The sequence below is a fragment of the Bacillus sp. JJ1533 genome, from assembly GCF_036965045.1.
Taxonomy (GTDB): domain Bacteria; phylum Bacillota; class Bacilli; order Bacillales; family Bacillaceae_L; genus Ferdinandcohnia.
Genome location: NZ_JBALOV010000002.1, coordinates 1 through 57,671 on the forward strand (window position 1 = coordinate 1; position 57,671 = coordinate 57,671).

Sequence of the window (57,671 nt, forward strand, 5' to 3'; positions counted from 1 at the left end):
ACCGCAGGAATATGCGTCTTCGCGGTGCAGATATGCGTCAAACCGCAAGTATTTGCGTCTCCAGTTTCAGATATGCGTCGACCCGAAGTTTTTTGCGTTACAAATAACAGATATACGTCACAACACAAGTTTTTTTCGTCTCCCCGTCAATTAATAAATTTCGCAAAGAAAAAGGCGACCGTCACGGCCGCCGTTTTATGTATTATTTATTTTTGCGCAAGCTGCCAAGTTCTTCGACGAGTGCTTGCATTTCGCTCGGGCTAAATGAGTTTTTTTTCATGGTATGGTCGTAGATGTATTTTAGTTCCTCGTACATTTCTTCATCAAAGTGAGAAGGTTTGATTGCACCAAGATTAAGCACTTTCAGCTTTTCTTTGATTTTTTCTATCATAAACTCTACATTTTCGACCGACTTTTGTGTGAGATCCATGTTTTCATCCTTTCAATTTTCAGTGTATTCTTATTGTATCACGTTTCTGCTATTATTTAATATGGTACCATACGGAAAAAAAGAACCAGAAGGAGATTTACATAATGATAAAAGTATTATTTGTTTGTTTAGGAAATATTTGCAGATCACCGATGGCAGAGGCCATTTTTCGAGACATGGTAAAAAAAGAAGGGCTCGCCGAAGAAATTCAAGTGGATTCGGCAGGGACTGGTGACTGGCATATCGGAAATCCGCCACATCAAGGAACGCAAACCATTTTAACAAAATATAATGTGTCCTTTGAAGGAATTAAGGCGCGCAAGGTGACCCAAAAGGACCTTGAACAATTTGATTATATAATTGCCATGGACTCTGACAATTTAGGGAATCTCAATAAAATGATCGGTTCAGCGAAAACGGGTCAGATTAAAAGGCTACTCGATTTCGTTGAAGACAGCAAGGTTACAGATGTACCAGATCCATATTATACAGGGAATTTTGATGAAACGTACGAGCTTGTAAGCAATGGTTGTAAGCGTCTGTTAGACGTTATTAAAAAAGAAAATCTCGTGGGAAAGGAGTAATCAAATTGGCAAAACGCAATAAAATGGTGGAAGGCATGGTCATAGGGGCTGTCCTTGGTGCGGCAATTTCTTTATTCGACAAGGAAACAAGAGAGCAGTTTTTACATACTAGTAAAAGAGTTAGTCAAAAAGCAGTAGATGTAATGAAAAATCCCCAGGGGTATACAGAGCTTGTTAAGGACCGATTTAACACGGTTCGTACAACCATTGAGCAGGTGGCGGAGGATGTTCGCATTGTGACTTCAAAGGTGAATGAAATCGTGGAAACCACACCAGAAATCGTTGAAGCAGTAAAGGAAACAAAGGACGTAATTTCTAATAAATCGGAAAGTATGAGGGAGGATAATATAGAGAGGTGAAAAAATGACCCAAATTCGAACGTTAGATTTGCGGTTTATTAAGGAACTCATATTGCGATACAAGGAAGATGAAGTAGGTAGTCTTTCAGCAGAGCTTGCCTATTTTTTCTTGCTTTCTCTATTTCCATTTTTGATCTTTCTAGTGACACTTATTGGGTATTTGCCAATCTCCCAAATCGATGTATTGGAATTTGTCGGACAGTACGCGCCAGAGGGTACTGTTGACATGATTGAAGAAAACTTAAATTATATCGTCGGTTCGCAAAAAGGCGGGCTGTTATCCTTTGGTATTATCGGTACACTATGGTCCTCATCGAATGGGATTAATGCGGTTGTACGTGCATTTAACAAAGCCTACGATGTGAAGGAAACACGGAATTTCTTTTTTACAAGAGGGATTTCAATTTTATTAACGTTTGGAATGTTTTTTGTCATCATTATTGCTTTGTTATTGCCGGTTTTTGGTAAGCAAATTGGGGTTTTTATTTTTTCATCATTTGGCCTTTCTGATGAATTTTTAGATATTTGGAACGGGATTCGTTGGATTGTGAGTGCGGCGATTCTGTTTATCGTGTTTACGTTTTTATATTGGGTCGCACCAAACCGTCGGCTGAAAATTAACGAGATCGTTTCAGGAGCTTTTTTTGCGACGTTTGGGTGGATGTTTGTATCACTTGCATTTTCATATTACGTGAACAGCTTTGGGCATTTTTCCACAACGTATGGAAGCCTAGGAGCCATCATTGTACTCATGATTTGGTTTTATTTATCAGGGATGATCATCATCATTGGTGGAGAGATTAATGCAATTCTCAACTGCCAACGCATCAGAGATGGTCGTTAGTTTTTCCGGAAGTTACCTTCATTGAAAAGCGGAGAGCGAGAGATAATAAAAGGTGTAAGTACAATACAAGGAGGCCTTTCTTATGTCTAAAAAAGACGGTGGCACAAAGCAAAAAGGAAAGAAAAATAGCCCAAAACAAAAAACAAGCAATTCACAGAATGGCAGCAACGGATACCATTAAAAAGAGGACTTGACCACGAGGGTCAAGTCCTTTCCTTTTTATGATGATTTCAACAATCGTAGTCCGTTTAAGATAACAAGGATGGTGCTTCCTTCATGCCCAATAACCCCGAATGGGAGGTCAATGAGTTGAAAGAAGTTAGACACAATTAACAGAAGGATTACGCCGATTGAAAAAACAATATTTTGTTTAATAATACGATTCATGCGTTTTGAAAGCTTTACAGCTTCAGCGATGCGGGGGAGGTCATTTTTCATGAGAACGACATCTGCGGTTTCTAGTGCTACGTCTGTTCCTTGACCCATCGCGATTCCGACATTGGCTGCTGCTAAAGCAGGTGCATCATTGATTCCATCACCGACCATCGCAACTGTATCGTACTTTGCAATCAAATCTTTAATATGGTTCACCTTTGTTTCAGGTAGACATTCGGCAATATGTTGGTCCACATGGCTTTCCTTTGAAATTGCCTCGGCTGTTTTTTCACCATCACCAGTTAGCATAACCGTGTAGATTCCAAGGTTTTTCAAAGCTGAAATAGCGGAAACGGTATCTTCACGGACAACATCCTTTAGTGCCAGAATGCCAGTGATGTCGGCACCTGATTTTACGTACACAATTGTTTTGCCTTCAGCTGCCAATTGTTTCGCAATACCATTTTGAAAAGCAGCTGCACGATCTTTCCCGACCAAATCGGCTTTACCGATAATCCAATTTTGTTCATTCACTGTTGCTTTAACTCCATATCCAGGGATATCCTCGATTCCGTCAATTGAAAGTAATTCCTGACCATTCGTTTTTGCATGGGACACGATAGCCCCAGCTAATGGATGTGTTGATTGATTTTCAATCGAAGCCACCACTTGTAAAAATTCATTTTGATCCATTGTATCTGCTACAATGATATCTGTTACAACAGGCTTTCCCTTTGTTAATGTTCCCGTTTTATCAAACGCAATCGCTTTTAGGTTACCTAGCTGCTCCAGGTGTACACCACCTTTAAAAAGTATGCCTCGTCTTGCCCCATTTGAAATCGCGGATAAGGTTGCCGGCATAATTGAAGCGACAAGAGCACAAGGAGATGCAACCACGAGTAAGACCATCGCCCGATAAAATGTTTCTGTCCACGTCCAATCTAGAAGGAAGTGAGGGAGAAACATCATTAATCCAACAGCAATTAAGACGAACTTCACATATTTTCCTTCAAACTTTTCAATGAATAGCTGTGAAGGGGATTTTTCACTTTGTGCGGATTGAACGAGATTAATGATTTTTTGAAATAACGAATCCTCATTTGGCTTTGTTACTTCCACAGTGATCGAACCTCGTAAATTGACTGTTCCTGCAAAGACCTCATCCCCAAGGGATTTTTGTACCGGAATGGATTCGCCAGTTATAGCTGCCTGATCTACGTTAGTTTCCCCTTTTAAAAGCTTTCCATCAGCGGGAATGCGCTCGCCTGGCTTGACTAAAATGGTATCCCCAATTTGAAGGGAAGAAACATGAACAACTCGTTCACATCCGTCTTGAATCAGGGTTGCTTCCTCAGGCTGCATCCCCATAAGAGAAGAGATTTCCTTATGGCTTTTGTTCATCGTATATGTTTCAAGGGCACCACTTAAAGCGAAGATGAAAATGAGTATTGCACCTTCATTCCAGTAACCGATGATAGCTGAACCAATTGCAGCAAAAATCATGAGCATTTCCACATTTAATTCTTTTTCAGCGATTGTATCTGTAATACCTTCCTTCGCTTTTGCATACCCACCAATGATAAAAGCAAGAAGATACGTGACAATTGAAGCTGAATCTTGTTCAAAGTGACCAAAGATATAAGCTATTGCAATTAACACACCACTTGTTAAAGCCGCAATCAATTCTCCATGAAGCTTCATTTTTTCAAGGAATGGAGAAGGTTCTTTGTCTACTTTATAAAGTTGATGTTGACTAGGAGCAGTTTTTACGTCTGTACTCATTTCATTCGCCTCCATTTTTCTAATTGAGAAAAATAATCATTTATTTAACCTAATTGAGAATTAGAATCAACCTCTTTTTGCTAATTGAGAAAGGGAATCACAATCAATAAGCCATTTAAACAAGAAAACTGCAATCGTTAAGACAGCAGCCTTGTTTTTATTTATTTTTAATTTATAATTATTATTAATTATAACATAATGCCTGGATTTTAAAAGGCTTTTTTATAATTATTTTAAATATGTTCACAAATAGCGGGTAATGATAATTATTTATTGAAAAACAATAAATGTTGATGTACACTATTCAAAAAGACAAAATAAAGATGAGGTGTTTGGCAATGGAGGAAATCATGAAGCTTAAAGAACGAGGGAATACACTCTTCTTAAAAACAGCGATCTTTTTTATGGGAATCGTTGTCTTGGCTTTATGTATTTATTGGCTACCTTGGGCAGCAAATGATTTAGCAGTTAAAAATGTGGAATTTGCGTATTTGAAATATCCTTTATTAATTGGTATTGAAGTAACATTAATCCCGTATTTACTTGCCCTTTTTCATGGTTTTAAACTACTGATTTACATTGATAAAAACAGTGCCTTCTCTCAAAACTCGGTAAAATCTCTTACGTTCATTAAGTATTGTGCGGCGATTATTAGTGTGTGGTATGTGATTGGCTTCTTGTTTGTCATTTCACAGGATGCAGGTCATCCTAGTGTCCTGCTTATTGCATTAGTCATTATTTTCGCTTGTTTTGTCGTATCGGTTTTTGCTGCCGTTCTTCAAAAACTATTGAAAAATGCGATCAAAATCCAAGAAGAAAATGACTTAACGGTTTGAGGTGAAAACAATGGCAATTATTATTAACATCGACGTCATGTTAGCAAAACGTAAAATGAGTGTAACCGAGTTATCTGAGAGGGTCGGAATCACGATGGCCAATCTGTCTATTTTGAAAAATGGGAAGGCAAAGGCTGTTCGCTTTTCCACATTAGAAGGAATTTGCAAGGCATTAGACTGTCAGCCAGGAGATATTTTAGAATACAGGGCAGATGAGGATGCGTAAATAAAAAAACTCGCCAATTGGCGAGTTTTTTCGTGGACAGGTTCTTATTATTCCGCAATTTCCTCGAAGTGATAATAGGTGGTGTCATAAATATGCTCGATATCAGCATCAGTCATATACATGAGCTCCATTTTATCAATACCCTTTACCTTTTCAATAAACTCAATCATGTTTTTGCGTTCTTGCCTACACATATTAATCATCTCCCTTTACATTTTTCGTCCTATCCAACTGTGTTAATACAGTTTATTAATGTTATTTGTATTATATAACAGATGTTTTAAAAACGTCAACAAAATTCTGAAAAATAGGCGAAAAATAAAAGACCTCCAAAAGGAAGTCTTAACTCTCAACGGTTTTAACGGCTGTTTTCGAACCAAACACTGTTAAAACAATAAAAATGATAAAAAGAATGGTCCCAATTACATTGAAAAAGCTTATATGTTCAAAGAATTGAATAAATATTCCACCGATAAACGGCCCAATTAAGCTACCAATACTAAAGAAGATTCCACAAAGAAGGTTACCGGTTGGGAGTAAATTTTTCGGCATTAAATCTGTCATATAAGAGATGCCAAGAGAAAATGTCGATCCCACTGCCATCCCTGCAAATGTAATACAGAGCCAAAGCCCAACATGGGAGTGTTCAAGGAAGCTAGCCATCGTAAAACTTAAAAATCCCAAAAAAAGAACAATCGTTAAAATAGTTCTGCGTCCAAATTTATCACTTAGAATACCTAATGGAAGCTGGGTAATGATGCTGCCAAGGGCAAACGATGTCAGTAAAATGGATACGAACGTAACGTCCAAATCAATTCGTAACCCATACACAGGGAAGCTTCCGTTTAAGGATGACTCCAAAAAACCGTATGCCATTGGTGGTAAGAACGCAACCCATGCATACTTCCAGGCTTTAGAGAATCGATTGAACGTTTCTCGGAATGAGTTCACACCTAAATCGGTTTCCGGAAACTCATTTTTTAATAGGAACAAAAAGAACCAGCCGATTAAACAAAGCACCGAAGACAGAATAAATGGCAATGTTTCACTGATTTTGATTAACGGTGTCATTAATGGACCCGTGGCAAAGCCAAGCCCAAAGAACAAACCGTATAACGAGATATTCCTTCCGCGCTTATCCTCTGGCGAGAATGATGTAATCCATGTTTGGGTTCCAAAGTGCAAGGCGTGGTCACCAATTCCGACTAAGAGCCGCAACACAAACCAAAACCAAAACGACTGCCATAATGGGAATAAGGCAAGTGATAGGACCACGAGCAATCCGCCTAATAGAATGACAGGTTTATAGCCATATTTGCGCAGAGGGTGTTCCATAAATGGTGAAACAAATAAGATTCCGATATAGAGGGCTGTTGCATTTAACCCATTTAACGTAGATGATAATCCACTATTTTCAAAGATAACAGCAATTAAAGGTAGCAGCATGCCCTGACTAAACCCCGAGACGGCCACAATGCTGACTAATATCCAAAACCGCAATTTCATATGTTTCTCCCCCTGTTTCAATTCCATTTTAATCATACAAAAAGAACCTGTGATTGGGAATTGAAAAGATTTAACAGTGTCAAAAAAACCGAATAAAGTACTACTTCATAGCTTAAGAACGAATCTAAATTTTAAGTGATAAGCGACTTTATAATTACATTGACAGCTAAGCAGGGGTAGGTTTATATTTGAAGTGAATATTCTAAATTTTTAGTCATGACTGTTATTTTCGTTTTACATAAAATCCTGCTGGTTTCACAAAAGGTGATGCTCAGCCAACATTAACGAGAGGACTGAGATGAATATGAGAACAAGTACTATAGCTGAGGCCGTCCGTCGTACGGCGGCACGCGTCCCACGTAATACTGCTATTGTGTTTAATAACAGGGAATGGAGCTACCGTGAAATTGACAGGGCGGTGACGCGTATCGCGCGCCAACTTCGTGAGAAGGGTGTGGCAAAAGGAGATAGAGTTGCCTCCTACGGTAAAAACTCCGATTTGTACGTGCTACTGTTTTTGGCCACAGCGCGTATGGGGGCCATCCATGTTCCGGTGAATTTCCAACTCCGAGCTGGGGAACTCGACTACATTCTTGGAGATTCTGATCCAGCGCTTATCATCGCAGACCGAGACCTCGCCAATGCAGTCTCTCAGACTAAATCGAACAGTCATCGCCAGGTCCTGCGATTCGAGGACGAAATCATGGAGTGGGCTTCAAGTAGCGACAATCGCCCATTGGAAGATGATGAGTTTGATGTTGATGACACGGATATCGCTCAGTTGCTGTACACTTCGGGGACTACTTCGGATCCAAAGGGTGCCATAATGACCCATCGTGCCCTGATGCATCACTACATGAGCTGCATCCAAGGTCTGGACATTAAGGAGTCAGACCGAGCGCTTCACTGCCTGCCCCTCTACCATTCCGCGCAGATGCATGTGTTCATGCTACCTGCACTGTTGGTAGGCGGGTGGAACAAGGTGCTTCCTGCTCCCGTGGCTGGTACTGTCCTTGAAACGATGGAACAGGACTCAATTACATCGTTCTTTGCCGCTCCAACCGTTTGGGTTTCGATTGCGAATCACCCTGAGCTAACATCAAGAAATCTCGGGAATCTTCGGAAGGCTTATTACGGAGCTTCAATCATGCCTGGGCCAATACTCGAACGGCTGCAGAAGTGTCTGCCTGAACTCGGTTTCTACAATGTGTTCGGCCAATCCGAAATGGGTCCTGCCTGCACAGTCCTACGTCCTGAGGAGCACGCGGACCACCCTGGTTCCGCAGGAAGACCACTGCTTTTCGTTGAGGCGCGTGTCGTTGATGCCGAGGGCAATTGTGTGCCGCCAGGTGAACTCGGAGAAATTGTGTACCGTTCGCCCCAGCTTTGTTTGGGCTACTGGAACAAAAGTGAAGCCACGGAAAAGGCGTTCGCTGGTGGGTGGTTCCACTCCGGAGATCTCGTGAGACAGGACGAGGACGGGTACATTGAGGTAATCGATCGAGTGAAAGATGTCATCAACACTGGCGGCGTGCTTGTGGCATCCCGCGAGATTGAGGACTGCATCTATGAGTTGCCCCAGGTCGCAGAGGTCGCGGTTGTTGGAGTACCAGACGAAAAATGGATCGAGGCAGTCACCGCTTTCGTTGTCATCAAGGCTCCAGTGTCTGAGCAGGAGATCCTCCAGCATGTCAGAAATAATTTAGCGAACTTCAAGGTGCCAAAGCAGGTTGAAATCGTGGATGAATTGCCACGAAACGCCAGTGGCAAAATCCTCAAACGTCAGCTGCGTAATATCGGAGGCTCAAAGAGCGCTACGTGAGTCTCATACATGATCCAGGAGCATTGTCTGCTAAGACTTTGCTCCTATTTTCATTTTACAATTAAAAGCCGACATTTGATTTTCTTTTCAATTTGGGTAGAACAAGAGTAAACTAATGAATAACTATTGAGAATGGGGGCGTTTTTCATGATATTTAAAATGAAGGAAGTTGGGTTCTACACGGATGTGGAATATGGGGAGTTACACGTTGCAGGGGATGAAATCAACGGGTTTAGACCTTATCAGTTATTAGTCTCATCCATCGCTGTTTGTAGTGGAGGTACACTTCGCAAAATCCTCGAAAAAAAGAGGCTGCAGGTGGAGGACATTACCATTAAGACAGACGTTGGGAGAAATGAGGCAAAAGCGAATCGAGTTGAAAAAATACACCTTCATTACCTCATTAAAGGAACCGATTTAGACGAGCATAAAATTGAGCGTTCCATCGAAGTGGCATCCCGCAATTGTCCAATGGTCCAATCAGTAAAAGGAAGCATTGAAATTACCGAGACGTTTGAAATCGTTAAATGAATAAAAACACCATAATCGAACATAATTTTTAAAGAGGAAAACTACGCAAAGGACTGGCGTAGTTTTTTTAGGTAAAAAAAGGATGTGTCACGATGAATCGTCTTTTTTTGATTATGGTTGTGATTGGTGTTCCGCTTTCAGTGCTTGGGAGCCTCCTGCATTGGCCGGCTGTCATTATGTTTGTCATCTACTGTTTAACAATTATCGCTTTGGCAGGATTTATGGGTAGAGCGACAGAAAGCCTTGCGATTATTGCTGGTCCAAGAATTGGTGGTTTGTTAAACGCAACCTTTGGAAATGCGGTTGAACTTATTATTTCTATTTTTGCATTAAAGGCTGGCCTTGTTACAGTTGTACTTGCGTCTCTAACTGGTTCAGTGCTCGGTAACCTTTTACTCGTTGCAGGACTATCTTTTTTCGTTGGGGGTATTAAGTTTAAACGGCAGAAATTTAATGTTCATGATGCTCGCCATAACTCAGGGTTGCTGATATTTTCAATTATTTTAGCGTTTGTTGTTCCAGAGGTTTTTTCAATGGAAATGAATGACTCGGATACATTTACATTGAGTATCGGTATATCGATCATTTTAATTCTGTTATATCTGGCTGGGCTGTTCTTTAAGCTTGTTTCCCACCGCGGGATTTATCAACAGGATTCTGAGCAGGTAGAAAAGGAAAGCGAAGAACATGAGGAACCTGAATGGGGGAAATGGAAGGCGCTTATCGTCTTGGCGTTATCAACCGTTGCTGTCGGGTACGTATCCGAAAATCTCGTTCATACCTTTGAAGTCGTTGCGGAAAGTTTTGGCTGGAGTGAGATTTTTATTGGGATTATTATTGTGGCGATTGTTGGAAATGCGGCAGAACATGCCTCAGCTGTTATGATGGCCTATAAAAATAAAATGAATGTTGCCATTGAAATCGCTATTGGCTCAACCTTGCAAGTAGCGATGTTTGTTGCACCGCTCTTGGTGCTGATTTCATTATTTCTTGATACACAAATGGCGCTTGTATTTTCAATGCCAGAATTAATTGCGATGATTACAGCAGTATTTTTAACGATTGCTTTAACGAATGACGGTGAAACAAATTGGTTTGAGGGCGGTACATTGTTAGCCGCTTATGCAATTATGGGAATCGGTTTTTACCTATTATAGAGTCAAAAAAACGACTCTGTGCAGACTTCTACTACACAGAGTCGTTTGGTGTTATAACTTTCTTCTAAGTACTTTTAAGGGATAACTCTCATTGAATGTACTCTTCGTCCGGTGTTCGAATAGCATACCCCCTGTCGTTAAAGGTATGGTCTCCTTATCCCTCCTTCAAGTAAGGTATACTTTATCATATTGGCTTAAGATTAAAAATATTCTGTTAAAATTTAAAAAAATAAAAAATATCGATTAATTTCTTCACGTCGAGTATAATTTAAACAAATTTCTATGAAATAGGAGAACATCAATGCTCACAAGACGAATTACTTTTTTTAGCCTGGGATTGTTTACCTTAGCGCTGGGAATCAGTTTAATGATCATCGCGGATGTCGGTGCCGGGGCCTGGGATGCGCTTAATGTTGGGCTTTCCGAAACAATTGGACTCACAGTCGGTAACTGGGTTATTGTAGTTGGCATCATAGTCATGTTTATAAATGCACTTTTGCTTCGTGCACGTCCTGCGTTTTTATCAATTGGTACCATCATCTTAATTGGTTTTTTTATCGACTTTTGGTTATTAATTGTGTTGGCAGAAATGCCTTTGGAAGGTTTAGTTGTAAAAATCCTTACACTGGTAGTTGGGCTAGTGATCGCGTCGCTAGGCATCGCCGTTTATTTACAGGCGAAGTTTCCTCTTTCGCCACTTGATAATTTGATGCTTGCCATCAGCACAAGATTTAAGTTGAAATACGGGATTTCAAAGACAATCGCAGAAGCAACAGGACTGATCTTAGCGCTTATAGTTGGAGGACCGATTGGGATTGGAACCTTAGTGGTCACATTTGGAATTGGCCCAACTATCCAATTCTTTTTCCCTTATTGTGAAAGGCTGATGGAAAATGGTCTGCGGAGCCATTAGGTAACCCAGATAGTCATCATATATTCCCTAAAGCAAATTACATAAAATGTCCTTAAAGAAATGCCAGAACACAACTGGCATTTTTTTTATCCAACCGATTTAAAAATTTACTAATAAAAGGATGGATAAACTATAAAATCTTCGAAAACACTAATCACAAAGCCAAGGAAAGGAGTACCGTCTATGAAACGAAAATTTGTTTTTATAGTTGCCGTCATGCTAACGTTTGGTTTAGTTTCAGGAAATGCATTGGCGGAAGGTACCGATAAAACAAAGGGTGGAAAAGTAGATAAATTTAAAATTCCTAGTTCTGTTTTAGACATTTCACAGGATAACACCTATCCGAACCCCACTCAGGATTTGCCTTATCTCCAGCCAAGTAAGCTTACAAAAGAGCTTATTGATAGTGCTGATGTAGACATAGAAAATCCAAATCTTATTCGTATTTTAAATGAGTCGGCCATCCAGACGTCACCACTTGCAGTTGGTTACCGCGCAACCATTTATTTAGGGCAATGGCCACTCAACTATGAATCGTCTGAAACAAGTACGAATTGGGAGTATGAAAAAATCAACACAAACTACTATGACAATCGTGGTGGAAAGACGCCATTTAAAATCCACTATAAACAAGAAATGCAGAAGATTGTCAGAGGTGGATTAACGGCCGAAATTCAGGATGCAGACGATGTAAAGAAAATGATGTTAATCGAGGCTGCTAAAAAGTCAAAGCTGCCGCTTTCCTTTACGACGATTATTGGTGGGGCGACGAAAAAGGATCAAATCTATAATGTTCCTCCGAAAAAGTTAGGTTACCTCTACGCATATGCGCCGGCGGTCAATGAAAAAGGGAAGGTTACATACGGTGAAGTTTACCTTGTGTTAAAAGGAAGCAAAAAATCCATCGTGGTTAAAAACGTAACCCACCAAGGAATCGGCGCCTGGATCCCTGTCCAAGACCACGTTTCATATGGTTTCCTCGTTTCAGATACTCCAAGGTAAAAAAGAAATTCGGGCGTTTAAGCACGCCCGAATTTTTCATATGTTTGCATGTCGTTTTGTGAAGTCTTCCTTTTTGTAATACGCATTTTTTACAAGAATATTTGGACCTAGGCATTTTACCGCAGGACAATGACAGCTAATTTCCTTTGCTATTTTTGTTTCAGACCAATTGTCATATGCATCCTGAAGTGATGTTGTTTGAATGTTGCCAAGTGAAGGAGTATCACCAAAGTCAGTCACGATTATATCTCCATTGAATATATTCACATTGAGTCGGGAACGACCATCAGGATCATTGCGCACCGTCACATTTTTACTTGAATAAAGTCTTTTAAGTAATGTAAGATCATCCTCATTGTTGCTGCATGCATAAAACGGCAATGTTCCAAATAACATCCATACATCCTCATGGCGAATATCAAGAAGATGATGAATCGCACTCCGGATTTCTTTGAGTGACAACACCTCAAGATTGCTTGCAAAATCACTTGGGTACATTGGGTGCACCTCGTGTCTTCCACACTCCATTTCCTCGACAATTTGTTTGTGAATTGTCTCCAAATGGGGAAGAGTCCGTTTGTTCAACATGGTTTCAGCCGCCACCATTACACCAGCTCTTGATAAAGCTTTACTATTTTCAATTATCCGCTGGAAATAACGTTCGCGCTGCTCGTAAGATGGCTTTTTCTCCATCATGGCAAATCCGCCCTCTACAAAATCATCGACCGTACCCCAGTTATGTGAAATATGAAGCACATCTAAATATGGAATGATTTTTTCATATCGTGCCAGGTCAAGTGTGAGATTCGAGTTGATTTGAGTACGAACCCCTCTATCATGGGCATACTTAAGAAGAGGGACCACATAATTGTCCACAGATTTAGTCGAAAGCATCGGCTCGCCGCCAGTAATGCTTAAGGATCGAAGTTTTGGAATCTCATCAAGGCGCTTAAGCAAAAGCTCAATAGGTAAGCCTTTAGGATCCTTTGGCTGTAGGGTGTAGCCAACCGCGCAATGCTCACATCTCATGTTGCAGAGATAGGTTGTTGTAAATTCAATATTTGTCAGTTGCATTGAGCCATATTGCTCAACATCTAAATAAGCCTCCCAAGGGTCATGTGCGGGAGATATTCGAATGGAAGATTGTAATTTTGTCATTATGTACTCCTTTTTACGGATTTGTTAACCACAAATCACCATAAGGCATTGTATTGAAAAGAATAATAGTTGTCAATGCAGATACATTTTTATAAGATAGAAAAGATTGAAAACGAAAGGAACGTTGTAATTTGGGAAATGCGATACATGATAAAGACTCACAAATATCCTATTTAAAAAACCGACTAAATATGTTTTTAGAGGTAATTGATTCGATGGATCCTGAATCCACTGATTTAGAGGACATCGACCGGCTCATCGAGATGCTTGATGACCTTGAAGGTAAGTATGAAATATTTAAGAAGGATTGGAAGGAATAAAAAACAGTGGATTTCAAATTGAAATCCACTGTTTAGCTTTAAAGGGAACCAGTAGAGCTGTCCCCTGGATTGTTCGTTTCCAGCGTTAAGCCTTCAACGACGACGTCCTCGTCAATCTCAAGTAACAAACTACGTTTGCCTTGGAACATGATGTATTTTACATGCCTCAAGTCTTTTGGACTCAATGTAAGTTTGGCAACCTTTGTGTTAATCTTGATTGATTTTGGCACGAGATTGGCTGCTTTGAATTCATGACGCTCATCATCAATGACACTTTTAAAAGCATGTTCCACCTTAGCAGTGTCCACATTTTCGACGCCACTTACCTTCAAGATACGCTCGACATCTTGATAGTTAATCATTGGTGGTTCGCTTTCTTCTTTTTCCTCTTCTTCTTTTTCTTGAACGAAGCGGTCGATTTCCTCATAGACGTTCGAAATCACCTCAGATTCCACTCTTTCCCCAATGACATTTTTCAGGATCATCTCAAAGCCGATCTTATCATCTTCCGCCGTCATGATATCTTCACAATTCAATACATCGGAAATGAAGGAATAACTTGGCTCATTCGCCTTCCCAGAAGCATAAAGAATATGATTCACATCGGCTGCATTGTCAGTAAAGGCTGGAAAAAGGAAACCTGTTAACGGAGCCGTCAGGTTAATAACAGGGTCCAGCACCGTATTCGACTTGAATGTTCTTTCAATATAATCAAAAACCAAAGTCTTTTTCGGTTGATCAATTTTGTTTAAAGTGCACAGAATCAGTGGGCTGAAATAAACCTCATCTGAGCCGCCTTCTTCTGATTCAGGGTCACGCTTTCGAGTTGGCTTGCGATAATGTGCACGGATAAATGTAACCACTGTGTCAAACTCATAAACCTTAGTACCATACATTTTCTCCACGATTTGTAGCATTTGCTCAATCCAGTCTTCAGTATCTTCCATCTGAAGCCCATCGTATAGAAGGTCACGTGTACTATTCTCAACATCATGCTGAAACTTCAACTCAAATAGCTTCGTATCTAGCTGCCCAGCTAATGTTTTTTTAAAGTTATCTAAAAATAGCTCCTGAGCTTCTTGCTCTAACAGTTCGAACGGCTGACAAATATGGTGATATATTTCATTGGATTCTTTTTTCACATACACATTGAAAATTTCTTTGATGTTTAAGTATTGGTTATTTAGCTTAAATTGCTTGCGGATGTTTGCGATGTCTTTTTTATTCATTGATCTCAACTCCCATTTTTTGATTATACATGTATGAGTTCAAAATTGTAATGATTGATTTTTTACCAGGTGTATGAGCACTACCAAGCCACAAACCCATATACATAACATAAAAAGCAAACAGGGGTAGATATCAGTGGGCATGCAAACAAGTAAATTTAGATGGGTTATTTTTGCTTCGGTTTTATTTACATATGTCGTGATGTCAAGCCAACGAACCGCACCCGGTCTCATTACAGACCAACTGATGACCGATTTTCAAGTCACTGCGACCACAATAGGCCTACTAACAAGCATCCAATTTTTGGTATACACAGGTCTGCAAATGCCAATGGGAATCCTGGCAGACCGTTATGGACCTAATTTTTTCCTGATATTTGGTGCCATCTTAACAGGGGTGGGAACAATTATCTATAGCCTCGGAACTCATGAGTTAATCCTCTTTTTGGCAAGAATCCTAACAGGAATAGGGGATGCGACCATTTGGGTTAATTTAGTTCTTATTCTAAGCAGATGGTTTAATGAAAAAGAATTCACCAGGCTTATTGGTGTTGCGGGAATGACTGGGAGCCTCGGTTTCCTAATGGCGACTGTGCCTTTTTCTGCATTGATTGTCTTACTGGGGTGGCGGGGAGCCTTTCTTTCAGGGGGAATTCTCCTCTGTTTATGCGGGGTGTTTCTTTATTTTGTACTTGTAAAAAAGCCAAACCATCCAATAATCGAGAAAAAAGAAGTCCAGCGTGAAAAAACATCGGTATTGCTGGCTCGAATTTTTTCAAGTCGACAAGCATGGGCTTTGTTTCTTTGTCACTTTGGGCTAGTTGGAGGGTATTTAGGATTTATTGGTTCATGGGCAGTGCCATACGGAATTGATATTTACGGGATGACTCGATTGGGGGCAAGCCAGCTAATTATGTTTAGTTTAATAGGAGCACTACTTGGTGCGCCTATAATCGGTTGGGTTTCAAGTCGAATAGGCATGATCAAACGGCCATATCTCTTTTTTCATCTTGTTACTGTTATTTGTTGGGCGACCTTCCTTTTATTTCGAGAGGGCCCGCCATTATTCTTGCTCACTTGCCTTTTCTTTATCATCGGATTTGCGTTTGGTTCCAACTCCTTAACCTTTGCTGTTGTTCGTAAGACTTTTCCGACTAGTGAATCCGGTATGGTGTCAGGGTTCGCAAATACAGGTGGATTTTTAAGCGCAGTCCTGTTGCCCGCCATTTTTGGATTTGTCTTAGACCATTCTACAATCGGATACTATTTCGGTTTTGTCATTCCTTTGATTTTTTCAATCGCTGGGCTAATTGGGGTGAACTTAATAAATGAAAAAGATCATATAAAAACTGGAATCGTTTGCAAATCCCTTTCCGAAAAAAACTTCTAGGAGTATAATGAAAATTGTGATTATAGTATGTGTATAAAAATGGGGATGTAAGGGAAAGGGGAATACAGATGGATAAGCTACAACAAAGCATGTACAAGTTAATTGTAGAGACATCAACAAGACTTCCAAAGGATGTACGTAGAGCGGTTGCTCGTGCAAAAGCGAGTGAGAGTGCGGGTACTCGTGCTGCTATGTCTCTTTCAACAATCACCAATAATATTTCAATGGCAGACGTAAACGTATCACCAATCTGTCAGGATACTGGTCTACCTACATTTAAAGTGAAAACTCCTGTTGGTGTGAACCAATTAAAAATTAAAGCCGCTATTCGCGAAGCGATTATCGAAGCTACAAAAGACGGAAAGTTACGTCCAAACGCGGTTGATTCATTAACTGGTAAAAACAGCGGGGACAACCTTGGTGAAGGTGTACCGGTTATTAAGTTTGAACAATGGGAAGAAGATTACATCGATGTTCGCCTCATTTTAAAAGGCGGCGGTTGTGAAAATAAAAACATTCAATATAGCTTACCATGTGAATTAGAAGGACTTGGTCGCGCGGGTCGTGACTTGGACGGAATTCGTAAGTGTATCATGCATTCTGTATACCAAGCACAAGGACAAGGCTGCAGTGCTGGATTCATCGGTGTTGGAATTGGTGGGGACCGTACTTCTGGCTACGAGCTAGCGAAAGAACAGCTATTTCGTTCAGTTGAGGATGTAAATCCAAACGAAGACCTTCGTAAGCTTGAAGAATACGTCATGGAAAATGCAAATAAGCTTGGAATCGGAACAATGGGCTTCGGCGGCGAAACAACTCTACTTGGTTGTAAAGTTGGCGTTATGCACCGTATCCCTGCAAGTTTCTTCGTATCTGTCGCGTACAACTGTTGGGCATATCGCCGTCTAGGTGTTACTCTTGACGCTGAAACAGGTGACATCAAAGATTGGTTATACCAAGATGGGGAAGAAATCGACTTCTCGAAAGAACAAGAAGAAGTCCAAGAAGTAAAATCAGAAACTCGCGAAGTTGTGCTTCAAGCACCAATCACTGAAGAACAAATTCGTGAACTTAAAGTTGGAGATGTGGTGCGAATCAATGGTCGCATGTACACAGGCCGTGACGCTATCCATAAGCACCTTTCTGAAAATGATGCACCAGTTGATCTAGATGGCCAAATCATCTACCACTGTGGTCCGGTCATGTTGAAGGATGAAGATGGCAACTGGCACGTGAAAGCTGCTGGCCCAACAACAAGTATTCGTGAGGAGCCTTACCAAGGCGATATCATGAAGAAATTCGGGATCCGCGCAGTTATCGGTAAAGGCGGAATGGGACCTAAGACACTAGCTGCACTTAAAGAGCATGGTGGAGTCTACTTAAATGCGATTGGTGGAGCTGCCCAGTACTATGCAGATTGCATTAAGTCTGTTGATGGCGTTGACCTCATGCAGTTCGGAATCCCTGAAGCAATGTGGCATTTAAATGTAGAAGGCTTCACAGCCGTTGTCACAATGGACTCACATGGCAACAGCCTGCATGAGGATGTTGACAAATCTTCATTAGAAAAACTAGAACAATTCAAAGAGCGTGTATTTGCTTAAAAATGTTGTGGCCCGTTACGTCTATGCGTAGCGGGTTTTTATGTGGGTGGATTTTTAGCTGCTTTGGGGTTAGGGCACAATAATTGAAAGTTAGGGAAGAATTATTTAATCTAGGGCAAATATAAGTGAAGATAGGGCAATTTTAAGTTAGGTAACAAATATGGAAATGGCATCAGTCAAGTCAGAGTTCATAAGCTGTAATTTTATCAAAAACGACCAAACAAACTAAAAATGGACTAACTTAAAGGTTTTGAGAATCATACTAACTCCAAATTTAGAAAGAGCATGTTAGTAAAGAGCATTTTAAACTACAAGATTTTAGGGAAATGCCCGGAGCGTGTATGGTAAGATTGGTCTTTCGGTACAAGCTCAGAGTAGAAATCCTCAAGCATGTAGGTCAAGCCGCGTCTTGCGGTACAAGCTCGAGTCAAAATCCTCTAAGCATGTAGGTCAAGCCGTGTCTTGCAGTACAAGCCCAAGGTGAAAATTCGCCAGCATGTAGGTCAACGCTCGTCTCGCGGTACAAGCTCAGGGCAAAAAATCTCAAGCATGTAGGTCAAGCCGTTTCTTGCGGTACAAGCCCAAGGTGAAAATTCGCCAGCATGTAGGTCAAGCCTCGTCTCGTGGTACAAGCTCATTGCAAAAATTCACTAGCATGTAGGTTAAGCCTCATCTAGTGGTACATGCTCAATCCAAAAATCCCGCAGCATGCCAGTCAAGATACACTATTCCAGTTAAAGTTCCAATCAAAATCCGACCAACACTTCCTTCACCCCAATATCTCGCCCACAACCCACCAAATTTTATTCCTCCTCCAAACAAAATCTTTTTGGTAATCTCTTCCCTGCATGAACTCCCTAAATGTGGTAAAAACTAACTCTACTACTAACGGAGTTTTAGGAGGTTTTACTTTTGAAAAGGCTTTGTGGCATACTTCTTCTTTTGACTGTTACCTTTTCAGTGACTGGGGCCCAACAGGTGTCTGCAGCATATTCAAACGCCCCTATTCATTGGGGCTTTAAAAAGAGCAAAAATCATGAACCCGCCTCAGCAGGGGAAGAGTATGATAAACTACTCGCAAAATATGGCGCATTCTATATTGGGGATACGACGAAAAAAAACATCTACCTGACCTTCGACAATGGCTATGAAAATGGCTATACAGAAAAAGTCTTGGATGTGTTAAAAGAGAAGAAAGTTCCTGCGACATTCTTTGTGACGGGGCACTATTTAAAAGATCAGGCTGACCTTGTCAAACGAATGGCGAAGGAAGGGCATATCGTTGGTAATCATTCCTGGTATCATCCGGATTTAACAAGGGTAAGTGATGAGCGGCTCCGAAAAGAATTAGATTCCGTTCGGGAGGAAACCAAAAGGCTCACTGGGCAGGATGTTACTTATCTTCGTCCACCGCGAGGTATTTTCAGTGAACGAACCTTAGCTTTATCCAATAATCTTGGCTATCAAAGTGTATTCTGGTCGCTGGCATTCGTTGACTGGCATATCAACAACCAACGAGGGTGGGAGTATGCCTACAATAACATTATGAGACAAATTCATCCGGGGGCAATTCTTTTGTTACATACCGTATCGAGAGATAATGCGGAAGCGCTTGGAAAGGCAATCGATGACCTACGAAAAGAAGGTTATACCTTCCAAAGCTTAGACCAGCTCATGGCGGAAAAAACCATTAGAGAAGAGCTATTATTCGATTTAGATTAAACAAAAAGGACTTAGAGTCACGACTTCTAAGTCCTTAGTTTCAATGTCTAGCTCCAGGCGCCAACAGCTCTCTGGTCTTAGCAAATCGCTTCGGAAGGCAGAAAGCACTTCTGTCAGCGTCCGTCTTATGCTTGTTACGCGTCTTGCGCTTTTCTTGTTACATATATTTTTCAACCAATTCATAGCATCTTTCTTTGGTGACCCGTGCTTGAGTGTTTACTTTTACTAAAGCCTCCATGGTGCCGCCTTCGTATTGAGCTGCTTCTTCACTGGTTATTTTATATTTCTCTTTGATCCAACCACGTTGTTCTTCTCGTAACTTATCCATTTCATCAGTTGGAAGCTGTTTCTCTAATTCTTTCCAAATTTTATTTAGTTCGTCGTCCCAAATCTTATAGGTTTCTGCTGCGATTTCTTCCATTTCGATTTGTGTTTCACCCTCAGGCTTGTTTTCAATCTCTTCTTCAAGTGCAGTGAGTTCATTTAAATATTGTACCTTCAGAGGACTACTTTCAGCTGTCACTTCGGCGCTCGTGTCTTGAGTCTCGGTATCCACCTTTTCATCTGAAGTCTCTTCTTCTGGAGCCTCAACCTTCTCATTTGCTTTTTCAGATTCTGTCTCAGATTCCGTGCTTTTAGCTGGTTCTTCTGGCTGAGAGCTAGTCTCCTCATCTTTATTTCCACAGGCAGCCAACACTACCAACAAAAGTGTTAACAGTAAAAACTTTTTCATTGCAAAAACTCCTTGTCTAATTGTTCTTATGTAAAACAACGATATCATATCTTCAAATTATATCCTAAAAATGAGAAAAGAGCTGTAGGTCAGCTCTTTTTCGGTGTTACTTTTTTCTTCCGCCACGGTTTTATGAAGGAAATAATGAAAATAAAAATGGTAACGACGATCTGAAAATAGACCGCATATTGTCTTATGATGTGGTTCTGAATGAATTCAGGGTTAGTCAAGGCTAATTCTCGTTGAGTTTCCAGCAACTCCATATTGGTTACCATTAGCTTGTCTATAATAAAAATCCCGACAAATGTTTGGATCATATAGAGTACGAATTTCACGCCAACCCATCGATGCTTGAAAAATCCCCAGTTTGTAAAGAATCCATAGATGAGCCCCACTAATAAAGTACCAATTGCACCCCATCGAACGATATTATCACTGATGATTACAATATTTTTATATCCCAGGTAGGACTCACTAAATTCAGTAAAATCAAGATGAAGATTTAATGCGAGTGAGCTCAAAATACCTCCGAAAAATAATACCACTAGAAAAACGTGGATAATTTTTAACCATTTCATCCCTTTTGGTCCAATCTTTTTCACGTTTCAATACCTCCTAATATCTGAACAACAAAACTCATTTTACTCTTAGGAGAATCATAAAAAAATGTGCTACAGATGTAATTTTTGATACAACTGAGGTCCTATTATTCCGCAAACTTGAAATAGAAGGTAGAATGGAGAAAGGTAGTCTTTAGATGGGAGGAATACACCATGAACGCAAACATCCTTTTAATTATCGCCATTATTAGCGAAGTATTCGGCAGCTCGCTGCTTAAGGCAACAGATGGCTTTAAAAAGTTCCTGCCCTCAGTGGGAGTCATGATCGGGTATGGTCTAGCATTCTATGCATTATCACTAACATTAACAAAATTACCGCTCGGATTGGCGTATGCAATCTGGGCTGGAGTGGGGACAGCACTTACCGCATTAGTCGGAATCATTATCTATAAAGAACATGTCGATATGAAAAAAATTCTCGGATTTCTGTTAATCATAGGTGGCGTCATTTTACTCAATATAGGAGGGGGTCATTAGATGAAGGGATATCTCGTATTATCCATTTCAATTATTTGTGAGGTCTTTGCAACCGCGATGCTAAAAATGTCTGATGGCTTTACCGTATTTTTCCCCTCGGTGGGTGTCATCGTAGGATACGGACTTGCGTTTTATTGCCTATCCATATGCTTAAAAACACTTCCACTGAGTTTGGCCTATGCGATATGGTCTGGAGTAGGTACAGCACTAACAGCTATGATTGGTGCGCTTGTGTGGGAAGAGGTTTTTAGTGCTCTAAAACTAGCAGGCATTGTCTTAATAATCGGTGGTGTAGTTTTACTAAACTCCTCCAAAAGTACAGAAGAAATGGAGCACTCAAAAGTAAAGGCGCTTTAAAAAGAGCTCAAATCCCCCTATAATTGTAAGGGAATACATAATAAGGGGGAGTAAGGCATGGTTGGAGAATGGGAAAACGCAGAACCAGGGGTAAAACGAAAAATATTCCCACCGGGAGAATCAGTGATGATGATGGAGGTCCATTTTGAAAAAGATGCGGAAGGCTATCAACACAGCCATCCACATGAGCAGCTTACTTACGTCATGAAAGGAATTTTCCAATTCACTATCGAAGGGGAACAAACGACGGTGTCCCAAGGAGAAACCATTTTTATTCCAGGAAACCATAAACATGGAGTCGTTGCGTTAGAGGAAGGTATTTTACTAGATACCTTTACACCGCTTCGTGACGATCTTTTAAACAAATAAACGGAATAATCCTCTTGCTTGCAGGGGGATTTTTTTTGCGCTCAAATGGTATAATGTGTACTAACACTTATGAAGTGAGGTTGGTTTCCATGTGGGAGAAAACAGTGATTGTTCAGTCTCCATATGATTTTGATCGTGTCTTAGACAGGCTTTCAATAAATCCACTTATTAATCTAAATAAAGACGAACGTTTCGTGAAAGTACCGTTATATTTTAAAAATGAACCTTTGGTTGTCACGGTAAAAGCAACAGGGACAACGGATGGGCCAAGTTTTGTAGTCACAGGGTCTCAAAAGGATTCAATGGAATATGCGTTGCAGCACGTGTCTCATATTTTTCAATGGGACGTATCGTTGAAGGAGATCCAAGACCATTTTTTACAAACAGACCTTCGAGATATTTTCATAGAGCATCGCGGAACGCCATTGATATTGGATTTCGATCCGTATTTTTGCTTGATGAAGTGTATCATCCATCAGCAGCTCAATATGACATTTGCCTATACACTGACATCAAGGTTTGTGACCACATTCGGCGAAGAAATCGAAGGAACATGGATCCATCCTCGACCTGAGAAGATAGCTGAGTTGTCTGTTTCAGACTTAAGAGAGTTGCAATTCAGTGGCCGGAAGGCGGAATATATCATTGATACGTCGAGACTGATCGCCTCTGGTGAGATAACTCTTACGGATCTTCATGCCAAAACCGATGAAGAGGTCATGGACACGCTCGTAAAAATCCGCGGAATTGGAAAATGGACCGCAGAAAATTTTCTTTTATTCGCATTGGGACGACCAAATCTCTTCCCGATGGCAGATATCGGAATCCAAAATGCCATCAAAAAATTATACAATCTTGAAAAAAAGCCAACCTATGAACAAATGGAAGAATACAGCAAGCCATGGGAGCCATACTTAAGCTATGCCTCCTTGTATTTATGGCGAAGCATCGAATAGAAAGTTGTGTGTAATGATGAAACAACAAAAAGAAAACCAAGCAAAATTACAAGTGGGACAAACCTTTCCGCTTACAATAAAAAGACTCGGAATCAACGGAGAAGGCGTGGGCTATTTTAAAAGGCAGGTCGTCTTTGTACCAGGGGCGTTACCTGGTGAAGAGGTAGTTGTCGAAGCAACAAAGGTTCACCCGAAATTCTCCGAGGGGCGGATTAAAAAAATCCGCAAAAAATCAGAGCACAGGGTGAAACCACCATGCCCAATTTACGATTTATGTGGCGGTTGCCAGCTGCAGCATTTAGACTATCGTCAACAATTAAATGAGAAGCGGGACATTGTCGTCCAAGCCTTTGAACGATATAGCAAAACACCTATTGAAAAGCTCAATATAAAAGACACGATTGGCATGGAAAACCCGTGGAACTACCGGAACAAAAGCCAGTTCCAGGTAGGAATGGACAAGACAAAAGTGATTGCAGGACTTTATGGCCTAAACTCTCACAAACTGATTGATATCGCGGACTGCATGATTCAGCATCCAGCGACAAGCAAGGTCACGCAAACCGTCAAAATGATCCTTCAGGACCTGAAAATATCAATCTATAACGAGAGAAATCGAAAAGGACTTGTCCGAACTATCGTCACAAGAGTCGGCGTTCAGTCGGGAGAAGTACAGCTCGTCTTAATTACAGCGGGGAAAGAAATCCCACGAAAAAGCTTATTAATCGAAGAAATCACAAAACGTTTACCTGAAGTGAAATCAATTATCCAAAACATCAATGGACAAAAAACATCACTCATTTTTGGAGACGAATCGATTCATTTACACGGAAGTGAGGTTATTCAAGAAACCCTTGGAGACCTTTCATTCGAGCTATCTGCTCGTGCATTCTTCCAGCTAAACCCAGAGCAAACCGTCAAATTATATGATGAAGTAAAAAAAGCGGCTCAATTAACAGGCAAGGAAAAAATCGTTGATGCGTACTGCGGAGTCGGAACGATTGGGTTATGGCTTGCAGACGGCGCAGCAGAAATCCGCGGAATCGAAATCATCCCAGAAGCCATCGAAGACGCAAGAAAGAACGCCCAAAAACACGGCTTTGAGAATGCCACCTACGCAGTAGGAAAAGCTGAAAAACTCCTACCAAAATGGGTGAATGAAGGCTGGCGTCCAGACGTCATCGTCGTCGACCCACCACGAACAGGATGCGACGATCAATTCTTACAAACTGTGTTGAAAGTTAAGCCGAAGAAGATGGTGTATGTGTCATGTAACCCATCGACTTTAGCGAAGGATATTCAAGTGTTGTCGAAGCTTTACCGGGTTGAGTATGTTCAGCCTGTTGATATGTTTCCGCATACGGCGCATGTTGAATGTGTGTCGCAGATAGTTTTGAGGGAAAATTAACCGGGTAAAATTGAAAATCGATAAGTAATCGTAGGAATACCGTTATTATCTACCTCAATGCGCTCAACAAAGTGATGGAGTATTTCCTCCGTTACTTCATGAAGCGGTAAAAAGCTGGTAATGGTATTCCTAAGGTTTTCAATACGTCCTAAAAATTCATCATGTCGGAGTGAAGCTTCAAGCCCACTCCTTTTAATATTTAATTCATTTATCCGTTCTTGATTTTCATCAGCAACTTCTCGATATTCTTCATGGGTGATTTGTTTTTCCGCAAGCATTTCAAGGTATCGTTTCTTTTTTTCCTTTGAAAGGTTAATTTCCTCATCAATTTTGTTTAACGTTTGCTCGACTTGTTTTTGTTTCTTTTGAGATTCTGCCGCAAGGTTTTTCAAATATTCCTTATCATTTATAACCAGAGCCATGTTATTAATGTCGAGAAGGATTTTTTCCTTTAAGTCCTTTTCTATTATTGTTCTTTGTGTGCAAGCAATTTTTCCATGACGAGCATAACTGCCGCAAATGTAGCCGGCACGATTTTGCCTATACCACATACCAGCTCCACAATCAGAACAATATAGGACATTGGTAAATAGATGCTTTTTTACCTTCGTATAATACTTCTTGCGACTTTTCATTAGCTCTTGTACGGTATCAAAGGTTTCTCGTGAAATTATTGCCGGGTGTGTATTTCTTACAACAATTTGGTTCTCTTCTGGAATACTGTGCCTGGACTGGGAGGTGACACTTCTTGTCGTCTCCCTTCCTTGGACTAAATCACCTGTATAATGCGGATTACTTAGGATTTTTTTAATAGTTGAACCGTGCCAAAAACGACCTGCATTACTCTTCCGTGCTACCTGAGAGGGTGTTGGGTACCCCTTTTTAGAAAGAGAACGAGCAATGGAATCGAAACCCCTTCCACTTAAATATAAATCGAAAATGCTCTTAACAACTTCAGGCGTATTATCAGCTGCAAGAACAAGCTTCTTATCAACTACCTTATATCCGTAGGGAGCATTTGAACCATGAAAATCTCCTCTTTTGGCATTTGTATTTAGAGCAGCTTTAATACGTTCAGAAGTACGCTGTGATTCCTGTTCATAGACCCAAGCATACAAGCCGAACATATGAATATTACCCTCAAGTGAATTAATCGCATTGTCAAAGGTGATGATGTGAATGTTATGCTTTTCGGCAATATCCTTAATTTCATATGAAAGCTTACCATTCCTTGCTAGTCGAGAAAGTTCCTTTGAGAGGATGACATCGAACTTATGCTGCTTTGCGTCCTCAATCAATTGCCGCAAGTTTTCCCGCTTTTTATCTTTTGTACCTGATTCCACATCAATATAAAAACGAAACAAATCCCATCCTTTCTCCACGATTATGTTGTAAAAGAACCGCTGCTGATTATCAAGAGACGTTTTCTGCTCTTCTTTATCCGTCGATACACGAATGTATACTGCGCATTTCAATCATCTCAACTCCAATATAAAATGTTGAGATGTAGTAATGTTTACCTGGGTACTAATATTGTCATTTTTTATGTAAATAAAACATGTCGGTTATTGAGGATGCGCTAAGTTGAAAAATATCCACATAATAAGACCAACTTATTATTTCAAGTTGGTCTTTATGGATTGTCCCAATTGATGGAGTAAAAACATTATCTTATCTGATGTTCAGCCAGTAGAGGCATTTAATAATCATTAACCATTATTATTCTTTTTTTTGTTTGCTGGCAAAATTGGTGGCTTTGCTGGTGGTCTTTGAGTACCTTCAGAGAAATGATGTTTCGTAGCATTTTGGCTTTGTTTACTTTCTTTTTCTTTACTCATTTATATCTACCTCTTCTACTTGATTATTATTAATAGAGTCTATTAATTCATACAAAGCTGATTGGTCAATTTCATTAATTACTATTTTAGCTTCTATGTCAAAAAAACGACGTAGTATTGGGAGGGTTTTACCTTCAAGTAAACCATCTTCTTCAGTTAATTCCTTAAACCCTTTAATAAATTCTTCCCATGAATCCGTCTCCTCAATAATAAGTTGAAATTTCGAACTAGAAGATGCAGGTGCATAAGTAATGGAACCATAGAATTTGTCATTTGGAGCATCTATAAAATATATTTCTGCTACTAAGGGATATTCGCCGTCATTATTAGCAATTTGCGAACTGTGATGTAAACTAAAAAACTTATGGAATGCTGATGTATCATCCGATAACTTAGCAAAGTTTCTTCGTTTTCTCAATGAATTAATAAATTTAAGGAAATATTTGTAAACATATCCAGATGAAAAAGATACTAAGAAGCAAGACACAACGATTGTAATAATAAAATAAAAGACAAATACAAAACTTTCAATGTTTTTCATTAAATCCTTAACATTGACTACTAAATTTATTCCAAGCTTAGAAAAGTTGATATCAACGCTCTTAAGAAATAAATCTGTAAGCAAATATAGTAAATCAAAAAAAACAACACTAAGTATGACTGATGGAACCCATAGTATAGCTGATAATGCTAGTAACTCCGTTTGTTCCTTTTTTTCATTATTGCTTATACCTAATTTTTGCATAAGTATATAAGTAAGTATTCCAGGTATTCCAAGAACAATAAAACCAAATAAATTATCCATTAATTGAAACTCCAATTGTTTAAGTATTCTACATCTGCACCAACCAAGAACCTATTACTTGAGGGTCTTCACTTCTAGGAACTGGAGATGCAGTAGCTATTTTTACGATATCTGTATAACCAAAAGCCTCACCAAATACAATAGCGTATTGTTTTTCTAAGCCAGGGACAAATTTTATTAGCTCCTGATTATTGCTTGTTAAGTTTCGGTTAATAAATTCTATATCCATTTTGTTTGTTATCCTATGGACAATGAATGAATTTAATTGAGAAATAATAGATTTCGTTAACTCGGATGGTCTTTGACTTGAAATGATTAAACTAATGCCAAATTTCCTTCCTTCACGAGCTAACCGCTCTATGTAGTAGGTTCCTAATTTAAATTCATCTTTTTCTTCTTCATTAATATAGCGGTGAGCTTCTTCAAAAAGTATTACTATACTGTTAATGGTTTGTGTTCTCCTATTATTCACTGCCCACTCATACACTAATTTCGAAAATAAAAACATCACAACATCAAGCTCATCTTTTTCGAAATCAGCTTCAATTAAAATAATTTCTTCATCGGATTCCATTATTTCTTCGATTGTATTGCTAGTCCCATCTTTCCATTCAATAATAGAAAAAATTCTTTGGTCATCAGAGATTGTCTGAATTCTATTTAGCATGGTAGAGCACCAATTAAACCACTGGCTAGCCTTAAAGTTATCAAATTCTCCAGTATCATTTCCATCTCTATCTTTCTTCTTGGCAGTATTCCAAAGATATCTGTTAATTTCTTGATGGAGGTCGGAAAATAAAAACTTGCGCTGCCCTACTGAATCACTCTTGCTTCTGAGTGATTTGATACAATTTTTTAGTATAGGTGCTTGTACACCTAGGCTTGCTCCGAGAAATCGAAAATACTCAGTAAAACTCAAATGGTAGTGTGGTAAATTAAGTTCCTCTTTTCTAATTTTCTTTACAGAAAAATCTGTCCCCTGAAATGCCTGTTCATATTCATCATTTGAATCAAAAATAATTACTTTAGGTTTTGCCTCTACTTTGTTTCCTTCTCTATCAGTTAGTCTTCTTTTCAACCCCTGAATAACAGAAGCTACTGTACAGCTTTTCCCAGTACCTGTATTCCCGAACACCCCCATATGTTTACCGAAAAGGATATCTGGATTTGCTGAAATATTCATTTGATTATCTTCATAGCTAATCCCAATCTGTAATTGATATTTGGAGTTCACACGGACAACAGATTGATACATAAGTCGATTTATTGAAAACACTTCGCTCCCGATTATAGGAAATGTGTTTATTCCGGAATCGAAACTATGTAAAAAGTCGTCATAGATTCCAACAAAAGTAGCTTCTAATATAAATGAATCTTGGTGTTGAATGAAGATGTCTTCCTGATTCAGTGTGTTTTTATCAAAAATTTTTGTTATCCTAGCAACAATCTTCTTACCATTAGGTAAAACGCTATAAATCATCTTATTTATTGAAACAACGTAATCGTTTATACCGTACTTTAAAACTAGTTTATTAGCGACATCATTCTCCATTATTTCAATGTGAATGGTTAATCCTTCTATTTTGATTATTTTTCCAATTTTTACATCTCCATCATACATAGCTAACCATCTCACTTTTTAATCTCTTAAGTGTTTCAAGAATTACCTTATCCGAATTATCAACATTTGGATAAGGAACTAAATAACTCGTAATATATTGAAAGTCCCCTAAGAAATTACCAAAGAAAATCGTTATTCTAGAATCTTCTTGGCTTCTTTCGATTAATCCCTTAAGAAACGGAGATATGTTCTCATCTGATTTTGTTGAATAAGAAAAAATAATTAGATTGAAGTCAGGGTTAGATAAAGCATTTGTAATAATATCATTGACATGTTCATCCAGAAAACTGTATCCCATTACTAACAATGTAGAGTTTGGCTTATTACAAAATTCAATAAATTGCCTGAACATTTCACTATATGGTAAATCTAGTGAATATGTTTTTTTGGATTGTACTGGATAAATTATACAATCAGGGATAGTGATGTCGTTAACTTCCTCAGATAGTTTATTAAAATTATATTGTGTTTCAGATATACCATAAGGGGGCTTGTCATTATCGAATATCCAGGATAAGGAACCATGCAATTTAAATAAATTTATCCCTTTTGTAAAAGATTTTCCCCCGTCAGAATATTGAAGATGTGTATCCAAATGAAATGAAGCAGGGTTAAAAGACCGATAGTGAAAACCTACAAACCCATTATTCACATGGATTCCCAGCTCTTCCGCAGTTTTTTCAATTAATAAATCATAATTTAGAGTGAATAAATTGACTTTTTTTATTTTTGAACCTCTTGACACTAGTTTTTTTAAAAATGTTTTATGAAGGTGATTAATCTTATAATCGACTGTTAGAACAAAGTTTTTAATAAAAACTCTTTTAAAATTTTCCACTAATGTATCTAGTTGATTATTGATTGTAGTATCTTGAAGTACATTTTGATAGTATGATAGCATTTCATACAGTGCATCTAATGCTTGTTCGGGGCGCTTCTTTGCTAAAGTATGTATTACAGTTTCTAGTTCACTTTGATTGTTGACTGGCTCTGTAAATTTAAATCCTTCCAAAAGTAAACTATGTTCATTTTTTTCATTTGTATTTATTGCCTTTGAACCGGCATATAATGAACAACCATTACTCATCAGTACATGCAAATTTTCGCTTTGAAGGTATTTATTTAAAATATCGTTTCTAATAATTTGTGTTTTTTTCTTAAGTAATTCTCTTATTTTTTCTATAACTTTGTCATCTGTGTTGATGGGTCTTTCTTTAAAAAAGTCACGATAGAAGTAGCCCTGAATAATATCTACTAAATATTTATGAAACCCATTGTATTCTTCCTCGGAAATCTGTTCTAATTGCTCTTTCTTAAAAAACTCAAGAATTTCTTCCTTTTCAAACTTAATCGAATGGTTAATTTGGTTAAATATATATTCGTGCATTACTAAGCCTCCTTATTGTGCTCTAATAAATATTTTGTATTTTCCGTCGTTGAATGCATATCCCTCATTAATTAATATCGGCACAACATATGACGCTATCGCTGTTTTTGTAACATTCGCCATCAACCATTCACCTAAGCTATTTTTCGGAGGATTGGCTCTAGAAGCACCAATCGCCAATGTATGTCCATCAAACTTTTCGAGAAGTGTAGAATAATGACTGCCGGCTACTTTTACCTTCCAACCATCTCCAAAATAAATAGTAGTGCCTTCCTTTATTGAACCTTCATAATTGAATGGCTTTTGTTTTACTAAGGTACATAGTTCTTTCATTGGTATTCACCCCGTCAATTTAGAGACCTCTTTATTTGTTTCGGGTCGAAATGAAATTTTGCAGAACTGTTCTTAATTCACCAAATGTTTTACATTCATGCTTCACAAACAAATCCCAGACAACATCTGAATTTTTGTAACCAATCACGGGCATGAACGTGGTCCATAATTCCATTTGTTGTGACTGGGTTAAACCGATTCGTTTTTTTAGAAGCAACTTAAGGCTATCATAAGAAGATACTCTCATTGTTTCTTGGTTACTGTTTAATTTTTGCTCAGATATTTGCTTTAGGATTTTTCGGCGCTGCTCCTCTTGTTCCAACCTTTGCTGCATCAATTGCTGCTTTTTAAACTCCTCTTGCTCCAACCTTTGCTGCATTAATTTTTGCCGTTTTTCTTCCTCTTGCTGCTGCCGTTCTTTTTCAATTCTTTGTTGCTCATAAAAATCGAATTGTAGCTGCTTGAATTTTTGAATAAATTCATTTTGGTACTGAGCTTCTAGTGTGGGGTTGCTCAAAAGGAATTCATTTTTTATTAGAACCGCATCAGAAAATGGAATTTCATATCCATCCCCTAGAAGGAATGCCCGGTAAGGCTTTATAAGACGGTCTTTTAAGAACCGTTGGACTTTGACTACAATTCTGTCTTCGTTAGAATAAATGTAATACATGCTTCGAACATCAATTGCAATGTTTTCCGTTGATACAGGATAATTAAAATATTTAAAAAACATTGTGTCCTTCATAAGGGAAGCAAGTAAAGAATCCCATTCTCTATCTTGATTTGTTTTTGCCGCAATTGTTAATTCCGCATCCCATAACACTATGGAATTTTTTTCTCTTTCAATTGCTTGTTCCTTCTTTTCTACAAACCAAATAGGTTCCATACCTTGTTCCAGAAAGTATTGATGCCTTTTACTGATTGTATTTGAAAGTTTATTATCAACTAACGAATTTACGTTGGTAATCACTGAAAGTGCAAATTCCCTATCGGCAACCTTTACCCAAATATCCGGAAATTCTTTCAAGTCAGGTTTTGCCCTGAAGCCATAGTCGACCTTTATCATTTTATTATTCTTAGCCTGATTCGATATTTCATCATGGAGAATAGCTTGTATTGCATTATGGATTTTTGTTTCCCTTTCAATCTGCCTACTATACCTTTTCTCTGCCTGGTCTATTTTTCTGGATTCTTCACAAGCCTCTGAATGCTGATGTGAAAAATATATTCCTTTCGTATCGCCATATTTGACTATTAGTTTGGCTTTACAATGGGGGCATTGGAAAAGGTCTTTATCAGCTAACTTCTTAAAATTATTCACTTCTTCTTTGGTTGTAGAATATGGAAGCCTATATAATTCGTTATCAATTACATGCAGCGCCTCTCTCAAGAATCTTCACCTCTGTTGTATTCTATTTAATAGATGTTCCAATTTTAGAAGAGAGTACAATGAATGACTCCCTTTTTTAATTTATTTTTCTTCCAACCAATTTTTGAAGGCATCAAGGTCTATGCCTTTTTCTTTAATAACTCTCATAACCTCTGCCATTTTCATTTCATTAAGTTGATTGCTGTCTAGTAGCAAACGTTCATCAAAATAAATTTCTGCTTCTCCCTTAGATTCCATTTTCTTGATAGTCTGATATACCTTATCCACGCAACGAATTTTGAATACTTTTCCTGATTTCAAATTACGGTATATAATTCTACGCTTATCTTCCATTTTGATAATCCTTTCTTTTATTTGTTCCAGATGTATCTCTATACAACTATTAAATTAAGAAAGGAATCTATCTAATGAACGTTATTTTCCTTTCTTGTGGATTAGGCTTGATAGTCTTCCATCCTGCGCTCATCCATGCTCTTGCTTGAGAATGAGTATTATCGTTTCGCCAATACGCGTCATAAACAAATGCAGATTCAGGCAGTTTATTTCCTAGAATCGTTTCGAGTTCTTCAAAAGTAAGCGTTATTTGAGAAATTTCTTTTTTAGCATTTAAAAAATCAAATAATATAGACCAATTAACCCTGGACAATAGATTCCTTCCTTTCCTTTTACAATGATTCCCTTTTTTACAAGAATCTTATATTAAGAGAGGAATGTCAATCCTACATGAAACGAAAAAACAACAATTATAGCAAATTATTATTGGGCTTTGTTTAACTTTTTATAAAAGTCACATTGGTAAAAATTAATCATAAAGGCGAATGAAAAAAGTTCGATTTTCCGTCCATTTTAAAGACGAACCCTATAAAATGACGATACAAAGTTGATAAACAAGGTAAATGGACAACCTTTTGATGATTAAAGCAAATCTCAATTAAAAAGTAAAAAGCGATATTATAGCAAATTAGCTTTCTCTTTTGTAGGAAATTCGAGAAAACTTTTGCTCAAAAAAATTATTTTTGATTTTTAAAAAATAATTTCGATTTTCCATCCATTTTAATTTTCAATTTTGTATTATGACAATACCAAGTTTGGAAAACAAATTGACTAGTCAAAAAAACAACTAGATTGGAGTGAACAACCATGAAAAAGCAAATCAAAGGTCCCGTTCAAAGGATTAGAAATAGTAACAACAGAAAAATTGAATCATTACATAAAAGATAAAACAAGGAGTGAAAAGAAATGGATAGCCGCATCAGCTTCTTATATAGCCGACGAAAGGAAATCGAAGAGGCAAGCTCCAAAAATAACGTGTCTCCCGAATTGCTAAAAAGGTTTTGGAATTTAGGTTCCAAGTGGGATGGTGAAAAACAACATGAGTAAAAAAAGACTGGGGCAATTAAGGCTTCCTGGCACAAAGACATATAAGTTGGTCGTCCCGCGGAAAGATGTAAAAAGTGCAGATGTCTCTTTCCAATTGGAGCTTGATTTATACATAGAAGATACTAAGTAAGTATACATTAACCACTTTCAGTCAATTCTGTGATTATTGATTGGAGGTGGATGAAATGAAATACAAAGTCAGGAAAATCGAGGTAGTTGAAGAGTCAAATGAGCTTGGAAGCATTTTTATAGAAAGGCTTATCGAAAGAATGCTTTTACAGGAACTAGGGTTATCTCCGACTCTTCAAGCCATTATTTTAAATAAACATTACAAAGAAAAGGATGATATCAATGTTAATAAATAAAGCGACAAATGGCGAAATGAAAATGAAAGTGTTCTTCAGAAGGGCAAGGGAAGCAGGTCAACTTGAAATGCAAATGCAAGCTGATTATCAATATCGGAAAAGCTTGATGCCACATGAATTCATTGAAATTAATGTAGGCAATGTTTCTACGACCAAATTTAAAGAAAGAAGCTGCACCCGTCAATTATTAAAACTTATAGAGCTCGGCAATGTGGATACTTTGTATGTCCACGATGAAAGTCGTCTGACTCGAAATATGTCAAAGCATTTTGAATTAATGGCTTTGCTTAATAAGCACAATGTCCGACTTGTTTATACCGGTTCCTCTGAAATTGATATGCCAAATAAATTATTGGGGCTGTGGGAGGGATTTAAAATTGGCTAAGAACATTGACTCTAACGGGAAATTAAAGGTCTTTTTAAGACGTGTAAGTACCGAGAACCAAAGCCTTGAGATGCAGGTTGCTGCTGATAAAAAATACCGGGATGCTCTCGATGAAGATGAATATATTGAGGTGAATGAGCTTGGTGTATCGGCAAATAAGGTGAAACTGAAGGACCGGGAGAAAATGCTGGAGGTTATATCGATTATAAGTCAAGGCAAAGTTAATACCCTTTATGTTTATGACCGCAGCCGACTAACAAGAAATTTTTATGAATACCTTGAAATGGTGGATTTGTTCATCACGCATGACGTTAAGGTAGTATTTACTTCGGCAGATTCAAGTTATCCATCTTTCAATTCCAATTATCTAATTGAAGGTTTCAATGGAATATTAATAGAAGAAGAGGGGAAATCAATTGCTCGTCGGGTTGCAGATGCACACCGAAAGCTCCCGCCAAGGAAATTTGGTTACGATACGCACAAAGATGACCAGGGCAAGAAGTCTTACACTCTTCAAAAGGAGCAAAAAAATAATATATTCCAATTGTTTGAAAAGGCTAGAGATATTGGTGATACAACGGGATTCATTCAACTTATTTCAACATTTTCTAGTCTAATGAAAAAGCAGCCAACTGATATCGTGCGAATACTAACAGACCCCTTTTATGCCGGCTGTGAAAAAATAAGTACATATTTGAATTCGCTAGCTTATGTTGAACCGGTTATTACTAAAGATATTTACCTTGAAGTGCAAGAAGTAATTGAGCCATTCGTTGAGAAATTGCAGCAAAACATAAGCGGACGAAGTGATGAAAATATCCTGCTTCCAATGTGCGGGATTTGTAAAAAAGGTATGAAATACCGGAAAGATAAAATTGGGGAATCAGGCATTTATACTTGCTCAAATAAGCATAAAAAAATCTGTATAAGTGTTGATGATTACAATGATATGTTGCTTAAAAGCTGCACAATGGTCTTTGAAAATTTGAATGAGGAAAAAATCGAGAAGAAAGCCATTCAATTGATAAATGACCTGCTAGATAACTTGGAGAACGAATTTGAAGCTGTAAATCGAAAAATTGATTATATTGAGGCTCAAATTGCGGCAATGCCTACTGAGAAATTTCTATCCAGGCAATATGAAAAAGCCGAATTAAAACTATTAATGGCAGAGAAACAAAAAAGAAAGGAACTAAGGGAGCAACTTTTACTTTGTGAAAATTACCAGAATAAAGTGAAATACCTGGTGAGTAAGGTCAAAATAAAAGATTGCTTAAAAAACGAAGAACTTATGAATTTAGTAAGTTTAATTATTAAGGATTGCTTTGTTAATGAATCGACATTGGCGTTTAACCTTTACTTTAATGAATACCTGGACAATGAACAGTTAGAAAGGATGATTGCAATATGAGCAACCAACATGGCGGCAGTCAAAAAAAACCTCATGAAAAAAGAAAACTGGCAGTTGCTTCAATAAGACGTTCTTCGCACAAGCAGGATGGGAATCAGTCGTTTGAAATTCAAAGAATGGCAATTAAGGATTATGCCGAGAAGCAGGGTTACTATTTGCCAGAGGAATTTATCTTTTACGATAACGCGCAAAGTGCTTATCGTAAAAATGCCAGTAAGCGCAAAGGCTTAAACAAGATGAAAGAAATTGTCCTTTCCCATAATGTTAGTGCGATTATATTTTATGATTTTTCACGCATTGATAGAAAAATTTACTCTTTTGTATCCGAATTTTACACGGATGTCATTGCAAAAAAGCCGCACCTTAAATTCTATACAACTACAAAACAAGATGAATGGACACCTGCTGATTTAGACGTAAAACTTCACCTAATTATGGCAAATGGAGAATCCAATGATAAATCAAGAAGGGCAGTTGATGCTCAAAAGACAAACATAGATAAGAAGGAACGCCCTGGTTCAACCGTTCCATTTGGCTATAAGCAAATTGAAAAAAAGTTGGTTCCAGACGAAAATGCTCCGATTGTCCTTTTTATTTTTTACCTGGCTTCCTGGGGGCATTCAATTCAAAGGATTACGGATATTTTAAATGAAGCTGGTATTCCATCTCCGTCAAAGAAACAATGGCGGACAAGCAGTATAGAAAGTATCCTAAAAAATCAAGCCTACGGGGGTAGTTTAAATTGGACATTCCGCCGAAATAACATTCATCAAAAAGAGCACTTAATTGAGCAAAGTCACGTTGCAATTGTTCCAAGTTTATTCTTTAAACTCATAGAGGTAAATCGTGAACTAAAGAAAAAGTACAACAAATTGGAAACCCCTTTTTTGTTCGGTAGTCTACTAGCTTGCAAAAATTGTGGCAACCATTTATTGCACCGGAACAGCTCCACTAAGAAAAAAGGTGCAAAATACAATTATCTTAAGTATTTCTGTACGAATTGCTCGTATGAAATGGATATCGACATATTGAATGAAAAACTGTTGGGCTATATCCAACAACAGTTATCAGTGTCTGTAAAAATAAATTCCGATACAGTCATCAATAATCTTAACGAGTTTATTCAGTCACTTCAGGAACAATTGGATGTACTGAAGGCAAAGGAACAAATTGTTTTAGCAAATGAAAAGGTTGCTGAAAGTCATCAGGAAAATCAATTAAAGGGTGTCTTCAGCAATGTTAAAACCAGATTTAAAAATGAGATTAATCAAATCGAACAATCGATTAAAGAAATCGAAATCCTTCTAAGTCCCGCGGAACTAGAAGTGTTTATGAATAGTTTTCAAAATATCGATATTTGTAAATTATCACAGACAGAGCAGCGATTAATTTTATTGAACTTCATAAATGAAATAAGAGTTAGCTTTAAAGGTGAGTCCAATTTCGAATTTGATATTCAATTTAAAGTTAATCCAATTTCATTTATCACCAGATAACGTAGATGGAAAATCGAACTTTTACAAATTCATTGGATGGAAAACCGAACTGACAATACATAATCGAATAATCAATAAAAGCCTGAATGGGCAAGTGCCGGCATAATTACGGCATTTTAATTTAAAGAGTTCGGTTTTACTTCCGTGAAGGTATGCCATTATGGTTATAATATCGGAATTCTAGTAACCATTATGGGCATTAAATCGGAATTACATACATAATAATAAGACTTTCTGGGGGAATACAAAATGGAAATTTCACGAAGATTTGATAAAAATGGTGACTCTTTTGAAAAGATGTTCCAAGACTTAATAAATTCCAAGGTAGATGACTTTGTAAACAAAAAATATATACATAAAATTGATGGTTTAGAGAGAGGGGAATAAAGCATGTTGAGAGTTGGCGCATATGCTCGGGTTTCGACGGGAAGAGAAGAACAGGATACGTCATTGGTAAACCAGAAATTGATGTTTGAAAAGTACATTCAGGACAAAGGGTGGACATTTGAAAAGTATTATCAAGATAGGAAGACTGGTACCAAAGCAAAACGACCAGAACTGATAAAATTATTATATGATATCGAACAGAAAAATATTGATGTTGTATTGGTAAAGGATTTATCCCGTTTGGCACGTAATGGTGAGCTCTCTTACAAGATTGCCAATCTTGCGAAAACAAACGGTGTCCATATCATTTCTTTGGATGGAATGGTCAATACAATGGAAAACAATATGGATATGCTGGGGTTACTTGCCTGGATGTATGAAAAGGAGTCCCAGAATTTAAGCCAAAAAATTAAAAGCGTGAAAGAAGTTGGAGCTTCCACTGGAAGGTATCAAGGCTCAACACCGCCATACGGATATTATGTTGAAGATGGGAAGCTTTATATAAGAAAGGACGAAACCCCATCTATTGTAAAACGGATTTTCCAAGAATATATAAATGGAACCGGCGTTGATACAATTGCAAAAAATTTAACTTTGGATGGCGTACCAACACCTGCTCAAGTGATTAACAAGAAAAATGCGGGAACAGAGTGGATGAGTAATACTGTTAAAACAATACTATCCAACCCACATTATACTGGGGATTTGGTCCAATGCCGGACCACTACAATTAGTGTTGTTAGTACAAAAAGAAAGTCAATTGATGCGGATGAACAAAAAATTGTAGAAGATACTCATGAACCCATAATTATGAAGGATGTCTTTAAAGCTGCACAAAAACAAATGATGCAGAGAAAAAAGAATTTAACGGCACCTAAAGCACATCTATTTACCAATGTTGCCTACTGCGCTGATTGTGGCAGAGGAATGTGGTTCCGGTCCGACAGAAAGGGATATATTTGTGGCTTTTATGGCAGGTATGGGAATGAAAAATGTACCTCCCATACAATAAAGGAAAATAAGTTAACAAATGCTATTACTCATGATTTTAGCGATTTTTTAAAGGGAATAAATCTTGAAATGTTATCAAAACATTTTCAGCAGAAAATTGAAAAGTCATTAAAAAAGAGCACAAGAGAATTAGAGAAAATCGAGAGCAAAATAAAAATCCTACAAAATCGGAAGTTAGCCTACATTCAGATGAGAGCCGATGGAGATATTAAGACGGCGGAAGATTTTGAGGCTCTCAACAGTAAAAATAATAGGGAATTAGAAGAATTACTGACTCAAAAAGAGCTGCTTGAATCAAATGCAAGTCACCATAAAATTGACCTGGATTGCATTAAAGAAGATTTCTTACTGTATCTTTATTCACCGGATATCTTGCCGGAATTAATTCATCGATTTATTTCACGGATTGAGATTAAAAAAGATGGTACACCAAGAATTTATTATAACTTCCAGGCACCAGCAAAAAACTTAATAGCTTAAAAAAATAAAGCCACGAGTAGTAGTTACTATTCATGGCTTTATTTTTTCTGGATGCTCTCATGAACGGCAATAACATTTTGCCTTACAAGCAAAATAAATCAATATTAATATATTTTACCCTGGGTCTTTATCAGACCCAAGGCACCCGTATTTAAACTATATTTTAGAAACTTCTTAATTAGCCACTGAGTGATAATACCGGAAATAATACTAGAAATAATACCAATAGTAATTTCAATAATATAATTCAAACTGTTGGATTCTTTATTGGTTTCTGAAATCAGTGTATTAGTACAAATCATGTAATCTCATTCGAAAAATTCTTTTACTTGTTGGTACATATAATTTTTATTTAACCAGAGGGCTTGCTTAACCATATAATTATCTGTCAAAATATCCTTCATATCCTCAGGTCTATAATTCCAATTTGCAGGAGAGGGTAGCCGGTCTGAATTTTTACTTTCAAAGTAATCCGACTCTTTAGCTGAAGGTCGAATGTGAAGAATTTGAGGACCACTCACTTGGCTCGGCAAATTGTTCTCTATTATGTAACCTTTCTTATTGGAGGCACGTTTAAACGTTAACTCGACACCATTTATGAGAGTTTGTTTAATTATTTCCCATGTTTCTTTGACAGTTCCCATGAGTTCGTTTTCTGGCATATACCAAAATTTTGCACCCCTAAATATCTCTCCTTCTGGTGTTTCCTCGTAAACAACTAATAGGAATTTTGTTGTGGAAAGATAGTCATACACTCGAGTATCTTCCCAATCAAGGTTACAAATATCTTTAATGAAGCTAACATCAGATTCAAGTTTAAATCCTTCAGTTGTGAGTCTGTTTTCGGATGCTTTCTTTCTCTGATTAGATTCTACGGTAATTGTTTTAACAGCAATTCCAGCCTTTTTAAACTCATCTGTTTCTTCTAAATCACCTTTTAGATTAAACATCTTCTGCGCAATTAGCCGTGAACTTGCTTTGTCATTCTTTTTTTTGATTCTAACACCAAATTTTTGTGCTAGGTCTTTTTTATACATATTGTAGAACGGTTTAAACTGATTGAGAATGATTTGTTCAAACGTTTTGTGTTTTAACTCGGATAAATCTTTTATGACATGCTCTTGAGTACCAATTTGCTTAGCATCGATTTTTTTATGTAGTTCAGGATAGTCATTTTGATAAGAAGCGTAAGTAATTGAACTCTTTAATTCGCCCTGTACAATTCGCTTCGTAATTTCCTTCATGTACGTTGGTCTTAAAGAAAAAGCTCGTCTATGTGCTTTCTTATCACTACACGGTTGTTTTGTCTGATTCTCTTCAGTTTTACTTCCTTTTGTCACTGCTCCAAGGTATTGTGTCATACCTTCGGAAATGTCCTCAGCCCTCCCCTGACGAATCATATCCATAATAATGTTCCAATCATTTTCAATGATTGCCCAATCATCATCTGGTAAGTCCTTCAAATTAAAAAGAATAGAGTGGGTCATTAAGAAATCTGGATAGATTGGGTATGGCTTTCCTTCGAATTGAAAATAATCAACTGGATTATATTTATACAACATGAGTTCTATAAGTTTTGACTTTTTTAAAAAGGAAGAATTCTGAAAATCCCTCTTATATTCTTCATTAAAATCAAAAATGTTAAGAACTAGTCTTTCTTTGGCAGCCCAAGAATTTTCTTTTTTGAAAAATTTAAGCCCGGCACATTTGAGTTCTACACCTAGATTTTTGAAGTCAGCCTCAGGTCGACTGTTATTCGCTAGTCCGAACCAATCTTTTTCAACTGCATTCCCAAGCCAACCTTTATTTCTTGGGCTAGCATACCACTTATCAACATTCTCCTGTGTGACAAGCTCCTTTATCATTTTACCAACAGCAGCTTCACCACGTTCTTTTATTTCTCGAATTGTTTTATATTCTTTATCCATCGTCGTCTCCCTAATAGAAAATTTTATTCAACTTTATTATAAGTTACCTTCAAATTTTTGTCTGTTTAGGTTATAATTATTCGGTGATACGATATCCCGTATTATTGAAGGGAGCAAAAGGTATGATTAAACTACGCTTGAGTGAAATTCTCAAGGAGAGAGAAATGCGCCAAAAGGACTTAGCAAAAGCTAGTGGGCTCCGTGAGAGTTCTATTAGTGATATGGTTCGTGGCATTCGTTCAACAGTGAACTTAGAACAACTCGAGAAGGTAATGGACTGTTTGGAAATTACCGATTACAACGAAATCTTTGAGAAAGTTGAGGAAAAAGTGAATGTCTAAGTATAAAGTATTTTCAATGTTTGATGGGGTTGGAGGCTTCGTAGTAGGTCTTGATAACGCCAACTTAACACTCAAAGAACCGTTCTTTGAAACAACACACACTAATCAATTTGAACCCTCTCGTAAATCACAAGATGCCTTTGAAGTAGGTGTCTATAATTATCCGCATGTTCAACACAGTAATGACGATATCATGCAGGTCTCAAATAAATATTTCGAGGAAATGAAAGCTCAAGGTGTAAACATGATAGTTGGTGGGTTCCCTTGCCAAGACTATTCTGTTGCTCGTTCTAAAAAACATGAAATGGGTATCGAAGGGAAGAAAGGTGTTCTCTTTTGGGAAATCATTCGTGCGGTTAACCATATCAAACCTGAATATTTGATTTTAGAAAACGTTGACCGTTTATTAAAATCACCATCTTCACAACGTGGACGAGACTTTGCAATTATGCTTGGGGCTTTTGCTCAACTTGGTTACTCTGTTGAATGGCGTGTGATTAACGCAGCAGATTATGGGCGCTCTCAACGTCGCCGCCGTGTGTTCTTTTATGTGTATCGAAATGACACACCATTTGCCTTGGCGATGGATGAAAAGTATGGCAAGCCTAAGAAAGAGAAAAATATCATGACATATGATGAAGCAACTTTCGATAACTACATCTTTCAAGATGGATTGTTCGCTCGTCAATTTCCAATTAAACAAGAGGCATACAAGAAACGGCGCTACTCGGATACATTGTCTGATAAAGACATCCTCAATGAAGAGTACATCGTAGACATTTCTGACAATTTTACAGGTACTATTTGGAATACTGGTATTATGCGTTACGGTCAATACTTCACGATTGATACGGAACCAGTTATGGAAGCACCAAAGACATTGGGTGAAATTGTTCGGGAAGCGAAGGAATATTATGTACGTGAACATGGTGAAGAAGAGTACAACCAATATATCGCAAATTACCAGTTTGACGATGACAATCCAAAGCTTAAAAAATTTGAATACTTACGTGGTCCTAAAAAAATTAAGCGAGTAGCTGATAACGGTCATGAATATACCTTTAGTGAAGGTGGGATGAGTCCGTATGATTCTCTCGACTTGCCGGGACGCACAATGCTTACAAGTGAAGGTTCTGTAAACCGTTCAACACATCTGCTTAAAGTCGATGGAAAATACCGACTGCTTACACCGATTGAAGCTGAATTATTGCAAGATTTCCCACCAGACTGGACAAAATTCAAAAAGGATAGTCTTGGAAATGTCTATGAGGTTTCAGACCGTATGCGTTTGTTCTTCATGGGGAATGCCTTAGTTACAGGAATCGTTGAACGTATAGGAATTGAGTTAGGAGAAATCGTACGTGAGTACAATACAGTAGAAGTTTAAGTTAATAATGTTTGTTTTTAAAATAATTCATACACAAGTACAACAAGAAGAAGGACTCATAATCGAGTCCTTTTTGTTATCAATAAAGATGCATTATTAAGATGGGCTGTATTGTAAAATTAGAAATGAACCTTATTGCACTAACTGATTAAATCTTTTAGAAACATTAAATACACCGAACACTAGAATTGTTATAAAATAAACGAGACAGGAGATATTATATTGTCAATAACGGTGATTGAGAGGAAATAATATGTTTAAAATATTTATACCGGATGACGAATTAATAATTGTAAGAGCGAAAAAAGATTTTAGAACTAATGGATATAACGTTAAAAAAGGGGAACTTTTCAATGCCTCAGAAAAAGAAGGGGTAATTGTAAATGGTAGTTTCGCGTGTACTTTGGGCAGTCCTAATTTCGAGTCTTGGTTTGAAATAATCTCCTAAGATAACTATTAAACTAATTGATTCATAAATTTGTTGTCAATACTGAAAGCGCCTATCCAATGGCACCAAACTCGATGCTATATTAATTACCCAGAGCGGGAGAAAAAATGAGTCATTACTTGGTATAATTACTCCGTGGGATATAATAAAAAATCCATAAGGCAAAGCAGTACGAAACTTTGCCTTATGGTGCTAGTTGAAAGTCTTATTACAACTGACTTCCGGTTTAGCTTCAACAAGTAAGGTAAACACCACTACATCCGTTTTGAAAAAGTGTCTGCGACCTAATGTCAAGACATGTTGAGGCAGTTGCTCAGTTATTATTAAAAGTGTAAAAAACAAATAAACTCTTCCGAACAAAAATAAACATTTCCGATTCAGGCTCGGTTTTCGTTAAAATAAACATTTCCGATTTCCTATTCTGATTCAATATGATCCCGGTTTTTCCTCAGTAGGAACCCGGGATTTTTTCTGATATAATCCAATAGAAAATCAATAAAATTTCAATTGTTTTATGTGGATTAAATCTTACTAAATCCTTGCTGTATCAGTATTTTTTCAATAGTTTATTCACTCAGCTATTCAATAAGAGACTGAAGGTCTCATCCAATCTTTTCTCAATGTTTTTTCTTATTTCCCTAAACCATTTCTTCGTTTATTCTTCTCTCCATTATCGGAAGACTTTATTTTAACTACCGAAAATACATGAAAAAAATGAGGAAAAACAGGCGGAAAAACAGTCTTATTTAAATCGAAAAAGGTCCAAAATAGGGGTTCAGTAGGAAATCTTTATTTTAACTCGAACGGAAGAATGCGGGTTTGAGGTGGGGGTTTTCGGAAGGGTTTATTTTGGGTATACAAAAAGAAGCAGCTGTCCCCAAATAGAGATGCCAGCTTCATTTTAATAAGTAAATAAAAAATCAAGTATACCAGCAGTGTAATTTTCACAGGAAATAACACTGCTGTTAGCATTTCTTTGAGTAATTAAATGCTGAAATTAGTATTACACACTTCAATTTTAGTTGATTTGGAAGTTTGTTATAATAATGGGGAGGGTATTGTTTAAAGGTATTGGTGAATTTCTAGGAGGTTACCTGTCATGAGTTTGGAAGCGCTAATTAATAAATATTATGATCAATTAAACGATAATGACTTGCATGTAATTAGTTTCATTAGTCAAAATATAGAGATGTGTAAGGACAAAACAGTAACGGAAATTGCAAAGTATTGTAATGTCTCTCCTTCTACTATAATAAGGACAACAAAAAAACTCAGCTTTGATGGGTACAGTGAATTCCGCTATTTTCTAAAAGAAGAGGCTGATCGAATTAAAAAAATAAAAATGCCCGATACTCAACTTTTTAATAGCTCAACTTTATTAAAAGATGTGAAGGAGACCATAAAGCTCTTTGAAGACGATAAAAGTTTAGAAAAAATTTATGAATTATTTTTAAAGTCTAATCGTATTTTTGCATATGGAACCGGATATGGGCAAAATTTGATGCTTAAAGAATTCTCAAGATGTTTATTAAATAATAATATATATTTAAATATCATCCCAAGCAGAACTGAACTTGAATTAATCTCTCCAACATTAACTCAGGATGATTTAATATTGGTTGCATCTCTATCTGGAAATATCAAATCAGTTGATTCAATAATGAAGCATATATCCGTAAAGCAAGTGCCTATGGTATCTGTTACTGTTTTTTCAAGAAATGAATTAGCTTATTTAGCAGACTATAATCTTTATTACCAGGTTTCAAACCTGAATAAAATTAACCAATTAAACAACACATCATATTGTACCTTAAATCTAGTATTAAGTTTATTGTACGAAGGATTCACAAATTATGTTCAAAGCAGTAGAGAGTTTCAGGAATGATCAATATGATTGAAGGGCTATTATTCAATACGTTATTGAATAATAGCCCTTCAATTTATAATAATATACTTTTAGCTATTTTACAGTTACTGTTAAAATAATAGTGTCTTTGTTGGCCGTACCATACTTATAATCTACATTTTCTACCTTATCCATATTCGTGATAATAAGGGGCGTAATGGATGATTTAGCATTTTCTTTTATTAGGTCTATATCAAAGGAGATTAACTTTTGACCAGTAGTGACTCTATCTCCAACACTCACAAAACATTCAAATCCCTTTCCGGATAAGTTTACTGTATCAATTCCAATGTGTAATAATATTTCCAAACCATTAGTTGATTTTAAACCTATCGCATGCAAGGTTGGGAATACCTGAATGATTTCTCCATCAATAGGTGCATATAGATTATTTTCTGACGGTTCAAAAGCAATTCCATCACCCATCATTTTTGTAGCAAATACTTCATCAGGAACTTCAGATAGAGGAAGTCCTGTCCCGATAATAGGAGACTTTATTTCCAATTTATTAACCTTTTTAAAAAGTTTGAACATTGAATTTCCTTCCCCGCACTTATTTACAAATTTCATATACTAAATGCATCATTACATCTATTCCTTTTTTTAGATCCTCATAATCCGTCCATTCGTCCGGATGATGTGATATACCAGCTTTACTTGGTACGTAAATCATATTAGTCGGTGCAAAATCTGTCATAATCATTGCATCGTGTCCTGTTCCGTTGTTGATGATCGTATATTTATAACCTAACTTATTACAAATGTTCTCCATGATTTCCACATTTTCCTTAGACATAACGCTCGGTGAAGTAGGATTACTATAGCCAATCCGAGCCATTTCAATCATTTCAATTTCTACATTTGTCTCTTCTTGGATTGCTTTTATTTCCTCCATCAATAGTTCTTTTAAATTAACTTTATTGAGTGTTTCTACATCAAAAGTCCTGATTTCTACTTTTGCTTGAACGTATTCCGGAACAAATTGGTTAGAATTTGGTGAGATTTCCATTTCTCCTACAGTTCCCGTAATGCCGGGTCCTAAAGATTTGACGATTTGATTCACAGCTAAAACAAATTTTGATGCAGCAACTACAGCATCTTTCCTAGTATCCATTGGTGCTGTAGAGTCTGCTAATTTTCCGTGGAACTTCACTTTATATCGGCCAATACCTGGAAGATATTCTACTAAACCAATATCGATGTTGTTATCATCAAGAACTGGACCCTGTTCAATATGAAGTTCGATAAAGTTTTTAATTGAACCTTTTTCTCTTTTCGCGGCTTCTAAATCTGGAATGAGACCATATTCCTTCATTGCTTCTCTTTTCGTTAAACCATGTCTATTTTTAACAGTGTCAAGTTCTGTTTCTGTTAAAGTTCCGACAATAGCTCTGGAATTAGAAACACCTGTACTTGGTCCAAATGTTTCGCCTTCTTCAGCATTCATAGCGATGATTTCAATCGGATACTCATTTTCTATATTATTTTCATGAAAAACACGGAGGATTTCTAAGGCAGCAACGGTACCTGCAACTCCATCAAAAGCTCCACCGTTTACAACAGAATCATAGTGGGATCCAATCATAATTACTGGGGCATCGGTTTTTTTTCCTTCTCTACGTCCAAATAATGTCGAAAATCCATCTTCCCACACCTTTAGCCCAATTTTCTCCATCTCATTTTTTAAGTATTCTTTGGCTAATTTATCTTCAGGAGAATAGGATGATCTTGTGACTCCATTACCTGGAGTTGCATTAAAGGTTGCTAATGTTTCGATGTCTTTAATGACTCTATCTAGATTTACCTGCATTATTTTATCGTCCCTTTCATGCTTATAATTGTATTGACTAACCGGGCTAATAGTAACATTAGTAATATACTGGAACAACAGATGTAGTTGAATCAGAATTTATAATCATATTCTGAATAAATTTTCATTTTATGTAAAAATGTACGATCTTTAATGATATTTGATGGAAGCTGGAAAAATAATATTTTGAATAATTTCGGTGGGGCAAGTTGATGTCTTTTTTAAAGGGTACAAATATTCTCTTTTGAGGTTTTCATAAAAATGGGATTTTCCTTTATTAAAAATGATAGTTGCACGATAATATCCCTAATGAAGAGTTAGTGGTGGAAAAGACTATGTAAGAAGACAGAAAATTAAAAAAACAGTTCTTTACAAATGTTTACATTATTTGAGACCTGTAGAAAAATAATTTACAAGCTAAACAGCTATTATTTAAAGACACCTTGTAAAAGGGCCATTTCCTATGAATATTTTTTCACGATTTGGATTTAAATTCAAAAAACGATTAAAGAGTTTTAATTGCAAGAATGTATTGTTTGGTATTTTTTCGAATGATACCATAGGTTCAGAAAGTTAAGGTGAAAGGGCTTTCCCTTTATATCGTTAATTTTCTATATAGTCTATCTTTAAAGATAATTTTATGATTATTTGAGTATGTATCCGGAGCATACAAGCATAATCAGGGGGATTAAATTACATGAATAAATCTAGATTATTTTTCCTAATTTTTAAGTTAGTAGGTGGAAAGTCATGAGAACTAGTATTCAAAAATTTGGAAAGACACTAATGGGTCCATTATCAATTATTGTAGCTTCGGGATTGCTACTCGGTATCGTATCAATCCTACAAAACCCGTCTCTTGTTGGTGAAACTATTGCAAATGCTACTACGATCCAGAATTTCATAGGCGCAGTTCGAGCAATAGTTTCAATGATGTTTGGTTTACTGCCTATATTATTTGCTATTTCGGTTGCAACTGGACTAGCAAAAGAGGATAAGGAAATTGCTGGTTTTGCTGTAGTGATAGCCTTTATTATTTTCCATGTAACGATTGGTTATCTATTACAATTAAAAGATATTACGCTCGAAACAACTTCAGTAGAATATTTAGTTAGTCAGGGTTTAACTCAAATTCAAGCATTTGAGATTTCAAATGCATACGAAACGATGTTAGGTATATTTACGTATCGTATGGGGGTTTTTGGAGGAATACTTGTAGGATTATGGACTGCTTTCATTCATAACAGATATCATACAAAACAACTTCCTACAGCTTTTAGTTTCTTTAGTGGTAATCGTTTTGTACCAATTGTTATTATTGTTACAATTCCGTTCATTTCAATTTTAACTTTCTTTATCTGGCCTTATTTCAACAGTGCAATCAATGGATTAGGAAACTTGATTAGTATCTCAGGAGCATTTGGTTCCTTTATGTATGGTTTTTCTGAACGATTACTGATTCCAACAGGGCTACATCACGTATTAAATCAGTTGATTCGTTTTACACCAATAGGTGGTACAGCTGTTGTTGATGGTGAAACAGTATCGGGGGCTTTAACTATATTTAATGCAGTACTTGCATCACCAAATCCAGATATTGAGACATTAAGACAATCAACCCGTTTTTTAACACAAGGAACCCATGCCTTCATGGTATTCGGATTACCTGCTGCATGTTATGCAATGTATAAAAGCGCTTATTTGGAACAACGACCAAAGATCAAAGGAATGTTACTTGCATCTGCTTTAACTGCATTTGTAACTGGTATTACTGAACCGATCGAATTTGCCTTTATTTTTATCTCTCCAATTCTATGGTTATTCCATGCATTTATGGCTGGTTTGTCATTTTTCTTAATGGATATGATGAATGTTGCTGTAGGAAATGCTGGAGGCGGAATGATTGATTTAACCATTTTTGGGATTTTACAAGGTACCTATACTAGATGGTACTTAATTGTTATAGTCGGACTAGTATATGCAGTTACTTATTACTTTGTATTTAAATATGTGATAGAGAAGTTTAATGTTAAGACACCTGGTAGAAATACAGATTCTGATATAAATGAAGAAATTATTTATGAAGAAACAGGTGCAGATCAACTAGGTGCTAATATTCTTAAAGCATTAGGTGGGAAAGAAAATGTTTTAGAAATTGACAATTGTATTTCTAGATTAAGGTTAGTATTAAATGATACTTCATTGGTAAATGAATCATTACTAAAAGCAACTGGCTCCTTGGGAATGGTTAAAATTGATAAGAAAAATATTCAAGTGGTATATGGACCAAAAGTAGAACAAGCAGCAAGAGCCTTAAAAAAGGAAGTAAAAAATAAATCTATTAGTTAATATTTTGTTGTATTTGAAAGAAACCATTATATCAACATCTAGGAGGGAAGATTCATTAAAGCTATTCAGTTTTAATGAAATAACAAATGAAAACTATTTTTGTAAAAGATTATGATGAAATGTCAAAAAAAGCGTATGAAATAATCAAAGAAGTAATAGAAACTAAAGATGAACCAGTAATATCTATGACCACGGGTGGCTCACCAAGAGGGATGTTTAAGTTATTTGTTGAAGATATTAATAATGGCCTTGATATTAGTAACGTTACAATCATGAACTTAGATGAATATATGGGTCCAAAAGATGCTGTTTATACAGTAAGGACCTTTATGTACAAAAATTTATATAACTTAATCAATATACAGCCTAATAATATTTTCCTAATTGATGGCGAAGCACAAGATACAGATAAGGAAATTGCTCGTTATAAAGCTATCCTTGACCAATATCCTAGAGATATTCAATTACTAGGTTTAGGTACTAATGGTCATATTGGAGCAAATGAGCCGGGAACTCCTTTTGACTCAACGATGTTCCTAGCGAAACATGACGAATCTACAATTCAAAGTACAATGAAAGAATATGGTATTGAAAGAGCTGAGGCTCCTACAGAAATGTTAACTCTCGGGTTTACTGAAATCTTAGAAGCAAAAACAGTTTTGTTGATTGCGTCTGGAAAGCATAAAGCAGAGGCAGTGAAAGCCTTGTTAGAAGGTGAAATAACTACAGATTGCCCTGTTACAGTATTAAGAAATTGTGAAAATGCGATTGTAATCATTGACGAAGAAGCTGCATCTCTATTAGAAGATAACAACAAATAAATACTATCTAAAAAAGTAGTACTGACCTTAATCATGGTTTGTACTACTTTTTTAAAGATTCGCATCTATTGTTGTTAGGCTTTGTTTTCTGTCTTAGATAGTACTTCTAGAATGGTTTCTTAATCGAAATATTGATTTTATAATCTACCTTGTTGGAAGTGAGGTGTAAATATAAAAATAGAGAAGGTTTTAAATAATAATGTGATTATGGCAAAGAATGAATCAAACCAGGAAGTTGTCCTAATTGGTAAGGGACTAGCCTTTAATAGAAAGGATGGGGACACAATTGATACTACAAAAATTGAAAAGACTTTTGTATTGCAAAAAAATGGAGTCTCTGACAAACTATCAAAATTACTTGAAGATACATCTGAGCACTATTTAAACATTTCGTGGAAAATCATAAATTATGCGAAATCGCATTTGCCACTTAAATTGGATGATTATTTGTATGTTGCATTAACGGATCACATAAGTTTTGCGATAACTAGGCATAAACAAGGAATCCATTTGAAAAATCCGATGTTATGGGAAATTCAAAAATACTATAAGCGGGAGTTTCAGGTAGCATTAAAGGCACTTGATATTATTAAAAAGGAAACTGGATTCAGGTTTGATAATGATGAGGCGGCTTATATAGCTCTTCACTTAGTAAATAGTCAACTCTCAATAGAAAATACGTCTGCTGTTTATCAAATTACAGAAATTGTTAACAACATAATTAAGATCGTCAAGGACCATTTTCAATTAGAATTAGATGAATCCTCTGTCAACTATTACCGATTTTTAACACACTTACGTCTTGTTGCAACGGAGTTAATTCGTAAGGAAAAAGTATCTAAGATATTTGATTGTTTTTTTTACGAACAAATTGAGGAAAAGTTTCCTGATGCTTTTCAATGTATGCAAAAAATAGTGGTGTACTTACAGAAGGAAAACAACCAAGAAATTTCTATTGATGATAAAATATATTTAGCAGTTAATATTCACCGTGTTACACATGATCATAGGTTAGCGGACCGATTTTTATAAAAAGAAGTCCTTTATTTAGGGGTCGTTCTTTTCTTATACAATAAAACACCTATTACTTCTATTATAAAATGGGGATAGAATTGATATTATCGTATCCCTACAAGCCAAATAAAAGTGAATTATAGTTGTATATGAAATAAATGGATGCTATAATACCTTTATTAAACTTAGTTTAACAAATTAGGTTATTTTTGGAGTTTTACTCCGATAAAACCTTGAAAAATCATTTTTTTTCTTTAATAGTTAAACTTAGTTTAAAAAAGTGGTAATTTAGAAAAATAGATTTTGTTACAAATGACTAAGGAAAGGTATATTTTAAAAAAATTATTAAAAAGGAGTATCAGTATGAAAATTATTCTAACTAAAGATTATGAAGAAATGTCAAGAAAGGCATTTGAGGTTATTAAAAATACGTATATCGAAAATGAAAATTGTGTAATCAATACGACCACTGGGGCAAGTTATGATCGCGTATTTGAATTGTGGGTTGAGGCTATTAATAACGATGAAATCTCCATTAGTAATTCAATTCTAATGAATCTTGATGAATATATATCGGAAAGAAATAAGCCATTTAGTGTTTATACATATATGCAGCAAAAGTTTTATAGCTTAATAAAAGCTCAACCAAAGGTAGTAGAATTATTGGATGGCAGTTTAGAAGACCTACAGTCTGAGATTAATCGTTATAATGCCGTACTAAAGAAGTATCCACGGGATCTGCAAATTGTAGGTTTGGGGGTTAATGGGCATTTAGGAGCGAATGAACCAGGTACATCCTTTAATTCCCGCCTGTTCCATGCAGACAGTGACGAGTCTACGATTCAAAGTACAATGTTGTATCAAAATCTAACCCGTGAAGAAGCACCTACCCAAATGCTTACATTAGGGTTGGCTGATATCATGGAGGCAAAAGAGGTTCTCTTGGTGGCTTCCGGTCAAAGAAAGGCTGAAGCTGTTAAAGCAACAGTTGAAGGTCCAATCAATGAGGAATGTCCTGCTTCCATCTTACGGGCACACCCAAATGCAATCTTAATCATCGATGAGGCAGCAGCTTCATTGATAACTAAAACGTATTAATTGTTCATACGAATCTAGCAAAAAGCTGAACAATAAGCAGTAGAAAATGAATAAATGAGGTGCTTAAAAGGTATTTAAGCCTTTTAGGCGCCAATCTATTAAGTTGATATTTTGAAAATAGGTGCCAGTAAAGGATGACATCAATGGATGAAACAATAATTGGGATTGATATCGGGGGAACAACGATAAAAATGGGTTTCCTGAATGAACAAGGAGATATCATTCATAAATGGGAGATTGAGACAAATAAAGAGAAACAAGGCATTCATATTGTCCCTGATATTTGGCATTCCATTTCACTCAAATTATCTGAGTTTCGTATTACCAATATAGTAGGCATAGGTGTTGGGGCACCCGGCTTTGTTGATAAAAAAACAGGTATCGTATACGAGGCAGTTAACATTGGATGGCGTAACTATGAACTCGGAAAAGAGTTAACAGCAAAGCTAGGATTACCAGTTTTTGTAGAGAATGATGTGAATCTTGTCGCTTTGGGTGAGAACTGGAGGGGGGCAGGAAACAACGCAAAAGATTTAATTGCCGTGACGCTTGGCACTGGTGTAGGCAGTGGCATTATCTCGAATGGTGAAATTATTAATGGGATGAACGGTACGGCTGGAGAGCTGGGACATATTATCGCAGATCCAGAAGGGTATCCTTGTAATTGTGGTCGTGTAGGTTGTTTAGATACCATTGCATCTGCCACAGGGATTGTGCGCCAAGCCAGGGACAGAATCGAAGAAAATCCTAATAGTCAATTAGCCAACCTTTATCAGAAAGTTGGTCATATCGATGCTAAGGATGTATTTGAATTAGCGAAAAATGGTGATGTGATCTGTGAAAGTGTTATTAATCGAACGGCAGATATCCTTGGATTACTGATTGCGAATGCAGCGATGATTATTAATCCTTCCATGGTTCTTATCGGCGGGGGAGTATCCAATGCAGGAGATCAATTGCTTCGCCCAGTTACGAGCGCTTTTCAAAAATATTCGTTAGGTAGAATCGGTAAAGAATGTAAAGTTGAAATTGCAAAATTAGGTAATGATGCAGGGATTATTGGAGCAGCGTATTTAGTGAAACAAGAAATGCAAAATTTAGTATTCGTATAATGCTAAGTTTTTTATAGATTGTTGAAAACGCTTAAAGGTGACAACGATATTCATTAGAAGGTCTTTTTGTAAACGATTTTATAAATTAAAGGGAGTGAGCTTGAAGATGGAGCCAGCAATTCAATTAAAACCAGACTACCAGCATACTAGCCAAAAGCTGAGTTTAAAAGAAAAAATAAGCTACGGTTATGGGGATGTTGCATCAAATTTTGTTTGGGGAATGGTAAATAGTTATCTATTATTCTTTTACACAGATGTGTTTGGGATTACTGCTGCGGCAGTAGGAACTCTATTTCTGATTACACGTATTTTCGATGCGCTAAATGATCCGATTATGGGAATTTTTGTTGATAAAACGAAAAGTAAGCACGGGAAGGCACGCCCTTATTTACTTTATGTAGCCATTCCGTTCGGTATCTTAAGTGTTATTACCTTTATCACACCGGATTTTTCCGACACTGGAAAACTCATCTATGCCTATATCACTTACGGGATTTTAGGGATTATTTATACCATGATTAATATTCCTTATGGGGCACTTATGCCAATGATGTCCAGAGATTCAAAGGAAAAAGGTGAATTAAATAGCTATCGTGCAATCGGCCGTTCGGTTGGTGCAATCATGGTCGCTTCACTCACTCTTCCTTTGGTTAATTTACTAGGAGGCGGCAACCAGCAGTTGGGCTTTCCAATTGTCATGGCGATCTACTCCGTAATTGGAATCGGTTTGTTTTGGCTAACTTTTAAGTATTGTAAAGAACGCGTCAGTCCTATTAAAAAGAAAAAGGACATGAACGTGAAGAAATCAGTTGCCCAAATGTTTAAGAATAAATATTGGGTCCTTACCTCTGTTAATTCTTTTCTTTGGTTCGTAAGACTTGGAATAATGAACGGTGTTCTTATCTATTATGTGAATTATGTGCTGGAGCAACCTAATATGGTGCCTTATTATTTAACGTTATTGAACGTAGCAAACTTAGCCGGCGGTTTCTTTGCCCTTTCCATCTTGCGAAAGTTTAGTAGTCGTAATTCTAGTATGCTATTCTATGCAATCGCAGCGGTATTGCTTGCTTCACTTTATTTTGTAGATGGTCAATCAGTTGTTATGTTTTCAATTATTTTCTTCCTTGCAAATATCTTGATTGGATATGGTGACCCCGCAAATCTAACGATGCTTGGTGATACGATTGATTATCAGGAATGGAAGTATGGGGAGCGTCCGGAAGGGTTACTTGTATCAAGCTATAGTTTTTCGACTAAATTTGGCGTAGCACTTGGCTCGGCTCTACTTGCTTACGCCTTAGGATGGGCTGGATATGACCCATCAGTGATTACTGAACAGGTGAAAGACATGATCCTTCTATTAATGTTAGGATTGCCGATTGCTATTACTGTTCTTCAGGTAGTTGTATTATTCTTCTATCGGTTAGATAAACAGCATGCTGTTATTGTTAACGATTTAAAAAAATAAATAGAAAGGAAGATGATCATGAAAGTTGTTGTAGGATGTCTATACCATGAAACAAACACATTTAATCCGATCCTAACAGACATAGATGATTTTGTATTGGTAGAGGGTGAGAAGGCTGCCAGTCGACTAGCGGGAAATGAAGTATTTAGAAAAAACGGGGTAGAAGTCATACCAAGTATTTATGCAACAGCATTATCATCAGGTCCTGTTAAAAAAGAAGCCTATCGATATTTCGCCGATAAATTTCTTTCTGTATTGAAAGATAACAAGGACATCGATGGTATCTGGCTGCATCTGCATGGGGCAATGGTAGTTGAGGAAATGGGATCAGGTGAACTTGCTCTTGTGAAGGAAATTAGAGAGTGTATCGGTTTGGAAATACCGATTTCCTTAACCCTCGATGTTCATGCGAATATTGCATTGGACTTTTATCGGTATGTGAACATTGTTAAGGCTTATCGAACTGTACCGCATGTTGATCAACTCGACGTTGAAAAGGAAACGGCTCAGCTTTTAGTAGATTGTTTAAATAATAATACTATAATCAAACCTTCATTTACTAGATTACCAATGATCATCCCTGGTGAAAAGGCGCTAGGTAAAAGTGATCCTCTACGTTCTATTTTCGAAAAATTATATGAAGTCGAAAAAATAAAAGGGATTTCAACTGCATCGTTTTTTATTTGTCATGCATGGAGTGATTCGGAAAACACAGCTGCTTCTATTTTTGTAATTCCTGAATCGGAAGAATATGAAGAGGTAGCGGAGTTGGTAAAAGATGAATTGGCTGATTATGTATACAGCAGACGTCACGAATTTGAATTTGATGCTGTTGTCCTCGATCCAGAAGAATCAGTAGAAAGGGCACTTAATGAATCAGTGAAACCAATCTTTATTTCTGATTCTGGCGATAATACGACCGCGGGTGCAATTGGGATGAGCACCTTGCTATTGAAATTATTGAAGGATAAAGATTTAGGGCAGAAAAGGGTTTTAATATCCGCCATAAATGATCCTGTTGCGTATAAAAAGCTAAACTCTTATGAAGTGGCGACAGCTGTCTCAGTTGAGGTTGGTACTTGTATTGACGAAAATAGTCAACCTGTATTGTTGGAAGGGACACTTTCATCAAAAGGAGATCTGCTTGGTTACTTAAATGCGACAACGGACAAAGTGGGGGAGGTGTGCACTGTTTCAATCGGCAACTTAGATGTAGTGGTTGCCAATCGCGGGGAGTCGTTTATTACATTAAATCATTTTACCCGAGCTGGCCTAAATGTTCATGATTATGACGTTATTGTAGTAAAACAAGGCTATTTATTTGATGAGTTAAGTGAAATCTCTAAAATGGATATTCTTTCAATGACGCCTGGTGCTACCTATCAACGTATTGAGAAAATCAATTACCGCCATGTTCCAAGACCGTTATTTCCTTTAGATTAATATTGCGATAAGTCTTGAAAGGGAAATGATGTAAAAATAAAAAGAGCGAAAGGACTTCGCTCTTTTTACCGTATTATCAAGATAATTCGTTAGAATGTCTTAGAAACTCGTTTAAAACGAGGGCACTAGCTCCAATTACACCGCTGTCTCTTCCTACATCAGCTTTAACGAGCGTAAATGAATTCCGTAATGGAGCCCATACAGTTTCATTTGCAATATCATTGATTCCTTCTACGATTTCTGGGTATTCCTGAACCATTGGACCAGCAAGTAAAACAACTTCTGGATTGTAAGAACAAATCACATTTGATATGGCTATTCCTAAGCACTGCCTAGCTTGGTGGATTAAATGTTTAGCCCAGCCTTTTCCTTGATGGTATGCTTCAAAAATCTCGTGGACTGGTTTTTGGGCCTGTTTTTCCAATTCAGATGAGCAGATATAGGTTTGGAGACAACCAAGGCGTCCGCAGCTACACAAAGGACCATTCCGATCCAATGTTGTATGACCAATTTCACCAAGGGTGTTGAAGGTTCCCCTTGAGATTTCACCATTAATCATAACGGCTCCTCCAACACCACTGCCGATATAAATACATACAGCATTCTTATATTTACCTATTGTGCCGAAAAGGTTTTCGGCAAGTAACACGGATCTTACATCATTATCAACAAAAATATCATAATTAAGCCTTTGCTCTAGGAAACTCTTAACCTGAATATCATACCATTGTAATTGTGGAACACTTAAAACCTTACCATCTGGCCAAGTTACTAGTCCTGGGATGCTTATTCCGATTGCAATAATCTTTTCTTTATTATCAGATCCAAAGTCACTTATCAGCATTTCTATTTCATCGGCAATCATGCTCAGAACATCTTCTGGTTCTTTTTTAATATCATAGATGAGATTTCTCTTCAGCATTAAATTTCCATTAAGTGATACTAATGCAAGATTTACATTATTTACATCGATTTGGACTCCAATTATATAGGCTCCCCTTGGGTTAATTTCCAAAAGAGTTGCCCTTCTCCCAAGATCACCTTCTATTTGACCAACTTCTATCACTAAATGATCTTCGATTAAATCCTTTACAATTTTTCCTACAGTAGTATTACTTATTTTTGTTAACTCTGCAAGCTGAGAACGAGAAATGCTTTTATGTTTTTGGATTAAACTAAGAAGCATGAAATAATGATATTTTCGAACATTTTTTTGATCATATTTAATATTTGTGCTCATGTAATTATCACCACTTATTCAATGTAATTGATAAACTTTATTTAATAACTTTACTTAATAACTATATTTTAACATACAAATTATGGTTATACCAAAATATTGATTAAAAAGTACGAATTGATTAAAAATAAGCTGTTGACAGCGATCTATCTGTAAATTAAAATAGGAATTATCAGAAAAGTAACTCAAGTTATTTACCCAATTATTAACCTTAACTTAATAATTAGTGGAATTTGAGTGAAATATGGGTAGTGGCTAGATTCTTTTTTGATTGAATGTAAGCGGTTAAATATGGGGGTGATCC

At 37.0% G+C, this 57,671-nt stretch carries 59 protein-coding genes; 38 read left to right on the forward strand and 21 right to left on the reverse strand.

Annotation, left to right across the window (positions count from 1 at the left end):
• Nucleotides 1-202 precede the first annotated feature (202 nt).
• On the reverse strand, nucleotides 203-430 hold the full coding sequence (locus tag V7138_RS00510) for a DUF1128 domain-containing protein (protein ID WP_335393229.1): 228 nt from the start codon (nucleotides 428-430) through the stop codon (nucleotides 203-205).
• Between the two features lie 104 nt (nucleotides 431-534).
• Here V7138_RS00510 and V7138_RS00515 point away from each other — a divergent pair, with 104 nt between their 5' ends.
• Genes V7138_RS00515 through V7138_RS00525 form a run of 3 tightly spaced genes read left to right on the forward strand, consistent with a single transcriptional unit; the run spans nucleotide 535 to nucleotide 2,217 of the window.
• A complete protein-coding gene (locus tag V7138_RS00515) occupies nucleotides 535-1,014 on the forward strand; it encodes a low molecular weight protein-tyrosine-phosphatase (protein WP_335393231.1) in 480 nt (159 codons plus the stop codon).
• A 5-nt stretch (nucleotides 1,015-1,019) separates the two neighbouring features.
• Complete coding sequence (locus V7138_RS00520) at nucleotides 1,020-1,373, forward strand: YtxH domain-containing protein (protein WP_335393233.1); 354 nt, start codon at nucleotides 1,020-1,022, stop codon at nucleotides 1,371-1,373.
• 4 nt (nucleotides 1,374-1,377) lie between these two features.
• Nucleotides 1,378-2,217 (forward strand): YihY/virulence factor BrkB family protein, encoded by an 840-nt coding sequence (locus V7138_RS00525; protein ID WP_335393235.1) that lies wholly within the window; start codon nucleotides 1,378-1,380, stop codon nucleotides 2,215-2,217.
• Between the two features lie 219 nt (nucleotides 2,218-2,436).
• On the opposite strand, the gene V7138_RS00530 is transcribed toward V7138_RS00525, so the two are convergent.
• Nucleotides 2,437-4,374, reverse strand: a complete 1,938-nt coding sequence (locus V7138_RS00530) for a heavy metal translocating P-type ATPase (protein ID WP_335393237.1) — start codon at nucleotides 4,372-4,374, stop codon at nucleotides 2,437-2,439.
• A gap of 350 nt (nucleotides 4,375-4,724) precedes the next feature.
• On the opposite strand from V7138_RS00530, the gene V7138_RS00535 reads away from it, so the two are divergent.
• Nucleotides 4,725-5,210: a DUF2975 domain-containing protein gene (locus V7138_RS00535; RefSeq protein ID WP_335393239.1), complete on the forward strand. Its 486-nt coding sequence runs from the start codon at nucleotides 4,725-4,727 to the stop codon at nucleotides 5,208-5,210.
• 10 nt (nucleotides 5,211-5,220) lie between these two features.
• Nucleotides 5,221-5,436, forward strand: a complete 216-nt coding sequence (locus V7138_RS00540) for a helix-turn-helix domain-containing protein (protein WP_335393240.1) — start codon at nucleotides 5,221-5,223, stop codon at nucleotides 5,434-5,436.
• 47 nt (nucleotides 5,437-5,483) lie between these two features.
• Here the strand turns inward: V7138_RS00540 and V7138_RS00545 are convergent, their stop codons facing one another.
• Together V7138_RS00545 and V7138_RS00550 are read right to left on the reverse strand one after the other, a co-directional pair.
• Nucleotides 5,484-5,630 carry a BH0509 family protein gene (locus tag V7138_RS00545; RefSeq protein ID WP_335393242.1) on the reverse strand — a complete coding sequence of 49 codons (147 nt, stop codon included), beginning with the start codon at nucleotides 5,628-5,630 and terminating at the stop codon, nucleotides 5,484-5,486.
• Between the two features lie 148 nt (nucleotides 5,631-5,778).
• On the reverse strand, nucleotides 5,779-6,942 hold the full coding sequence (locus tag V7138_RS00550; RefSeq protein ID WP_335393243.1) for an MFS transporter: 1,164 nt from the start codon (nucleotides 6,940-6,942) through the stop codon (nucleotides 5,779-5,781).
• A 298-nt stretch (nucleotides 6,943-7,240) separates the two neighbouring features.
• Between V7138_RS00550 and V7138_RS00555 the strand changes: the two genes are divergently transcribed.
• The 5 genes from V7138_RS00555 (at nucleotide 7,241) to V7138_RS00575 (ending at nucleotide 12,367) form a co-directional block, all read left to right on the forward strand.
• A complete protein-coding gene (locus tag V7138_RS00555) occupies nucleotides 7,241-8,764 on the forward strand; it encodes a fatty acyl-CoA synthetase (protein ID WP_335393245.1) in 1,524 nt (507 codons plus the stop codon).
• 147 nt (nucleotides 8,765-8,911) lie between these two features.
• Complete coding sequence (locus V7138_RS00560; RefSeq protein ID WP_335393247.1) at nucleotides 8,912-9,295, forward strand: OsmC family protein; 384 nt, start codon at nucleotides 8,912-8,914, stop codon at nucleotides 9,293-9,295.
• 92 nt (nucleotides 9,296-9,387) lie between these two features.
• Nucleotides 9,388-10,452, forward strand: coding sequence for a calcium/proton exchanger (gene cax, locus V7138_RS00565; protein WP_335393249.1), 1,065 nt, complete (start codon nucleotides 9,388-9,390; stop codon nucleotides 10,450-10,452).
• Nucleotides 10,453-10,753: 301 nt separating this feature from the next.
• On the forward strand, nucleotides 10,754-11,365 hold the full coding sequence (locus tag V7138_RS00570; protein WP_335393251.1) for a YczE/YyaS/YitT family protein: 612 nt from the start codon (nucleotides 10,754-10,756) through the stop codon (nucleotides 11,363-11,365).
• A gap of 183 nt (nucleotides 11,366-11,548) precedes the next feature.
• Nucleotides 11,549-12,367: a YfkD famly protein gene (locus V7138_RS00575; protein WP_335393252.1), complete on the forward strand. Its 819-nt coding sequence runs from the start codon at nucleotides 11,549-11,551 to the stop codon at nucleotides 12,365-12,367.
• A gap of 36 nt (nucleotides 12,368-12,403) precedes the next feature.
• Here V7138_RS00575 and yfkAB read toward each other — a convergent pair whose 3' ends face one another.
• Nucleotides 12,404-13,525 carry a radical SAM/CxCxxxxC motif protein YfkAB gene (gene yfkAB / locus V7138_RS00580; protein WP_335393254.1) on the reverse strand — a complete coding sequence of 374 codons (1,122 nt, stop codon included), beginning with the start codon at nucleotides 13,523-13,525 and terminating at the stop codon, nucleotides 12,404-12,406.
• Between the two features lie 131 nt (nucleotides 13,526-13,656).
• Between yfkAB and V7138_RS00585 the strand changes: the two genes are divergently transcribed.
• Nucleotides 13,657-13,845 carry an SE1561 family protein gene (locus V7138_RS00585; RefSeq protein ID WP_335393256.1) on the forward strand — a complete coding sequence of 63 codons (189 nt, stop codon included), beginning with the start codon at nucleotides 13,657-13,659 and terminating at the stop codon, nucleotides 13,843-13,845.
• 38 nt (nucleotides 13,846-13,883) lie between these two features.
• Here the strand turns inward: V7138_RS00585 and V7138_RS00590 are convergent, their stop codons facing one another.
• On the reverse strand, nucleotides 13,884-15,074 hold the full coding sequence (locus tag V7138_RS00590) for a DUF4317 domain-containing protein (RefSeq protein WP_335393258.1): 1,191 nt from the start codon (nucleotides 15,072-15,074) through the stop codon (nucleotides 13,884-13,886).
• A 142-nt stretch (nucleotides 15,075-15,216) separates the two neighbouring features.
• Between V7138_RS00590 and V7138_RS00595 the strand changes: the two genes are divergently transcribed.
• The 3 genes from V7138_RS00595 (at nucleotide 15,217) to pdaA (ending at nucleotide 19,790) form a co-directional block, all read left to right on the forward strand.
• Nucleotides 15,217-16,464, forward strand: coding sequence for an MFS transporter (locus V7138_RS00595; protein ID WP_438824298.1), 1,248 nt, complete (start codon nucleotides 15,217-15,219; stop codon nucleotides 16,462-16,464).
• A 68-nt stretch (nucleotides 16,465-16,532) separates the two neighbouring features.
• Complete coding sequence (locus V7138_RS00600; RefSeq protein ID WP_335393262.1) at nucleotides 16,533-18,068, forward strand: fumarate hydratase; 1,536 nt, start codon at nucleotides 16,533-16,535, stop codon at nucleotides 18,066-18,068.
• Between the two features lie 942 nt (nucleotides 18,069-19,010).
• Nucleotides 19,011-19,790, forward strand: a complete 780-nt coding sequence (gene pdaA / locus V7138_RS00605) for a delta-lactam-biosynthetic de-N-acetylase (protein ID WP_438824299.1) — start codon at nucleotides 19,011-19,013, stop codon at nucleotides 19,788-19,790.
• Between the two features lie 157 nt (nucleotides 19,791-19,947).
• Here pdaA and V7138_RS00610 read toward each other — a convergent pair whose 3' ends face one another.
• Nucleotides 19,948-20,523, reverse strand: a complete 576-nt coding sequence (locus tag V7138_RS00610) for a lysozyme inhibitor LprI family protein (RefSeq protein ID WP_335393264.1) — start codon at nucleotides 20,521-20,523, stop codon at nucleotides 19,948-19,950.
• 89 nt (nucleotides 20,524-20,612) lie between these two features.
• Nucleotides 20,613-21,125 carry a DUF2269 domain-containing protein gene (locus V7138_RS00615; protein WP_335393266.1) on the reverse strand — a complete coding sequence of 171 codons (513 nt, stop codon included), beginning with the start codon at nucleotides 21,123-21,125 and terminating at the stop codon, nucleotides 20,613-20,615.
• 171 nt (nucleotides 21,126-21,296) lie between these two features.
• Here V7138_RS00615 and V7138_RS00620 point away from each other — a divergent pair, with 171 nt between their 5' ends.
• The 5 genes from V7138_RS00620 (at nucleotide 21,297) to rlmD (ending at nucleotide 24,710) form a co-directional block, all read left to right on the forward strand.
• Nucleotides 21,297-21,620 carry a DMT family transporter gene (locus V7138_RS00620; RefSeq protein WP_335393268.1) on the forward strand — a complete coding sequence of 108 codons (324 nt, stop codon included), beginning with the start codon at nucleotides 21,297-21,299 and terminating at the stop codon, nucleotides 21,618-21,620.
• Nucleotides 21,621-21,977 carry a DMT family transporter gene (locus V7138_RS00625; protein WP_335393270.1) on the forward strand — a complete coding sequence of 119 codons (357 nt, stop codon included), beginning with the start codon at nucleotides 21,621-21,623 and terminating at the stop codon, nucleotides 21,975-21,977.
• A gap of 57 nt (nucleotides 21,978-22,034) precedes the next feature.
• A complete protein-coding gene (locus V7138_RS00630) occupies nucleotides 22,035-22,346 on the forward strand; it encodes a cupin domain-containing protein (RefSeq protein WP_335393272.1) in 312 nt (103 codons plus the stop codon).
• A gap of 89 nt (nucleotides 22,347-22,435) precedes the next feature.
• Nucleotides 22,436-23,302 carry a DNA-3-methyladenine glycosylase family protein gene (locus tag V7138_RS00635; RefSeq protein WP_335393274.1) on the forward strand — a complete coding sequence of 289 codons (867 nt, stop codon included), beginning with the start codon at nucleotides 22,436-22,438 and terminating at the stop codon, nucleotides 23,300-23,302.
• A 13-nt stretch (nucleotides 23,303-23,315) separates the two neighbouring features.
• A complete protein-coding gene (rlmD, locus tag V7138_RS00640; RefSeq protein ID WP_335393276.1) occupies nucleotides 23,316-24,710 on the forward strand; it encodes a 23S rRNA (uracil(1939)-C(5))-methyltransferase RlmD in 1,395 nt (464 codons plus the stop codon).
• Here the strand turns inward: rlmD and V7138_RS00645 are convergent.
• From V7138_RS00645 to V7138_RS00685, 9 genes are all read right to left on the reverse strand, one after another.
• Nucleotides 24,707-26,185, reverse strand: coding sequence for a recombinase family protein (locus tag V7138_RS00645; protein ID WP_335393278.1), 1,479 nt, complete (start codon nucleotides 26,183-26,185; stop codon nucleotides 24,707-24,709). The two genes, rlmD and V7138_RS00645, sit on opposite strands and share 4 nt — an antisense overlap.
• A gap of 234 nt (nucleotides 26,186-26,419) precedes the next feature.
• Nucleotides 26,420-26,548 (reverse strand): hypothetical protein, encoded by a 129-nt coding sequence (locus V7138_RS00650; RefSeq protein WP_335393280.1) that lies wholly within the window; start codon nucleotides 26,546-26,548, stop codon nucleotides 26,420-26,422.
• On the reverse strand, nucleotides 26,541-27,353 hold the full coding sequence (locus V7138_RS00655) for a hypothetical protein (RefSeq protein WP_335393282.1): 813 nt from the start codon (nucleotides 27,351-27,353) through the stop codon (nucleotides 26,541-26,543). Before V7138_RS00655 ends, V7138_RS00650 begins: the two co-directional genes overlap by 8 nt.
• 28 nt (nucleotides 27,354-27,381) lie before the next feature.
• Nucleotides 27,382-28,989 (reverse strand): ATP-binding protein, encoded by a 1,608-nt coding sequence (locus V7138_RS00660; protein ID WP_335393284.1) that lies wholly within the window; start codon nucleotides 28,987-28,989, stop codon nucleotides 27,382-27,384.
• Nucleotides 28,967-30,361, reverse strand: a complete 1,395-nt coding sequence (locus V7138_RS00665) for an SIR2 family protein (RefSeq protein WP_335393286.1) — start codon at nucleotides 30,359-30,361, stop codon at nucleotides 28,967-28,969. The genes V7138_RS00660 and V7138_RS00665 overlap by 23 nt, the downstream gene beginning before the upstream one ends.
• Before the next feature lie 12 nt (nucleotides 30,362-30,373).
• Nucleotides 30,374-30,694, reverse strand: a complete 321-nt coding sequence (locus V7138_RS00670; protein ID WP_335393288.1) for a hypothetical protein — start codon at nucleotides 30,692-30,694, stop codon at nucleotides 30,374-30,376.
• A gap of 31 nt (nucleotides 30,695-30,725) precedes the next feature.
• Nucleotides 30,726-32,084 carry a competence protein CoiA family protein gene (locus V7138_RS00675; RefSeq protein WP_335393290.1) on the reverse strand — a complete coding sequence of 453 codons (1,359 nt, stop codon included), beginning with the start codon at nucleotides 32,082-32,084 and terminating at the stop codon, nucleotides 30,726-30,728.
• A gap of 81 nt (nucleotides 32,085-32,165) precedes the next feature.
• Nucleotides 32,166-32,417, reverse strand: a complete 252-nt coding sequence (locus V7138_RS00680) for a hypothetical protein (RefSeq protein WP_335393292.1) — start codon at nucleotides 32,415-32,417, stop codon at nucleotides 32,166-32,168.
• A 67-nt stretch (nucleotides 32,418-32,484) separates the two neighbouring features.
• On the reverse strand, nucleotides 32,485-32,730 hold the full coding sequence (locus V7138_RS00685) for a DUF7662 domain-containing protein (protein ID WP_335393294.1): 246 nt from the start codon (nucleotides 32,728-32,730) through the stop codon (nucleotides 32,485-32,487).
• A gap of 593 nt (nucleotides 32,731-33,323) precedes the next feature.
• Between V7138_RS00685 and V7138_RS00690 the strand changes: the two genes are divergently transcribed.
• From V7138_RS00690 to V7138_RS00725, 8 genes are all read left to right on the forward strand, one after another.
• Complete coding sequence (locus V7138_RS00690) at nucleotides 33,324-33,464, forward strand: hypothetical protein (protein WP_335393296.1); 141 nt, start codon at nucleotides 33,324-33,326, stop codon at nucleotides 33,462-33,464.
• The gene (locus V7138_RS00695) at nucleotides 33,457-33,594 is read left to right on the forward strand and encodes a hypothetical protein (protein WP_335393298.1); all 138 of its coding nucleotides are present in this window, start codon (nucleotides 33,457-33,459) and stop codon (nucleotides 33,592-33,594) included. Before V7138_RS00690 ends, V7138_RS00695 begins: the two co-directional genes overlap by 8 nt.
• A 55-nt stretch (nucleotides 33,595-33,649) precedes the next feature.
• Nucleotides 33,650-33,829, forward strand: a complete 180-nt coding sequence (locus tag V7138_RS00700) for a hypothetical protein (protein ID WP_335393300.1) — start codon at nucleotides 33,650-33,652, stop codon at nucleotides 33,827-33,829.
• Entirely contained in the window at nucleotides 33,816-34,214 is a 399-nt protein-coding gene (locus tag V7138_RS00705; RefSeq protein WP_335393303.1) for a recombinase family protein, read from the forward strand. Before V7138_RS00700 ends, V7138_RS00705 begins: the two co-directional genes overlap by 14 nt.
• A complete protein-coding gene (locus V7138_RS00710; RefSeq protein WP_335393305.1) occupies nucleotides 34,207-35,625 on the forward strand; it encodes a recombinase family protein in 1,419 nt (472 codons plus the stop codon). The genes V7138_RS00705 and V7138_RS00710 overlap by 8 nt, the downstream gene beginning before the upstream one ends.
• Complete coding sequence (locus tag V7138_RS00715; RefSeq protein ID WP_335393307.1) at nucleotides 35,622-37,121, forward strand: recombinase family protein; 1,500 nt, start codon at nucleotides 35,622-35,624, stop codon at nucleotides 37,119-37,121. Before V7138_RS00710 ends, V7138_RS00715 begins: the two co-directional genes overlap by 4 nt.
• 249 nt (nucleotides 37,122-37,370) lie before the next feature.
• Nucleotides 37,371-37,508, forward strand: a complete 138-nt coding sequence (locus V7138_RS00720) for a hypothetical protein (RefSeq protein ID WP_335393309.1) — start codon at nucleotides 37,371-37,373, stop codon at nucleotides 37,506-37,508.
• Between the two features lie 3 nt (nucleotides 37,509-37,511).
• Nucleotides 37,512-38,999, forward strand: a complete 1,488-nt coding sequence (locus tag V7138_RS00725) for a recombinase family protein (RefSeq protein ID WP_335393311.1) — start codon at nucleotides 37,512-37,514, stop codon at nucleotides 38,997-38,999.
• A 308-nt stretch (nucleotides 39,000-39,307) separates the two neighbouring features.
• Here V7138_RS00725 and V7138_RS00730 read toward each other — a convergent pair whose 3' ends face one another.
• Nucleotides 39,308-40,927: a MutH/Sau3AI family endonuclease gene (locus tag V7138_RS00730; RefSeq protein WP_335393313.1), complete on the reverse strand. Its 1,620-nt coding sequence runs from the start codon at nucleotides 40,925-40,927 to the stop codon at nucleotides 39,308-39,310.
• Nucleotides 40,928-41,049: 122 nt separating this feature from the next.
• Between V7138_RS00730 and V7138_RS00735 the strand changes: the two genes are divergently transcribed.
• The 4 genes from V7138_RS00735 (at nucleotide 41,050) to V7138_RS00750 (ending at nucleotide 44,988) form a co-directional block, all read left to right on the forward strand.
• Nucleotides 41,050-41,268 carry a helix-turn-helix domain-containing protein gene (locus tag V7138_RS00735; protein WP_335393315.1) on the forward strand — a complete coding sequence of 73 codons (219 nt, stop codon included), beginning with the start codon at nucleotides 41,050-41,052 and terminating at the stop codon, nucleotides 41,266-41,268.
• Nucleotides 41,261-42,655 carry a DNA (cytosine-5-)-methyltransferase gene (gene dcm, locus V7138_RS00740; protein ID WP_335393317.1) on the forward strand — a complete coding sequence of 465 codons (1,395 nt, stop codon included), beginning with the start codon at nucleotides 41,261-41,263 and terminating at the stop codon, nucleotides 42,653-42,655. Before V7138_RS00735 ends, dcm begins: the two co-directional genes overlap by 8 nt.
• Nucleotides 42,656-42,908: 253 nt before the next feature.
• Nucleotides 42,909-43,103: a hypothetical protein gene (locus tag V7138_RS00745; RefSeq protein ID WP_335393319.1), complete on the forward strand. Its 195-nt coding sequence runs from the start codon at nucleotides 42,909-42,911 to the stop codon at nucleotides 43,101-43,103.
• 1,099 nt (nucleotides 43,104-44,202) lie between these two features.
• The gene (locus V7138_RS00750) at nucleotides 44,203-44,988 is read left to right on the forward strand and encodes a MurR/RpiR family transcriptional regulator (RefSeq protein WP_335393321.1); all 786 of its coding nucleotides are present in this window, start codon (nucleotides 44,203-44,205) and stop codon (nucleotides 44,986-44,988) included.
• Nucleotides 44,989-45,063: 75 nt separating this feature from the next.
• On the opposite strand, the gene V7138_RS00755 is transcribed toward V7138_RS00750, so the two are convergent.
• Together V7138_RS00755 and V7138_RS00760 are read right to left on the reverse strand one after the other, a co-directional pair.
• On the reverse strand, nucleotides 45,064-45,543 hold the full coding sequence (locus V7138_RS00755) for a PTS sugar transporter subunit IIA (RefSeq protein ID WP_335393323.1): 480 nt from the start codon (nucleotides 45,541-45,543) through the stop codon (nucleotides 45,064-45,066).
• 19 nt (nucleotides 45,544-45,562) lie between these two features.
• A complete protein-coding gene (locus V7138_RS00760) occupies nucleotides 45,563-46,819 on the reverse strand; it encodes a M20 family metallo-hydrolase (protein ID WP_335393325.1) in 1,257 nt (418 codons plus the stop codon).
• A 750-nt stretch (nucleotides 46,820-47,569) separates the two neighbouring features.
• Between V7138_RS00760 and V7138_RS00765 the strand changes: the two genes are divergently transcribed.
• The 7 genes from V7138_RS00765 (at nucleotide 47,570) to V7138_RS00795 (ending at nucleotide 56,127) form a co-directional block, all read left to right on the forward strand.
• Entirely contained in the window at nucleotides 47,570-49,168 is a 1,599-nt protein-coding gene (locus tag V7138_RS00765) for a PTS transporter subunit EIIC (protein ID WP_335393327.1), read from the forward strand.
• An 86-nt stretch (nucleotides 49,169-49,254) separates the two neighbouring features.
• Nucleotides 49,255-49,989, forward strand: a complete 735-nt coding sequence (locus V7138_RS00770) for a glucosamine-6-phosphate deaminase (protein ID WP_335393329.1) — start codon at nucleotides 49,255-49,257, stop codon at nucleotides 49,987-49,989.
• A 177-nt stretch (nucleotides 49,990-50,166) separates the two neighbouring features.
• On the forward strand, nucleotides 50,167-51,021 hold the full coding sequence (gene licT, locus V7138_RS00775) for a BglG family transcription antiterminator LicT (RefSeq protein ID WP_335393436.1): 855 nt from the start codon (nucleotides 50,167-50,169) through the stop codon (nucleotides 51,019-51,021).
• A gap of 345 nt (nucleotides 51,022-51,366) precedes the next feature.
• Entirely contained in the window at nucleotides 51,367-52,101 is a 735-nt protein-coding gene (locus V7138_RS00780; protein WP_335393331.1) for a glucosamine-6-phosphate deaminase, read from the forward strand.
• Between the two features lie 143 nt (nucleotides 52,102-52,244).
• On the forward strand, nucleotides 52,245-53,213 hold the full coding sequence (locus V7138_RS00785) for an ROK family glucokinase (protein WP_335393333.1): 969 nt from the start codon (nucleotides 52,245-52,247) through the stop codon (nucleotides 53,211-53,213).
• A gap of 106 nt (nucleotides 53,214-53,319) precedes the next feature.
• Nucleotides 53,320-54,684, forward strand: coding sequence for an MFS transporter (locus V7138_RS00790; RefSeq protein ID WP_335393335.1), 1,365 nt, complete (start codon nucleotides 53,320-53,322; stop codon nucleotides 54,682-54,684).
• Between the two features lie 18 nt (nucleotides 54,685-54,702).
• On the forward strand, nucleotides 54,703-56,127 hold the full coding sequence (locus V7138_RS00795; RefSeq protein ID WP_335393337.1) for a M81 family metallopeptidase: 1,425 nt from the start codon (nucleotides 54,703-54,705) through the stop codon (nucleotides 56,125-56,127).
• 76 nt (nucleotides 56,128-56,203) lie between these two features.
• On the opposite strand, the gene V7138_RS00800 is transcribed toward V7138_RS00795, so the two are convergent.
• Nucleotides 56,204-57,367, reverse strand: a complete 1,164-nt coding sequence (locus V7138_RS00800) for an ROK family transcriptional regulator (RefSeq protein ID WP_335393339.1) — start codon at nucleotides 57,365-57,367, stop codon at nucleotides 56,204-56,206.
• Between the last annotated feature and the right edge of the window lie 304 nt (nucleotides 57,368-57,671).

Coding starts and splice junctions, on each gene's coding strand:
- V7138_RS00555 (WP_335393245.1), top strand. CDS start 7,241: ATGAATATGAGAACAAGTACTATAGCTGAGGCCGTCCGTCGTACGGCG.
- V7138_RS00745 (WP_335393319.1), top strand. CDS start 42,909: ATGTTTAAAATATTTATACCGGATGACGAATTAATAATTGTAAGAGCG.
- V7138_RS00650 (WP_335393280.1), bottom strand. CDS start 26,548: ATGAGTAAAGAAAAAGAAAGTAAACAAAGCCAAAATGCTACGAAACAT.
- V7138_RS00540 (WP_335393240.1), top strand. CDS start 5,221: ATGGCAATTATTATTAACATCGACGTCATGTTAGCAAAACGTAAAATG.
- V7138_RS00795 (WP_335393337.1), top strand. CDS start 54,703: ATGAAAGTTGTTGTAGGATGTCTATACCATGAAACAAACACATTTAAT.
- V7138_RS00610 (WP_335393264.1), bottom strand. CDS start 20,523: ATGAAAAAGTTTTTACTGTTAACACTTTTGTTGGTAGTGTTGGCTGCC.
- V7138_RS00755 (WP_335393323.1), bottom strand. CDS start 45,543: ATGTTCAAACTTTTTAAAAAGGTTAATAAATTGGAAATAAAGTCTCCT.
- V7138_RS00700 (WP_335393300.1), top strand. CDS start 33,650: ATGAAATACAAAGTCAGGAAAATCGAGGTAGTTGAAGAGTCAAATGAG.
- V7138_RS00535 (WP_335393239.1), top strand. CDS start 4,725: ATGAAGCTTAAAGAACGAGGGAATACACTCTTCTTAAAAACAGCGATC.
- V7138_RS00705 (WP_335393303.1), top strand. CDS start 33,816: ATGTTAATAAATAAAGCGACAAATGGCGAAATGAAAATGAAAGTGTTC.
- V7138_RS00595 (WP_438824298.1), top strand. CDS start 15,217: ATGCAAACAAGTAAATTTAGATGGGTTATTTTTGCTTCGGTTTTATTT.
- V7138_RS00625 (WP_335393270.1), top strand. CDS start 21,621: ATGAAGGGATATCTCGTATTATCCATTTCAATTATTTGTGAGGTCTTT.
- dcm (WP_335393317.1), top strand. CDS start 41,261: ATGTCTAAGTATAAAGTATTTTCAATGTTTGATGGGGTTGGAGGCTTC.
- V7138_RS00635 (WP_335393274.1), top strand. CDS start 22,436: ATGTGGGAGAAAACAGTGATTGTTCAGTCTCCATATGATTTTGATCGT.
- yfkAB (WP_335393254.1), bottom strand. CDS start 13,525: ATGACAAAATTACAATCTTCCATTCGAATATCTCCCGCACATGACCCT.
- V7138_RS00725 (WP_335393311.1), top strand. CDS start 37,512: ATGTTGAGAGTTGGCGCATATGCTCGGGTTTCGACGGGAAGAGAAGAA.
- V7138_RS00800 (WP_335393339.1), bottom strand. CDS start 57,367: ATGAGCACAAATATTAAATATGATCAAAAAAATGTTCGAAAATATCAT.
- V7138_RS00790 (WP_335393335.1), top strand. CDS start 53,320: ATGGAGCCAGCAATTCAATTAAAACCAGACTACCAGCATACTAGCCAA.
- V7138_RS00680 (WP_335393292.1), bottom strand. CDS start 32,417: ATGGAAGATAAGCGTAGAATTATATACCGTAATTTGAAATCAGGAAAA.
- V7138_RS00780 (WP_335393331.1), top strand. CDS start 51,367: ATGAAAATTATTCTAACTAAAGATTATGAAGAAATGTCAAGAAAGGCA.
- V7138_RS00630 (WP_335393272.1), top strand. CDS start 22,035: ATGGTTGGAGAATGGGAAAACGCAGAACCAGGGGTAAAACGAAAAATA.
- V7138_RS00575 (WP_335393252.1), top strand. CDS start 11,549: ATGAAACGAAAATTTGTTTTTATAGTTGCCGTCATGCTAACGTTTGGT.
- V7138_RS00735 (WP_335393315.1), top strand. CDS start 41,050: ATGATTAAACTACGCTTGAGTGAAATTCTCAAGGAGAGAGAAATGCGC.
- V7138_RS00620 (WP_335393268.1), top strand. CDS start 21,297: ATGAACGCAAACATCCTTTTAATTATCGCCATTATTAGCGAAGTATTC.
- V7138_RS00770 (WP_335393329.1), top strand. CDS start 49,255: ATGAAAACTATTTTTGTAAAAGATTATGATGAAATGTCAAAAAAAGCG.
- V7138_RS00670 (WP_335393288.1), bottom strand. CDS start 30,694: ATGAAAGAACTATGTACCTTAGTAAAACAAAAGCCATTCAATTATGAA.
- cax (WP_335393249.1), top strand. CDS start 9,388: ATGAATCGTCTTTTTTTGATTATGGTTGTGATTGGTGTTCCGCTTTCA.
- V7138_RS00560 (WP_335393247.1), top strand. CDS start 8,912: ATGATATTTAAAATGAAGGAAGTTGGGTTCTACACGGATGTGGAATAT.
- V7138_RS00730 (WP_335393313.1), bottom strand. CDS start 40,927: ATGGATAAAGAATATAAAACAATTCGAGAAATAAAAGAACGTGGTGAA.
- V7138_RS00695 (WP_335393298.1), top strand. CDS start 33,457: ATGAGTAAAAAAAGACTGGGGCAATTAAGGCTTCCTGGCACAAAGACA.
- V7138_RS00665 (WP_335393286.1), bottom strand. CDS start 30,361: ATGCACGAATATATATTTAACCAAATTAACCATTCGATTAAGTTTGAA.
- V7138_RS00765 (WP_335393327.1), top strand. CDS start 47,570: ATGAGAACTAGTATTCAAAAATTTGGAAAGACACTAATGGGTCCATTA.
- V7138_RS00530 (WP_335393237.1), bottom strand. CDS start 4,374: ATGAGTACAGACGTAAAAACTGCTCCTAGTCAACATCAACTTTATAAA.
- V7138_RS00785 (WP_335393333.1), top strand. CDS start 52,245: ATGGATGAAACAATAATTGGGATTGATATCGGGGGAACAACGATAAAA.
- V7138_RS00600 (WP_335393262.1), top strand. CDS start 16,533: ATGGATAAGCTACAACAAAGCATGTACAAGTTAATTGTAGAGACATCA.
- V7138_RS00715 (WP_335393307.1), top strand. CDS start 35,622: ATGAGCAACCAACATGGCGGCAGTCAAAAAAAACCTCATGAAAAAAGA.
- V7138_RS00760 (WP_335393325.1), bottom strand. CDS start 46,819: ATGCAGGTAAATCTAGATAGAGTCATTAAAGACATCGAAACATTAGCA.
- V7138_RS00590 (WP_335393258.1), bottom strand. CDS start 15,074: ATGAATAAAAAAGACATCGCAAACATCCGCAAGCAATTTAAGCTAAAT.
- V7138_RS00510 (WP_335393229.1), bottom strand. CDS start 430: ATGGATCTCACACAAAAGTCGGTCGAAAATGTAGAGTTTATGATAGAA.
- V7138_RS00750 (WP_335393321.1), top strand. CDS start 44,203: ATGAGTTTGGAAGCGCTAATTAATAAATATTATGATCAATTAAACGAT.
- V7138_RS00690 (WP_335393296.1), top strand. CDS start 33,324: ATGGATAGCCGCATCAGCTTCTTATATAGCCGACGAAAGGAAATCGAA.
- rlmD (WP_335393276.1), top strand. CDS start 23,316: ATGATGAAACAACAAAAAGAAAACCAAGCAAAATTACAAGTGGGACAA.
- V7138_RS00570 (WP_335393251.1), top strand. CDS start 10,754: ATGCTCACAAGACGAATTACTTTTTTTAGCCTGGGATTGTTTACCTTA.
- V7138_RS00525 (WP_335393235.1), top strand. CDS start 1,378: ATGACCCAAATTCGAACGTTAGATTTGCGGTTTATTAAGGAACTCATA.
- V7138_RS00655 (WP_335393282.1), bottom strand. CDS start 27,353: ATGGATAATTTATTTGGTTTTATTGTTCTTGGAATACCTGGAATACTT.
- V7138_RS00720 (WP_335393309.1), top strand. CDS start 37,371: ATGGAAATTTCACGAAGATTTGATAAAAATGGTGACTCTTTTGAAAAG.
- V7138_RS00515 (WP_335393231.1), top strand. CDS start 535: ATGATAAAAGTATTATTTGTTTGTTTAGGAAATATTTGCAGATCACCG.
- V7138_RS00545 (WP_335393242.1), bottom strand. CDS start 5,630: ATGTGTAGGCAAGAACGCAAAAACATGATTGAGTTTATTGAAAAGGTA.
- V7138_RS00550 (WP_335393243.1), bottom strand. CDS start 6,942: ATGAAATTGCGGTTTTGGATATTAGTCAGCATTGTGGCCGTCTCGGGG.